Origin of the sequence: Vibrio jasicida CAIM 1864 = LMG 25398, from assembly GCF_000400365.1 — a bacterium.
GTDB lineage: Bacteria > Pseudomonadota > Gammaproteobacteria > Enterobacterales > Vibrionaceae > Vibrio > Vibrio jasicida.
The window spans coordinates 230,183-279,037 of sequence record NZ_BAOG01000063.1; the positions used below are offsets into that span (position 1 = coordinate 230,183).

General features: G+C 45.4%; 45 protein-coding genes (1 of these 45 running past the window's edge). 24 read left to right on the forward strand and 21 right to left on the reverse strand.

All coding sequences use genetic code 11. From position 1 onward, the window contains the following. Both fghA and VJL_RS18535 read right to left on the reverse strand, forming a co-directional pair. Positions 1-114: the start of an S-formylglutathione hydrolase gene (gene fghA / locus VJL_RS18530; RefSeq protein WP_038880216.1), read on the reverse strand. The gene continues 726 nt to the left of window position 1, outside the view; only the first 114 of its 840 coding nucleotides appear in the window; its start codon is at positions 112-114; the stop codon falls past the left edge of the window. 178 nt (positions 115-292) lie between these two features. After that, positions 293-1,441: an S-(hydroxymethyl)glutathione dehydrogenase/class III alcohol dehydrogenase gene (locus VJL_RS18535; protein ID WP_005428461.1), complete on the reverse strand. Its 1,149-nt coding sequence runs from the start codon at positions 1,439-1,441 to the stop codon at positions 293-295. A gap of 287 nt (positions 1,442-1,728) precedes the next feature. Here VJL_RS18535 and VJL_RS18540 point away from each other — a divergent pair, with 287 nt between their 5' ends. The 4 genes from VJL_RS18540 to VJL_RS18555 all read left to right on the forward strand — a co-directional run bounded on the left by VJL_RS18540 (position 1,729) and on the right by VJL_RS18555 (position 6,506). Next, a complete protein-coding gene (locus VJL_RS18540; RefSeq protein WP_038880218.1) occupies positions 1,729-2,535 on the forward strand; it encodes an arylamine N-acetyltransferase family protein in 807 nt (268 codons plus the stop codon). Between the two features lie 240 nt (positions 2,536-2,775). Then, on the forward strand, positions 2,776-4,932 hold the full coding sequence (locus VJL_RS18545) for a metallophosphoesterase (RefSeq protein WP_038880220.1): 2,157 nt from the start codon (positions 2,776-2,778) through the stop codon (positions 4,930-4,932). 122 nt (positions 4,933-5,054) lie between these two features. Continuing rightward, positions 5,055-5,567, forward strand: a complete 513-nt coding sequence (locus tag VJL_RS18550; RefSeq protein ID WP_038869736.1) for a GNAT family N-acetyltransferase — start codon at positions 5,055-5,057, stop codon at positions 5,565-5,567. A gap of 69 nt (positions 5,568-5,636) precedes the next feature. Beyond that, entirely contained in the window at positions 5,637-6,506 is an 870-nt protein-coding gene (locus tag VJL_RS18555; protein ID WP_038869734.1) for a LysR family transcriptional regulator, read from the forward strand. A 67-nt stretch (positions 6,507-6,573) separates the two neighbouring features. Here the strand turns inward: VJL_RS18555 and VJL_RS18560 are convergent, their stop codons facing one another. The 5 genes from VJL_RS18560 to VJL_RS18580 all read right to left on the reverse strand — a co-directional run bounded on the left by VJL_RS18560 (position 6,574) and on the right by VJL_RS18580 (position 12,533). After that, complete coding sequence (locus VJL_RS18560) at positions 6,574-7,410, reverse strand: hypothetical protein (RefSeq protein ID WP_038880222.1); 837 nt, start codon at positions 7,408-7,410, stop codon at positions 6,574-6,576. 242 nt (positions 7,411-7,652) lie between these two features. Then, positions 7,653-8,519 (reverse strand): LysR family transcriptional regulator, encoded by an 867-nt coding sequence (locus VJL_RS27550; protein ID WP_050568857.1) that lies wholly within the window; start codon positions 8,517-8,519, stop codon positions 7,653-7,655. Between the two features lie 218 nt (positions 8,520-8,737). Then, positions 8,738-9,511, reverse strand: coding sequence for a siderophore-interacting protein (locus tag VJL_RS18570; protein ID WP_038880225.1), 774 nt, complete (start codon positions 9,509-9,511; stop codon positions 8,738-8,740). A gap of 233 nt (positions 9,512-9,744) precedes the next feature. Next, the gene (locus VJL_RS18575; RefSeq protein WP_038880228.1) at positions 9,745-11,667 is read right to left on the reverse strand and encodes a S9 family peptidase; all 1,923 of its coding nucleotides are present in this window, start codon (positions 11,665-11,667) and stop codon (positions 9,745-9,747) included. Positions 11,668-11,948: 281 nt separating this feature from the next. Further along, positions 11,949-12,533 carry a LysE family translocator gene (locus tag VJL_RS18580; protein ID WP_038880231.1) on the reverse strand — a complete coding sequence of 195 codons (585 nt, stop codon included), beginning with the start codon at positions 12,531-12,533 and terminating at the stop codon, positions 11,949-11,951. Positions 12,534-12,682: 149 nt separating this feature from the next. Here VJL_RS18580 and VJL_RS18585 point away from each other — a divergent pair, with 149 nt between their 5' ends. Both VJL_RS18585 and VJL_RS18590 read left to right on the forward strand, forming a co-directional pair. Beyond that, a complete protein-coding gene (locus VJL_RS18585) occupies positions 12,683-13,123 on the forward strand; it encodes an Lrp/AsnC family transcriptional regulator (protein ID WP_050568861.1) in 441 nt (146 codons plus the stop codon). Positions 13,124-13,338: 215 nt separating this feature from the next. After that, positions 13,339-14,517, forward strand: coding sequence for a lytic polysaccharide monooxygenase (locus VJL_RS18590; RefSeq protein WP_038869723.1), 1,179 nt, complete (start codon positions 13,339-13,341; stop codon positions 14,515-14,517). A 55-nt stretch (positions 14,518-14,572) separates the two neighbouring features. Here the strand turns inward: VJL_RS18590 and VJL_RS18595 are convergent, their stop codons facing one another. After that, on the reverse strand, positions 14,573-15,202 hold the full coding sequence (locus VJL_RS18595) for an HAD family hydrolase (RefSeq protein WP_038880237.1): 630 nt from the start codon (positions 15,200-15,202) through the stop codon (positions 14,573-14,575). Between the two features lie 16 nt (positions 15,203-15,218). Beyond that, positions 15,219-15,548 carry a DMT family transporter gene (locus tag VJL_RS18600; RefSeq protein ID WP_005434828.1) on the reverse strand — a complete coding sequence of 110 codons (330 nt, stop codon included), beginning with the start codon at positions 15,546-15,548 and terminating at the stop codon, positions 15,219-15,221. A gap of 187 nt (positions 15,549-15,735) precedes the next feature. Here VJL_RS18600 and VJL_RS18605 point away from each other — a divergent pair, with 187 nt between their 5' ends. After that, complete coding sequence (locus tag VJL_RS18605) at positions 15,736-16,482, forward strand: hypothetical protein (RefSeq protein ID WP_038880240.1); 747 nt, start codon at positions 15,736-15,738, stop codon at positions 16,480-16,482. Between the two features lie 168 nt (positions 16,483-16,650). Here the strand turns inward: VJL_RS18605 and VJL_RS18610 are convergent, their stop codons facing one another. Next, positions 16,651-17,541, reverse strand: coding sequence for a LysR family transcriptional regulator (locus VJL_RS18610; RefSeq protein WP_038869717.1), 891 nt, complete (start codon positions 17,539-17,541; stop codon positions 16,651-16,653). 108 nt (positions 17,542-17,649) lie between these two features. Between VJL_RS18610 and VJL_RS18615 the strand changes: the two genes are divergently transcribed. Together VJL_RS18615 and VJL_RS18620 are read left to right on the forward strand one after the other, a co-directional pair. Beyond that, on the forward strand, positions 17,650-19,044 hold the full coding sequence (locus VJL_RS18615) for an MATE family efflux transporter (RefSeq protein WP_050568858.1): 1,395 nt from the start codon (positions 17,650-17,652) through the stop codon (positions 19,042-19,044). A 5-nt stretch (positions 19,045-19,049) separates the two neighbouring features. Next, positions 19,050-19,280, forward strand: coding sequence for a hypothetical protein (locus VJL_RS18620; RefSeq protein ID WP_038869716.1), 231 nt, complete (start codon positions 19,050-19,052; stop codon positions 19,278-19,280). A gap of 111 nt (positions 19,281-19,391) precedes the next feature. On the opposite strand, the gene VJL_RS18625 is transcribed toward VJL_RS18620, so the two are convergent. Further along, entirely contained in the window at positions 19,392-19,703 is a 312-nt protein-coding gene (locus VJL_RS18625) for a cupin domain-containing protein (RefSeq protein WP_038880243.1), read from the reverse strand. Between the two features lie 8 nt (positions 19,704-19,711). Then, the gene (locus VJL_RS18630; protein ID WP_038880246.1) at positions 19,712-20,362 is read right to left on the reverse strand and encodes a Qnr family pentapeptide repeat protein; all 651 of its coding nucleotides are present in this window, start codon (positions 20,360-20,362) and stop codon (positions 19,712-19,714) included. Positions 20,363-20,869: 507 nt separating this feature from the next. On the opposite strand from VJL_RS18630, the gene ompW reads away from it, so the two are divergent. The 5 genes from ompW (at position 20,870) to VJL_RS18655 (ending at position 28,403) form a co-directional block, all read left to right on the forward strand. Beyond that, a complete protein-coding gene (ompW, locus tag VJL_RS18635) occupies positions 20,870-21,514 on the forward strand; it encodes an outer membrane protein OmpW (protein ID WP_005434835.1) in 645 nt (214 codons plus the stop codon). 430 nt (positions 21,515-21,944) lie between these two features. Further along, positions 21,945-22,916, forward strand: a complete 972-nt coding sequence (locus VJL_RS18640) for a TAXI family TRAP transporter solute-binding subunit (protein WP_038880249.1) — start codon at positions 21,945-21,947, stop codon at positions 22,914-22,916. Between the two features lie 81 nt (positions 22,917-22,997). Further along, positions 22,998-25,589, forward strand: coding sequence for a TRAP transporter permease (locus VJL_RS18645; protein ID WP_038880252.1), 2,592 nt, complete (start codon positions 22,998-23,000; stop codon positions 25,587-25,589). Positions 25,590-25,893: 304 nt separating this feature from the next. After that, on the forward strand, positions 25,894-26,919 hold the full coding sequence (locus tag VJL_RS18650; protein ID WP_038869708.1) for an HlyD family secretion protein: 1,026 nt from the start codon (positions 25,894-25,896) through the stop codon (positions 26,917-26,919). Beyond that, positions 26,916-28,403 carry an MDR family MFS transporter gene (locus VJL_RS18655; RefSeq protein WP_038880255.1) on the forward strand — a complete coding sequence of 496 codons (1,488 nt, stop codon included), beginning with the start codon at positions 26,916-26,918 and terminating at the stop codon, positions 28,401-28,403. Before VJL_RS18650 ends, VJL_RS18655 begins: the two co-directional genes overlap by 4 nt. Before the next feature lie 86 nt (positions 28,404-28,489). Here the strand turns inward: VJL_RS18655 and VJL_RS18660 are convergent, their stop codons facing one another. Next, positions 28,490-28,735 (reverse strand): Rho-binding antiterminator, encoded by a 246-nt coding sequence (locus VJL_RS18660; RefSeq protein ID WP_038880258.1) that lies wholly within the window; start codon positions 28,733-28,735, stop codon positions 28,490-28,492. A gap of 158 nt (positions 28,736-28,893) precedes the next feature. Between VJL_RS18660 and VJL_RS18665 the strand changes: the two genes are divergently transcribed. From VJL_RS18665 to VJL_RS18680, 4 genes are all read left to right on the forward strand, one after another. Next, positions 28,894-30,027: an MBL fold metallo-hydrolase gene (locus VJL_RS18665; RefSeq protein ID WP_038880261.1), complete on the forward strand. Its 1,134-nt coding sequence runs from the start codon at positions 28,894-28,896 to the stop codon at positions 30,025-30,027. A 456-nt stretch (positions 30,028-30,483) separates the two neighbouring features. Further along, positions 30,484-31,251 (forward strand): transcriptional regulator, encoded by a 768-nt coding sequence (locus tag VJL_RS18670; RefSeq protein WP_038880264.1) that lies wholly within the window; start codon positions 30,484-30,486, stop codon positions 31,249-31,251. Positions 31,252-31,511: 260 nt separating this feature from the next. After that, positions 31,512-34,202, forward strand: coding sequence for an alpha-glucosidase (gene ygjK / locus VJL_RS18675; protein WP_038880266.1), 2,691 nt, complete (start codon positions 31,512-31,514; stop codon positions 34,200-34,202). A gap of 525 nt (positions 34,203-34,727) precedes the next feature. Further along, the gene (locus tag VJL_RS18680; protein WP_038880269.1) at positions 34,728-35,447 is read left to right on the forward strand and encodes a hypothetical protein; all 720 of its coding nucleotides are present in this window, start codon (positions 34,728-34,730) and stop codon (positions 35,445-35,447) included. Between the two features lie 37 nt (positions 35,448-35,484). Here the strand turns inward: VJL_RS18680 and VJL_RS18685 are convergent, their stop codons facing one another. From VJL_RS18685 to VJL_RS18700, 4 genes are all read right to left on the reverse strand, one after another. Further along, positions 35,485-35,736 carry a TIGR03643 family protein gene (locus tag VJL_RS18685; protein ID WP_038880272.1) on the reverse strand — a complete coding sequence of 84 codons (252 nt, stop codon included), beginning with the start codon at positions 35,734-35,736 and terminating at the stop codon, positions 35,485-35,487. 129 nt (positions 35,737-35,865) lie between these two features. Continuing rightward, on the reverse strand, positions 35,866-36,285 hold the full coding sequence (locus VJL_RS18690; RefSeq protein WP_038880275.1) for a VOC family protein: 420 nt from the start codon (positions 36,283-36,285) through the stop codon (positions 35,866-35,868). Between the two features lie 39 nt (positions 36,286-36,324). Further along, positions 36,325-36,921 (reverse strand): LysE/ArgO family amino acid transporter, encoded by a 597-nt coding sequence (locus tag VJL_RS18695; protein WP_005434851.1) that lies wholly within the window; start codon positions 36,919-36,921, stop codon positions 36,325-36,327. Positions 36,922-37,075: 154 nt separating this feature from the next. Continuing rightward, positions 37,076-38,383 (reverse strand): DUF1254 domain-containing protein, encoded by a 1,308-nt coding sequence (locus VJL_RS18700; protein ID WP_038880277.1) that lies wholly within the window; start codon positions 38,381-38,383, stop codon positions 37,076-37,078. 139 nt (positions 38,384-38,522) lie between these two features. Between VJL_RS18700 and VJL_RS18705 the strand changes: the two genes are divergently transcribed. The 6 genes from VJL_RS18705 (at position 38,523) to VJL_RS18730 (ending at position 43,675) form a co-directional block, all read left to right on the forward strand. Continuing rightward, positions 38,523-39,440 carry a LysR family transcriptional regulator gene (locus VJL_RS18705; RefSeq protein ID WP_038880280.1) on the forward strand — a complete coding sequence of 306 codons (918 nt, stop codon included), beginning with the start codon at positions 38,523-38,525 and terminating at the stop codon, positions 39,438-39,440. A 112-nt stretch (positions 39,441-39,552) separates the two neighbouring features. Next, positions 39,553-40,014, forward strand: coding sequence for an ecotin family protein (locus VJL_RS18710; RefSeq protein ID WP_038880282.1), 462 nt, complete (start codon positions 39,553-39,555; stop codon positions 40,012-40,014). Continuing rightward, complete coding sequence (locus tag VJL_RS18715; RefSeq protein ID WP_038880285.1) at positions 40,011-40,319, forward strand: MliC family protein; 309 nt, start codon at positions 40,011-40,013, stop codon at positions 40,317-40,319. Before VJL_RS18710 ends, VJL_RS18715 begins: the two co-directional genes overlap by 4 nt. A 586-nt stretch (positions 40,320-40,905) precedes the next feature. Further along, positions 40,906-41,310 carry a hypothetical protein gene (locus VJL_RS18720; RefSeq protein ID WP_038869686.1) on the forward strand — a complete coding sequence of 135 codons (405 nt, stop codon included), beginning with the start codon at positions 40,906-40,908 and terminating at the stop codon, positions 41,308-41,310. A 14-nt stretch (positions 41,311-41,324) separates the two neighbouring features. Continuing rightward, entirely contained in the window at positions 41,325-42,887 is a 1,563-nt protein-coding gene (locus tag VJL_RS18725) for an NAD(P)-binding protein (RefSeq protein WP_038880288.1), read from the forward strand. Continuing rightward, a complete protein-coding gene (locus VJL_RS18730) occupies positions 42,884-43,675 on the forward strand; it encodes a hypothetical protein (protein ID WP_038880291.1) in 792 nt (263 codons plus the stop codon). Before VJL_RS18725 ends, VJL_RS18730 begins: the two co-directional genes overlap by 4 nt. Before the next feature lie 255 nt (positions 43,676-43,930). Here VJL_RS18730 and VJL_RS18735 read toward each other — a convergent pair whose 3' ends face one another. From VJL_RS18735 to VJL_RS18750, 4 genes are all read right to left on the reverse strand, one after another. After that, positions 43,931-45,541, reverse strand: a complete 1,611-nt coding sequence (locus VJL_RS18735; protein WP_227741144.1) for an SNIPE associated domain-containing protein — start codon at positions 45,539-45,541, stop codon at positions 43,931-43,933. Between the two features lie 151 nt (positions 45,542-45,692). Further along, positions 45,693-46,184: a VOC family protein gene (locus VJL_RS18740; RefSeq protein WP_038880293.1), complete on the reverse strand. Its 492-nt coding sequence runs from the start codon at positions 46,182-46,184 to the stop codon at positions 45,693-45,695. Between the two features lie 156 nt (positions 46,185-46,340). After that, positions 46,341-47,279 (reverse strand): LysR family transcriptional regulator, encoded by a 939-nt coding sequence (locus VJL_RS18745; RefSeq protein ID WP_038880296.1) that lies wholly within the window; start codon positions 47,277-47,279, stop codon positions 46,341-46,343. A 94-nt stretch (positions 47,280-47,373) separates the two neighbouring features. After that, on the reverse strand, positions 47,374-48,624 hold the full coding sequence (locus VJL_RS18750; protein WP_038880298.1) for a hypothetical protein: 1,251 nt from the start codon (positions 48,622-48,624) through the stop codon (positions 47,374-47,376). Positions 48,625-48,855: the final 231 nt, after the last annotated feature.

The following is a 48,855-nucleotide window of genomic DNA, read 5'->3' on the forward strand; positions in this document are numbered from 1 at the left end:
AGGTGGCAAGAAAATCGCAAAGCGCATGTTGCAATTGAGTGTGCGAGATTCGTGCGTGTACTGTTTATGCCAACCACCGAATACTTTGGCTTGGCTTAGGCTTTCAATGGTCATGGATAATCTCTCGATAAAACAATGTTTATTTAAAAACAGTGAGTATTTAAAACAATGATTTTCTAACGGCGGACAAGACCGTTAAGACAGTGGATGGCTCTCTTCCCGAGGAAAACGTGTCCAGAGAGAAGAGAGCTTATTTCAAATATCAATCACATTACGTGAGTTGTATCTTGGATTATTTATCCATGTGAAGAACAGTACGGATAGATTCACCTTTGTGCATCAATTCGAATGCTTCGTTCACGTCTTGTAGGCCCATAGTGTGCGTGATGAATTCTTGTAGACCGAATTCGCCAGCCATGTAACGGTTTACGATTTCTGGAAGCTCAGAGCGGCCTTTAACACCACCGAAAGCAGAGCCACGCCATACACGACCAGTTACTAGTTGGAATGGACGAGTTGAGATCTCTTGACCTGCGCCCGCAACGCCGATGATTACCGACTCACCCCAACCTTTGTGACAACACTCAAGAGCTTGACGCATCACGTTTACGTTACCGATACATTCGAATGAGTAGTCAACACCACCGTCTGTCATCTCAACGATAACGTCTTGGATTGGTTTGTCGAATTTCATTGGGTTGATGCAATCAGTTGCGCCAAGTTGTTTTGCTAGCTCGAACTTGCTTTCGTTGATGTCGACACCGATGATTTTGCTTGCACCAGCCATACGTGCACCGATGATTGCAGAAAGACCGATACCGCCAAGACCGAATACAGCAACTGTGTCGCCTTTTTCAACTTTAGCTGTGTTAAGTACCGCACCCATACCAGTGGTTACGCCACAACCTAGAAGACAAACTTCTTCAAGTGGCGCTTCTTTGTTTACTTTCGCTAGTGAGATTTCTGGAAGTACAGTGTACTCAGAGAAAGTAGAACAACCCATGTAGTGGAAGATTGTCTCACCATTTACAGAGAAGCGGCTTGTGCCATCTGGCATTAGGCCTTTACCTTGTGTTTCACGTACTGCCTGACATAGGTTAGTTTTGCCAGATTTACAGAACTTACACTCACCACATTCAGCTGTGTAAAGTGGGATAACGTGGTCGCCAACTTCAACGCTTGTTACGCCTTCGCCAACCATCTCAACGATACCGCCACCTTCGTGACCAAGGATTGAAGGGAAGATACCTTCTGGATCGTCACCTGATAGTGTGAATGCGTCAGTGTGACAAACACCAGTTGCTACGATACGAACAAGAACTTCGCCCGCTTTTGGAAGTTGTACATCAACTTCTTCCATTTTAAGTGGCTCACCTGCAGCCCATGCAACCATTGCTTTTGATTTAATGTGAGTTTGACCTGGTTTGATTTCAAGTGCCATTGGATGTTTCCTTTATATTCTCAGTATGTAGAGTGACGTCATAAGCGTAGTTGAGAGTTTCTCTCTACGCTGCGTCGTTTTGTTGGTGCCCATTTTAGGTGTTTCACGAAAAATGATAATCCGGTTAAATTGAAAATGATTTTTACGTAAATGTAATAATGGGCGATTGGAACCGTTATTTATGCAAGCAAATAAGTAGCAGAAAAATCGCATTGTCGTTTGACCTCAACTACGGTTGAGGTTTTATTGTGTCGCCCATTGCGAAGAAACAGCGAGTTAGGATCACAATGAACAACACAGATTTACAGGTTTACTTAGATAAAATAGGTGTTGCACAAGCCTTAGACATTAGCATTAATTTATTGTTCAAGTTGCATATAAATCAACAGCGAAAATTTCCATTTGAAAACTTTGATATTGCATTGGGGAGAGGCGTATCTATCTCTGAGCGAGACATTATCGACAAGCTGGTCTATCACAACCGTGGGGGATATTGCTTTGAATTGAATGGATTGCTTTTAAGAGTACTGCAAAAGGTGGGGTTTGATGCTAGACCGCTTTTAGGTCGCGTGCACTTATCCGGTACGCCCTCAGGTAGAACGCATCAGTTTACTTTGGTCACAATGGGCGATGAAAAATGGATTGTCGATGCTGGCTTTGGCTCGAATACGCCGAGAGCACCATTGCCATTCGTACTTAACCAAGCTATTCATACTGATATTCAAACATTCCGCTTTATTGAAGACGAGCGCGTTGGATATATGTTGCAAGTTCAATCATATGACAATGAAAGCCAGTGGCTTGATATGTATAGCTTGGATTTTGAACATGTGTTTGATGGCGACATTGTTTGCGGTAATCACTTTGCTTCTACGTCACCCACGTCGCGCTTTACGTCTAGTCGCGTAGCCACGCTGCCTACGGAATCGGGGATCATCACACTGGCAAATCATACGTTAAAGTATCGAGAAAATGACAAAGTGGTCGAGGTAGAGCTTAACGGAGGCCCTGAGTATCTATCGGCATTAAAAGCGCATTTTGGTATTGAGCTAGATGCCGAGTACCAAGACTTAAAACCGTTACCTCAGCTATAACGATTCTGAATGACTGAGCCATTGATGTTCAGTTAGAAGTATAGTGAACATCAATGGTTTAAATCAGTCTATGATACATCGATTATTGGTTTAAGTTATTGATTAAAAAGAGTGTGAACGAGAGTCACAAATTCTATTTAGTTACGATAAGTTGTAAGAAAGTCGCAACTTAATTGTCATTTTTTCCACCTAAGCTCCTCGCCCGATTTCAAATTATTACTCTTTATCGGGATGGGAAAAATGAAACGCAGTACATTGACCGTACTCTCCGGTCTGATTGCAGCTACTCTAGTTGGTTGTAATTCAGACTCTTCAAGCAGTGATACACCAGAGCTCGAAGCGCCAGTTCAAGTGGCGTTTATGCCAGACATCCACTTCCACGATGTATATGGTGACTTCCAAGACGGCTCTTTCCAAGGTCTCTACACCAACGCCAGCGGTAAATATGCGACGATTCGTACCATGCAGTCGCAGATGGAATCGACGCGGTTGTTTAACGAAAACTATTTCGCGATGATCGCTGCACTGGATGACGTGGTAGAGCGCGGAATTAAATATGTTGCACTACCAGGGGATTTCAGTGATGACGGCCAACCTGTGCACATGCGTGGGTTAGTGAAAATCTTTGACCATTATCGTGAGACTTATGGTCTTGAGTTTTTTGCTGCACCGGGCAACCATGATCCCAACAAACCTTTTACCGTGGCAGCGGGCAAATCTGATTACCTTGGTGAGGGCGGCAAGAAACAACGCATCTTTAGCCGAGGTAAGGATGAGTGTGTTGATTACGAAGGCGAGTGGGGGATCATTCCCGGTGAAGGCGACAATTTAGACACCATCTGTACGGAAGAGGTACAAGAGTGGGGCTACAAAGAGATCATGGATATCCTTGGTACGCACGGTTTCTATCCTCAAGAAGATTATTTGTATTTCGAAACGCCCTACAGCAGTGAAGAAGCTCGTAACAACTATTCATATGAACTTGCCGCCGAAGAAGCCGCTTATGATAAGCGCATGTTTGAGATTTGCCACCAAGGGACGGGCGGTGAATACAAACAAGACGGTTACACCAACTGTGCGGTGGTGCCAGATACCAGCTACTTGGTAGAGCCAGTAAAAGGCTTGTGGTTGTTGGCGATAGATGCGAACGTTTACAAGCCAAAAGAAACCTTGGTAGAAGATTCCATCAGCGGCGATGACTTCGATGGCTCCAGCAGTGCAGGCTACAACATGATGCTGACCCACAAACAGCACGTGATTGAGTGGATCAGTGAGGTCGTTAAAGCGGCAAAAGAGCAGAACAAAACACTTGTGTCGTTCAGCCATTTTCCAATGACGGATTTCTATAATGGTGCATCCGAAGACATTGAAGACTTGTTCGGAGAAGGAAGCCATCAGTTATCTCGTGAGCCAAATGACGATACCAGTAAAGCACTTGCAGCGACGGGGTTGAGCATTCACGTTGGTGGCCACATGCACTTTAACGATACTGGTAAGAAGAGCTATGTGATTGACGGTGTGCAACACACGCTTTTCAACATTCAAGCCCCTTCTCTGGCGGGCTACATTCCAGCTTATAAGCTATTGAATATCCGTCCTGATCATCAAATCGAAGTGGAAACTGTCGTGATCGACAAAGTTGAAGGCTACAACGAGTTGTTTGAGCACTATGCACGTGAGCATGAACACCTGACTGAACAAGCAGGTGATGATGAAACTGCAAAGGCGAGCATTTGGAATAAAGAGATTCTTGAAGCTGAAAGCTATTATGCTCTGACTGATTGGCACATCCGAGAACTGACGCGTCTGCGCTTCCTACCAAGTGATTGGCCACTGGAAATGCGTGAAATGCTTTTGCACATGGATGGTGATGATATGTTGATCATGTCTCAGCTTTCTACTCAATTTACCGTGTGTCAGTTAGCGAAAGAGCTAGGGTACGACATTGTTAATTGTGATGAAAACGCGGTCGTAGATTATGAGCAATTCCAGAAAGATTGGCAGGCGGCGACGCAACAAGCTCAAGCGATTGCTCAACAGGGAGGCTTTAATCTTGATGACTTTGCTGCATGGAATGGTGAAGAGCTAGCAACAGATTTCTACCGCCTGCGTAATGCCGATGAACTGGCTTTCCGCGATATTGAAGAAGCACAGCTATTGCAATACGAGTTGTTAAGTCGAGAGCTGGCTGAGTTCGCGGGAACGGTCGATTCTGAACTTGGTGACTTAGGTGAATACTCGGTTGGTGAAGTCTTCCGCTCACGCTTTGGTAGCCTATTTGTGATCCTAGAGAAGTTTGCAACGGGACAAGCCAGTGACCACTTCTTGATTGATACTGAGCAGCAAACATTGACGGATTTAAAAGGCGAAGTGAAGCGAGATATTCTCAAACACTGATTTGCCTATATGCAACAAATGGAAAGCGCAGCTCAGTCTGCGCTTTCTTTATTTGCGCTATATCTCAGTAAGTTATTTGCCAAAAGTTTACCTTTAATTATGAAGAATAGATGAGGTAAATCATGCGCTTCGAATACTTATTAGATGATGACGTCACCCCCGCACTCGATGCCAAGCTAAGAACGTTACTCGCGACTTGTTTTACCAAAGAACAAGATAAAATCTTCCGAACTCAGCGCTATTTTCAAGAGATGCCTCGCCATCGTTACCTTATTTGGGATGACACTCAACTTGCGGCTCATATTGCAGTACATGAAAAGCAGGTGATGATTGACGATCAATCTTTTCCGATCAGCGGCATTGCCGAAGTTTGCGTCCAACCGGAGTATCGCGGCAAAGGGTTAGTGAAAATGTTGCTCAAAGTGATTCACCAAGATGCACTCGAGAGAGGTGATGCTTTTTCTGTGTTGTTTGGGCGAACACAGGTTTACCAGTCGAGCGGATACCAACCTACCGACAATCTAAAGATGGAAGTAAAACCTCGCGAATGGATGAGCACAGAAGACACCATGGTGCTGTCCCTAAATATCATTTGGCCACAACAAGCGGTGCATTTAGTCGGCTATCCTTTTTAAACAGGTTTTCTCTGCATTTAACTTTGTGTGAGAATAAGCAATAAATAGAATTCCATAGGAACCACAACCATGGCGAATTGGGAAGGCGTGAGCGAGTTCGTTGCTGTCGCAGAAACCAACAGCTTCACTGGCGCAGCCAACAAGTTGAAAACATCGGTGGCGCAAATCAGCCGTCGTGTCTCTGCGCTTGAAGAACGTCTAGCCGTTAAATTGCTGCACCGCACTACGCGAAAAGTCTCACTGACAGAAGCGGGGCAGCTTTATTATCAGCAATGTAAACACCTTGTCGAAGGTCTAGAGTTGGCAGAGTTAGCGGTCACGCAAATGCAAGCAGAACCGAAAGGTTTGCTCAAAGTAACCGCTCCTGTGACGTATGGTGAGATGAACTTAGCGCCGTTGCTACACCAGTTTATTGAGAAATATCCGCAGGTGAATCTGGATTTGAATCTGACCAACCAAAAGTTAGATTTGATTGAGCAAGGTGTCGATGTGGCGATTCGTCTCGGACGTTTGCAAGACTCCAGTTTGATTGCCAAGCGTTTGTCATCTCGACAGCTTTACGTGTGTGCCAGTCCAGCATATCTAGATCGCTCGGGTGAACCGCATACCTTGTCTGAGCTGAGTCACCACCAATGTTTGGTCGGTACTGCTGATTACTGGCACTTTAAAGAGCAAAAACGTGAAAAGTCTTTACGTGTTTCTGGCCGAATCAAATGCAACAGTGGCTTTGCTTTGGTCGATGCGGCAAAACGTGGTCTAGGTTTGGTGCAACTGCCGGACTACTACGTGCAAGAGGCGTTAGATAATGGCGAGCTGGTGGAAGTGTTAACCGATTACCGCGACGATCGTGAAGGTATTTGGGCGCTGTACCCACAAAACCGAAATCTGTCGCCAAAAGTGCGCTTACTGATTGATTTCTTGGCTGAAAATATGAACTAGGAAAGGTGTCCCCAGCACTTTGCTTATCAGGGGTTATTGATTCGCAAAGGCGGGGACTTGCAGGATGCTACATTCCGAAAATAGTAACTAGCTTGTGGAACGGCTGCGATTGGTGGAATTTATGTATCTGAGTCACTGAACCATTCGGATTTGTTTCTAAAGTTGTTTCTATTTGGAAATAGTTTTCAGGCAAGCCTTGGAAACGTTGCTTTGGAATCATAGTATTTTGCTCGTCATTGCTTAAATCATTCTCAATGGATAGCAGAGCACTACTTTGAAAAATCAAAGGATCAAATAATTGCTCCGCTACTACTTCTTCTACGCCGGATGAAGAGTAGTATTGACGAATAACAAATTCAGAGACATTAAGGTAACTGTCGTTGTTAGGAAAACTCACATTCATTCTATACCCAAAATAACCAATAGACTGGAAGTGGTCCGTTATATCGAACTCTATTTTAGCTGAATATGGTATTTTACTTTCTGATTTATATGACTCAGAGTCAAAAGTGACAGTAAACTTTTTATGAAGGTTATTCCATTTACAATAAATATTGTATTTATCATTAGGTTTATTATCTAAAGAGTAATCCGATTCACAGAAATCATAAATCTCATCATAAGTTTTATTAAAATGATTGGCGACAGTTTGATACATTGATATTCCAGGTTCAATAGGGTGGACTGGCTCTTCTGGTCTTTCTGGCTCAATCGGGTGAACAGGTTCGCTCGGTTCAATCGGATGAACAGGCTCACCCGGTTCTATAGAGTGAACTGGAGGAGCGGGTTCGATTGGTTGAATCGGCTTTATTCCAGTATCAATGTCATTATCACCGCTTGTGTCTGAGGAATTACACGCAACCAAGAATGGCAATATACTCGCAAGCAAAAGAGTTTTTTTCATATTTTTACCTAGTCATTATAAATTCGTTTTGATGAAAAATAAGAACACTCAATTACTATTCCATTATCCTCTTTATTATTTTTTAATTTAAAGAGAAGAGTGATTCCTGACATTACGGTTAATGCCTTTCCTAATATTATTTAAGCCAACTGACGTTTAGATATAAACAGAATAAAAAAGTAAACTTCAGATTTACGATAGAACTATATTCGTATATTACCTCCTCTTTTTCTAAACTGCCTTTATGCGTATTCAGTGATTAATGTCTTTTTCAGCCAATCGGTGGCAATACCGTTGGCTCGAATTTCTGATGTAATCATGTCCACTCGAAACAAATGCCCTTTTTCCCCAAGGCTCGTTTGAACAATAGCTACTTTGTGTGAGTTTCGGTTCGCTAACGCCAGTGGGATGATAGCCCAACCTATATCTTGGCTTACAAGCTCTATGCTTGTTTCAATATCGTCAATTCTGATCTTGTTGACTTCTTCGAGGTCGAGGAAGCGATTGTCCAAATTGAATACACTACTTCGCGTTATTTGAGTGGTGCCTACCAAATCACTTGGTACGACAACTTTATTTTTCAGAGGGTTACCCGGCGCGCAAATTAAACAGGTCTTCACGTGGTCAATAGTTTGATACTGGATCGTACTATCGAAAAAATGCCTTCCAACAATCAATGCTAGGTCTACTTCATCCTCTTCGAGCATGGCAACCACATCTTGGGTTGGGCGTTTATGGAGCACTAATTCCACTTGAGGAAACTGTTGCTGAAACCCAATGATGATTTGTCGCATCTTGTCATCCAGTAACCAGTCATCAATGGCGACCACGACTTTATCCTCAACACCTTGAGCCAAGTGTTCCGCATGGCGCAAAAATTTTCTCTCTGCTGCGAGCACGCTTTTGGCGTAACCGAGCAAATTATCGCCTTCTGCGGTGAGCTTTGGTTTATAGCCGTCACGTGAGAATAACTCGACCGATAAATCGATCTCTAAATCACTGATGGCATTGCTAATCCAAGACTGCGCTTTACCCTGCTTTCGCGCTGCGGCGGAAAAGGAACCAAGCTCAGCGGCATTTACAAAGGCTTTTACTTTATCGGTGTTCATGCTTGCCTCGTCGTTATGGTGGGTAGATTATCGACAGCTTAACGAGGTTAAAAGATAGACTCTATATGGATTTGTTATAGTGATTGAAGTGGTTTTTTAGAGAGAAGAAATGAGTTTGGTTGTAATTTATTGATATTTATAGGGTATAAGAAATAAACGCTGAGCTTTTGACCAACAAACTCAGCGTTATCTATAGTAAAAGTAATATAAAGTTACATTTACTGTTCGTTTAATTCTGCATCTTCGCGCTTGATGACCTTGTGGCCGTCTTCTGATACGCCTTGTTTCCAGTAACTGCTGAGGTAAAGGTTTTCACGCTCCACTTCTTTTTCGTTACGGAAGTATTGGCGTAGCGCGCGCATTGAGTCGAACTCACAAGCACACCACACTGCTGCTTCACCTGTTTTCCATTCCAGCGAGCGAACTTTATCTTCGAGTGATTGCTCGGTGATCCAATGGATTTCCATACCTGCTGGTGCTTCGAGAGCTTGGATATCCGCTTCCGAGATCACACTGATCACGGCATAGCCTGTTGCGTCTTCTGGCAGAGTGCGAATCTTTGCAGACAGTGCTGGCAGTGCAGTCATGTCCGCCGCCATAAAGAACCAATCAGCTTCTGTATTTAGGTTTGAGATGCTGCCCGGGCCTGCGATGTTGATGGTAGCGCCTTCTTTTGCAGACATCGCCCAACGCGCCGCAAAGCCACATTGTAGGTCCTTGGTGATGTGACGTACGAAGTCGACTTCAATCGTGCATGCTTGCGGGTCGAAGCGACGAATGGTGTAAGTACGCATGACTGGGCGGCTGTCTTCTGAGAAGCCTTGAATATCGGTGCCGCCGGTTTCGTTGAACAACAGCTTGATATAGCTGCCTTCGCAATCTTGTGGGAAGTTGCCTAGCGCGTCACCTTGAAGGGTAATGCGCTGCATGTTCGGTGTTACGGCTTGTGTGTTGATGACAACGAGGCTTTTTGGTTGTGGTTTCTTTTTCATTTTAATTCACATTTCACTACGTTTGATAACTATTCTCTTTCTCATCTAAGATTAACAGCATCTCAATAAGGCAGATAGTGTCTTTATCTAAATTTACACTCTGATCTGAGAATCGGCGATTTAATTTCGGTACGCCTCGCTCAAATGAACACTTCGTCGTCTCGCTTTATAAGATAGTCACTGGACAATAAAAAAGGGCACCGAAGTGCCCTTGAGAGAAGAATGGAGCTTGTTTACTGCGTTTGTTCTAACAAATGCGTCTTCAGGAATCGATCCATCGCTTGGTAACCATCGAGACGGTTTTCTAGTGAACGGAAGCCGTGACCTTCGTTCTCCTTAACGATGTACTCCACTTCAACGCCGCGGTCGCGCAGAGCATTAACGATTTGGTCAGATTCACTCTTCACCACTCGTGGGTCTTTCGCGCCTTGCAGAACCAACAGTGGTGCTTTGATTTGGTCTACGTGGAACACCGGTGAGTAGGCTTTCATCATCTTCGCGTCTTCTGGATCTTCCGGATTGCCCACTTGCTCATGCAGCATAGCTAGGAAAGGTGCCCAGTATGGTGGGATAGAATCCATGAAGGTGAATAGGTTAGACACGCCAACGTAGTCGATGCCACATTTGTACAGGTCTGGTGTAAACGTCACACCAGCCAATGTCGCGTAACCACCGTAAGATGCGCCATAGATACACACTTCGCCATCTTGTGCGTAACCTTGGTCAATCGCCCATTTTACGCCGTCCGTAATGTCGTCTTGCATCGACTGACCCCATTGCTTGAACGACTTCTCCCAAAATTCACGGCCATAACCCGTTGAGCCACGGAAGTTCATTTGCAGTACTGCGATACCACGGTTGGCAAACAACTGAACTTCTGGTTGGAAGCCCCAGTGATCGCGAGCCCAAGGACCGCCGTGCGGAAGAACAAGCAGTGGCAAGTCTTTCGCTTCACGACCTTTTGGTAACGTTAAGTAGCCATGGATGGTTTCACCATCACGAGCGGTATAAGTGATTGGCTTCATCTTCGCCATGTCTTCTGGCTTATGCCAAGGTGCGTTTGCAGCTAACTTTTCAAGTTGGTCTGAATCGCGATCGTAGTAGTAGTAATTTGGACGGTCGGTGTCGCTGTAGGTCACGACAATCATTTTTCTCTCGTCGCGAGTCGTGTTGTTCACCGAGATTTCAACGCCCGGAAGCTTTTCTTGCAGACGCTCAAAAGTCTCTTCATAACCTTTATCAAGGTAATGGTACTGACGCTTGTCCGTCACATAAGAGATCGTTGTGAGCTTGTTGAGTGCGTTTGAGTAACTTGCACTGGTGACGTCCACTTCTGGGTGAGAGAAGATCTCGCGCACTTCTTTGTTAGCCTTCACATCATATTCGATGATCGCTGATTTATCGCGAGTGATACGTGAAGCAACGTACAGGTTCTTGTTATCTGGTGTAAATGAGATTGGAGAGAAGTCTTCTTTGAAGGTGAGGTTCTTCAATGGACGGAACTCTTCATCCACGGTGTCACGATAGAGGACTGCGGTGTTTACGCCGTCTGACGTCGAAATCACGCGAATGTTACCATCGTGGTCCGTACCCCAGTAACGCACGTTGCCTGGGTTTTGAGCAACCAGCGTGTTTTCACCGGTTTTCAAGTTATGACGATAAACATCAAACACTTGCGGGTTACGTTCGTTAGTCGTGATAAGAATGTCGTCAGGCTGACTTTCTAAGGTGTCGATAACATAAGCCACGACATCGGACGTTGGTGTGATGGTTTTCTCTTCGCCCGTTTTTACGTTTACCGTAACGAGGTAGAAGTTTTCATCACCACCCGTGTCGCGAGAGTAGATGACGGTGTCATCGCCAACCCAGTAGTAGTAAGCGATGTCGCGATCGACTATGGATGTGATGCGCTTGACTTGATCGGCTTTGCCCACGGGATGAACAAAGACGTTTTTACGATCTTGCCACGGTTTCATCATCGAAATGTAATCGCCAGCAGGGGAGATTTGGTAGCTCGATACTTCTGAATTACGGAAGAAATATTCCACCGGATATTCTGGCGGAATGACCTCTGCGGTCGTGGTGGTCGAGGTTTGGCTACAACCCGAAACGAGTAAGCCAAAAGCGGTAGCAAGAATGAGCTTGCGAGTACGCATTGTGTAACGCTCCTTGTGTGACAGACCTGTCAGCATCGTGCTTGTCGGTCAGAGTGAATCGATTGTCGCGGCAAAATACAGCGGCGTGACAAAGCAGTGACGAAGTGCGCCCAATCGCTAACTCAGCTCAGGCGAGTGCTTATTAAGTTTTCATGTTTTAGTCACTGCTGTTGCTACTATGACCCAATCCATCCGTGGAAGTGGCGATTATTTGTACTTACCGAACAAAGGACTAGCTAAAACTTGGTATAAGTCACACTTATCTTTCATTGTTTTGTTATTTATATCATTGGGATAGTCGACAAAAGCAAAAGCGCTGCCATGCCATAGTTGAAGCCTTTTACGCGTTTAGACGTGGTCAACCAACGTTGAAGTTGCATGCCTGCCGCCGTCCAAAAAGTCACAGAAGGCAGGTTTGCTAAGCAGAAGATGCCGGCAATAAAAGCCAGTTCTAGCCAAGATCCGCCGCTGCTGTATACGGTGATGGCAGTGAGTGCCATGGACCAGCCTTTGGGATTCACCCATTGAAACGCCACTGCACCCAAAAAGCTCATTGGTCGGTAATCATCTTTGACTTCAGTCTTGCTGCTGGTTGCTATTTTGTACGTGAGGTACAACAAGTAAGTCAGGCTCATTACCTTGAGGACGCTATGCGTGATCGGATACGCATGAAACAAGCCCATAAGACCAATGCCAACCAAAATCAGCATCGCGGCGAAACCCAGTGTGATGCCTAACATGTGTGGGATAGTGCGCTTAAAGCCGACGTTAGCGCCAGACGTCATAAGCATGATGTTGTTCGGTCCTGGAGTGAAGGTCGAGACAAACGCAAACAGTGCCAACGCACCAAGTTGATGGTATTCCATAATGTGTTCCTGCATTTCTGTTTTGCCTGCGAATCAGCAGGCAAGGGATTACGTTTTCTGACCGGTCGAGAACAATGATAGGTAGAAGCGCCATCAATTTTGTGCTTTTATTTGACGAATACTCACTCGCTAAACAACAAAAGAGCATCATGGATAGATTTGACGAAAGAATATTGCAAGCGCTGAAATCAGACGGAAGAATCTCCAATGTGGACCTGTCTGAACGAGTTGGATTATCGCCATCCGCGACCTTGCGCCGAGTGCAAGATTTGGAGCGAAAGGGCGTGATTAAAGGCTATAGAGCGGTGCTGGATAATCAACAAATGGGCGTCGGTTTTGTCGCGTATGTGTCAATAGGCTTGGCATCGCATTCTAAACACGCGCAACTAGGCTTTGAAGAGCACGTTCGATTTGTCGACCAAGTTGTCGAGTGCCACAACATTACGGGTTCTAACGAGTATCTATTAAGAGTCGAAACTCAAGACCTAGCGGCGTACAAAGCGTTTCATGCCGATGTTCTTGGGGAATGCGAACACGTAAAAGCCATTACAACCATGGTGGTGATGGACACGCCAAAAGATGAGCGATAGCTCGTATAGAGAACATTGTTTTGTGGCACATCAATTTGAAGTGACTCGAAAGAGTCAGTCGAGTATGAGTAAAGTCCACATAAAATGCTGGAAAGCAGTCTGCAATCTGACAATTCCAGTATTTATTCTCACCTTCTAAATAATCTCATCCTGCTAGTTTTTCTACGTCGCTGCCCGGTTCGCGTGCAGTGGATCTGAAAATTTAAGGATGAATGATGAAATCATACGTAACCCTTCCTCTTGCAAGCTTGGGCGCACTTGCAGCTTTAAGCTCTTTTAATGTCAGTGCCCACGGCTGGGTCGAGTTTCCGAGCGCTCGCCAAAACACTTGTTATTTAGATGGCGGCTTTTGGACCAATGAAATCCCAAACCAAGCTTGTCAGGCCGCTTATGACGAGTCGGGCGCATATCCCTTCGTACAGCGTAGCGAGATTGCTGCAAACGTGCCGAACTACCGCGATATGGCGCATGTGAAAGCGATTGTTCGTGACGGTGAACTTTGTTCAGCGGGTGATGCTGCTAAGAAAGGTTTGAATATCCCATCTCCAAATTGGCAACGTACTAACGTGACGCCAGATGCAAACAATCAAATCGAATTGGTGTTCTTCGGCAAAGCACCGCATAACCCGTCTTACTGGGAGTTCTATCTTTCTAAGCCAACATATGATGATGCGCAACCACTGACTTGGGATGATTTAGAGCTGATTGATACTGCTGGCGATGTGTATGTGGATGCAGAAAAACGCTACCGTATGCAGGTAACCTTCCCAGCCGATCGTTCAGGTGATGCGATTCTCTATACTCGTTGGCAACGTATTGATGTGGCAGGTGAGGGCTTCTACAACTGTAGTGACATTACCTTGAACGGCAATGGTACAACGCCTCCAACCGATCCAGTAGACCCAACCGATCCGGCAAACAACCTGACTGCTCTGGGTTACTTTGTCCCACAAGGGTTTGGTCCGGTAGAGTCAGGCGACACGGTACGATTCCGCACGTTTAATGCAACGGGCAGCGAGATCGTCGATCTGTCACTACCAATCAGTGCAAACAACACCACAACGTGGGCTGCGGAGTTAGCTGACCAATTTAACTCGCAGCAAACGGGCGATTGGTACGTGGGTATTTGGCACGAAGCAATGAACCACTATATGTTCGATACCAACAACATCTACGCAAACCAAGTGTTGGCTCCGAACGCTAACTTTAGCTACGCGTTGTCATTAATTAAAGGTGATACTACACCGCCGGTTGAGCCGACCAACCTTTGGAGTAAAGATGCGGTGTACAACCAAGGTGACGTCGTGACACACAACGGCCGTGAATGGACAGCGCAGTGGTGGACGCGTGGTGAGGAGCCTGGAACTACAGGTGAGTGGGGTGTTTGGCGTTAAGCTTCATTCTTTCCAAATACGCAAAACCCTTCTCAGTTGAGAAGGGTTTCTTGTTTTAATTCAGGCCGTTTTCGCCTTGCCAAGGTTGCCAGTTCATCATCGCATGATCGGCCAATTTGAGCATCGGAATGTCTTCGTGGGTATCGCCGTAAGCATAAATTTTTTCGTATTGGTTCAAGTCGAAAGCACGTTGCACACGCTCGACCTTTCTTTCCAAACTGCAATCACCACTTTGGTAACGACCACTAATGTGTTCGCTTTCGCTGAGTAATTCACTACATAGTAATTGGTAGCCGTGTGTTTGGCTCCATGGTTTTAAGTAGGCGTTAAGTGATGCTGAGACCACGACAATGGTGTCGCCTCGCGCTTGGTGCCATTCCAGTTTCGCTTGCGCTTCTGGGCGAATGTGTTTCTCAATCACCTCTTTTGCAAATTGGGTTCCTAGCGCTTCAACTTCTTGCGTTCCCCTTCCTGCAAAGGCGATGAAACTGGCGATAGGGCGCATTCGCTTAGCAGGAAGGGCGCCTGCCTTGTAGAGCGCATAAAACGGCAGAATCACAACGTTTCCGACCCACTTGCGCAGGCCAAAAACAGAATAGTGGAGGAAGGCGCTAAACATATCCTCATTGGTGATGGTGCCATCAAAATCAAACAGTGCGAGAGAGGGCTTTTGGCTATCTGACAATCCGCTGCCTTATGGTTTAGTGTGCGTGTCCGTGAGAGAAGTTTATCACCATCACGCCCGCTGCGATAAGTGCCATGCCAATCCAAAGGCTAGTATCCATGTGCTGGCGGTAAACCAATTGCGAGATCAAAGTCACCGATACAATCGCCAAACCTGCCCAAAGGGCGTGAACAATGCCAACTGGCATGCCGCCTTTCATCGCCTGCGCCAAACAGACAAAGGCAGCTAAGTGGCCAACTAGTACAAGGGTTGCAGGCAGCGGTTTGCTAAAGCCATCAGTGGCTTTAAGTGCAACGTGTGAAAGGGCTTCTGCGCCCACGCCTAAAAGTAAGAAAAACCAGCTCATTGTTATCGTTCGTCATCGGTTAATTTGGAATAGGGCTAGTATATTGATGTCGAATAAAATGATAATCCCATAAAAATTCAAATGACTTTTACTTAGTTGTAATAATAAGCCTGTCTTACATACGCTTACATCAACTCGTTGCCGCAATCGTTACACTGCCGCCGTCTTGGAAAAGGAGCGTGTATAGATGCATAAAGCAATAGCGAGTATTGCGGTGATGTTTGCACTGAGTGGCTGTGGTGGCGAAGGAATAACGACAGACTCTGTGCCTAAGTTTAAAGATCACAGAGCGAACTATGAGGTGGACGGTATCGATCTGCTGCATCGTTCGATTACCGACACCATCAGCGATGACTTACTGGGCTTTGAGGCCGAGAACTTGTCTCGCAAAGTGACTTACACGCTCGATCGACTCTCATTAAACATTTTGCGTGACTTTAATGTGAGTACCCTCGCGGAGTTAGAAGCATTAGTCCCGAATGTTGGTGACAACAAAACCTCTCTGATTTTTGAGTTTCACTTGATGCGGTTAACACCTGAAATGGTGATGGTCAGCTCATCGAACGAGATTGAACACTTCTTTTATGAAGCGGAGATCATTGAAACCCGTTTTGGTATCTCAACCTATAAATTCACCGAAGCACCAACGCGTGTTGACATGGTGGTGTATCCAGAAGGCATCGCGATTGAGGCATTCAACCAAGGTTATCAAGCTGAATATGATGCAAGCAAAGGCACGTACAAGGTGCGTTTGCAGTACGACGATAATGGTGAAAAAAGCCAATATGATGAGCTGATAGTGGACTTGAACAGTGATCAAGTTCGACTGGAGAAAGGCACAACGACGATGGAAGGATTGGAAGTCAAAGACAGCATTGAGCAAAGCCATCGATTCGAATACAACCGCAAGCAAAACACACTCTCCATTCAATAATCATTTATTGAACATATTATCTTCTCGAATATTGAAGTGATGGTTAGGTTCATTTCTGAGCAACGGTTGGGAGACTGACTCGGAGTCATGGCTTCAATTTCTTTTGCGCTTCACCTAGACCCTTTATGCGCACATGGGGAAAGTTAGGGTTTCTTTCCCCGTTTTTCTTTAGCGAAAATAAGATGTTGCCAATTCTGAACACCATGTTACGAGCGCTTTTGTCGTGATTTGATGCTCCATTCCGATAGGGTGAAATAGGCTAAACGGCACCTTTATGTTATTCGCGAGAAGTGAAGTATTAATCTTTTTTAACTTTTTTTTGTGGGCATAGCGTTGACCAACGGACAGTGGAAGAAGAGTCCATCCACCATTTTCTAGTAATCTGACTAATAAAGCGTGGCTGCTTACGACTCGAGTATGTGTCGAGAAAGCTTGAATCATCCCCTCTCCGTTGACATGGTTATGCATAAGGTACTGCACCTCAAGCTGTGCATCTTCGAGGCCAAAATCAGTTTTGTATGCTAGGTCGCTATTTGGATTGACGAACAGACCATAGGCAACATAACCAAGATGTTTATAAGCGCATGGATACTCGGGTTCAATGCTTCCTTTTGCAGGAAGTATCGCGAAATCTAATTTATGCTCTGAAACCGCTTTTATTGCTTGTTCTCTATTTGTCTCTAGCCAATGTATACGCATTTGAGGGAATTGCTCTAGGCTTCGCCGTTCCAGCTCTGCGATAAGCTCAATTGGAAAGTCCATGTCGTACCCCAACTTCATTTCCATTTTCGGCTCATCAAACATGGCTTGACTAAATTCTTGCAGCTTTTGATTTTGACGAAGCACTAGACGGGTTTGTGGGTATAGGTGCTCAGCTCTTGGAGTCGCAAGGGCTTTACGCCCTTCAATAATGAATAACTCGAACCCTAAGTCATCTTCATAAGCTTTTACCAGTTCACGAACCGTCGTTCGGTCTTTTCCTAGGTGACGTCCAGCGGCGCTATATGAATGGTGTTCATAAACGGAGACAAAAGCGTAAAGTTGATCGAGAGAGTGCAAATGAATTTCCTTACATTATGAACGTAATATCCCCACATAAGTGGTTTTTAAGATAGTAATTATCCATCCATAATTGGTGCAAATTCTGTTATTAAATTTGCGAGAGAGATGTCCTTTAACTCCACATCTTACGCCAAAGTGCAGCCACCAATATTTAGCGCTGATCTATTCAAAGTTATTGTGACCGTAGCAATCCCAGTCACACTGCAAACCATTTTGTTCTCAAGCAAAGGGTTGATTGATCTCGTCATGATCGGGCAGCTTACTGAACAAAATATCGCAGCAATTGGTGTGGCGAGCCGCGCACTATTTGTGGCAACAATATTTTTAGCTGGTGTCACCGCTGGTGGAGCGATGCTGACCGCGCAATATTTTGGAGCCAAAGACCAGAAGGGAGTGATACGAAGTACTGCATTGACTTGGATAATGGCGACATTGGCGTCGTTCATCCCATTGTTTGCTTTTCACTTTTATGGTGATGACATCATAGGGCTGTCGACTAAATCGCCGGAAATCATCGCGTTGGGCCATCAGTACTTGCAGGTATCGAGTTGGAGCCTACTCGCTGTCGCCTTTGTCGGTAGTGTTGCTGCTGGTTTACGAGCCATGCATCAAGCTGCGTTAAGTACCTGGTTTAGTGGTCTCGGCATTGCGTTAAATGTGTTGTTTAACTGGGTGCTGATTTTTGGTCACCTAGGGTTTCCTCAGTTTGGCTTAAAAGGTGCTGCGATAGCAACGGTCCTGAGCTCCACGCTGGAAGTGGCTGTGATTTATGTGTTCTTAAAGGTTAAGGCGCATCCTCTAAGATTTGGCACTCAAGCACTCAAAGATGCAGTTCAGTGGCGCTATGTTCGATCGTTTTTCGCTCTATCAACCCCGACAACACTTAATTTCTTAGCGTGGTCAGGTGGTTTGTTTGCTTATACCGCCATTATGGGGCAAACCGGAGAGGCAGGCTTGGTGGTGCTTTCTGTGATTACACCGATAGAGGCTTTTTCTCTCAGTTTTTTGACGGGTATTGCGAATGCTTCTGCCGTCATCGTTGGCAATCAACTTGGAGCGAATAAGCCTGAACTAGCCTATGCCCAAGCGAAAGGATTTACTGTTATTGCCATTGGTGTGACTCTGGTTGTGTCGATTTCTTTGTGGTTCCTGCAATCCTCGGTGTTAGATCTGTTTACGGTGTTATCTGCAGAAACAAGACGAATGGCAGAGCAGTTTTACATGATTTTGTGTGTTGGTATTTTGCTGCGTTCTTTGCCTACGTTAATGGTCGTGGGAGTTCTACGTGCGGGTGGAGATGTTAAGTTTTGTCTCTATCAAGACTTATCGACGCAATGGTTATTTGGCATTCCCTTGGCTGCATTGGGAGCGATGGTGTTTGGTTTTACCGCCCCAGTGGTATTTGCGATGTTCTTCTTAGAAACCTTATTTAAGTGGGTAGCGTGTTTGTACCGCTTTCGTAGTCGCAAGTGGATGAATTGTTTGGTTAAAGAAGGGTAATAGTAATGAACTTACTCAGTGTTTATGAAGCTTATGGTGTGACCATCGCCGTGCTTGTGTTCGTAATGATCTATTTATTTATTCACGTGAAATACATTCGCCACCATGCGATGCACAAGCGCTTTCTTGCGGCGCTTTGGGAGTTGATGAAGAACACCATTCACGGAGAGCACATCCGCACCATGGGTTACAAGCATGAAAAGGAAACAACAACGTCAAAAGAAAAAAATAGCTAGGAAGGCTCTTATCGGGGCTGCTTTGATACAAGTCTAGAGCGATTCCACTTGTATCTTTTTGGGGAATGGTGAGCATACCTTCCCCTTTTTTATTTCTAAAATGATAGATGGTTATTGATAAAAAACTGCCAACCAAATTGTCTCTTGTTCTGGATCTGTCCAACTGACGCGATGTTTTGTATGCGCCGGAATGTTGATATGGTCACCGGTTTCTAAACGTTTTACCGATCCATCTTCATAAGTCAGTTCGCCTGCGCCTTGCAGCACCAACACCCACTCATGTTCTTCTTGATCGTACCATTCGCCCTCTGGCGTGGTTTGCCCTTTTGAGACAATACGCTCGATGCGCAGTTGTTTATGTGTGAGTAAGTCTTCGAACACTTCTTCACTCAGATCACTGGGTAGGTCTTTAAACAGATTCATAGTGCTTCCTAAATAACGATCAGTCCAAATGGTGCGAGCAGTTGTTCTTGCTGCCAGTCGCAGATCTTAACACCGTATAAAGAGACGCGGCGAATGTCCAAGCCTTCTAAATCGACGTGGGTAAGATCGCTCTCCTCTATATTAAAGCTGCCCCATTGTTCTCGACTGAATTCTCCTCTCGATAAGTCAGAGCCTTTAAAGCTCGCGCCCATCAAGTTTGCGCCGTTCCATCGGTTCTCAAATAGATCACATTTCTCTAGCAGTGCGCGCTCAAAGTTGGTGTAAGCCAAGTTGCAGCCAGTAATGTAGGCGATACAAAAGAACACGGTATTGCTGACGCGATTAGCGAAGTTGGCACTTTGAAAGTTTGCGCCCTTCAAATCGCATTTGCGCAGTTCGATGCCGACGCAATCCGCGCCATTGAACTGGGACATGGCCAGCATGCAGTTGCTAAAGCTGGCGTCTTTGAGCTTGGTATAACGGAAACTGCAGCCTTCTATGTCGCTCGGCTGGATAAAACGGCAATCAATAAACTTTGCATCACTCAGATCGGCGTGGTCGAAATTGCACTGATAAAAGCGGCAGTTTTCAAAAGTGGTGTTTTGCAAATCGTGATGAGAAAAGTCTTCCTGTTCGAAAGTGAGATCGGTCTTAATCATGGCTTTTTATCTTTTCCTTGTTCGGTTGGAAGCAGACTAACACCCTAAGTGACTGATTTTCCAGAAATATAACTTGTTGTATTTCAGTGGTTTACAAAGGCCGAAAATCGCCAATTTAAGCGGTCAAATTGGCGATTTGAAGTGGGTGTTTTTTGAAAATAACCCGAGCATATCGAGAAAAAAGTTTTGTTGAGCACAGGAGCTCTCAGAGGATGCGGAATGAGAACTGCGACGCACGCTTCTCACACGCACAGTTTGCATTACAGGATTGTGTCCTATTTGCATAATTTGTTGATCAATTTGGCGTTTTTGTATACGGAAAAGCTATATTTTTCACAAATTGATTTCCATCAAAATAGTAGGGTTTCTATATGCTAGATTGCGCGCAGCTCAAGAAAATAGTGATACTCGCGTGCTTCAAGGTTTTGGATTCATTAAGGAACTGCCCGAAAGGGAAGAGCGCAGCTGAGTACAAAAAGAAACAAAGCCCTACAAAAGGAAATAACAATGAAAAAAACAATCTGCAGTTTAGCAGTGGTTGCTGCGTTAGTGTCTCCAAGTGTTTTCGCTCACAGTGAAGGTGACTTCATTCTACGTGTTGGTGCGGCATCCGTTGTACCAAATGACAGCAGTGACAAAATCCTAGGTTCTCAAGAAGAGCTTAAAGTGGATTCCAATACGCAGCTGGGCTTGACGTTCGGTTACATGTTTACCGACAACATCAGCTTAGAAGTGCTTGCTGCAACACCATTTAGCCATGATATTTCAACAGATCTACTTGGTCTTGGTGACATCGGTGAGACCAAACACCTACCACCAACGGTTATGGTTCAGTACTACTTTGGTGACTCACAAAGCAAATTCCGCCCATACGTGGGTGCGGGTCTAAACTACACCATCTTCTTTGATGAAGGCTTTAACGGTACAGGTAAAGGTGCTGGCCTTTCTGATCTGAAATTGGATGATTCATTCGGTCTAGCTGCAAACGTTGGTGTGGACTACATGATCAACGATAAATGGTTCCTAAACGCATCGGCGTGGTACGCAAACATTGAAACAGAAGCGACCTACAAAGCGGGTGGCGCGAAACAAAAGACTGACGTTGAAATTAACCCTTGGGTATTCATGATCAGCGGCGGTTACAAGTTCTAAGAAAAAGCAGTAGCAAAAGAACAACAATATTATTGGCATGACTTTTAGGGGCAGTTGCGGGGATTGCCCCTCTTTTTTTATTTCATTTTCTCTTCTTCTCATCTCTCCTTTCTCTTCCTATTTCTATGATTTTTCTATTTGTAAACGCATCGACTAAAAAATGAATTTTCTGTTAATTCTCGATTGCTGAGAAAAGCGAAAAATTACTATAGCTAGGTTTTGAAATTGTTCTGATAAATTCGATGACAAGCATTCGGTTAATTATTAATCGAACGTCAAAATAAATATTACAAAATGAAGCTAAGGACTGGCTGACTAAGGAAAATTACTCGTAAAGCGTGGAATTTTTACGCGAGTATTTTTCAGTTTTGCTGTCGTTAGCTGAGAAAAATGTCTTTATTTTTCAATCGATAGACAGGAAGAACTAAAAATGAAAGGAACCACACTCATTGCAGTATTTGCTTCGGCAGTATCATTGTTCTCATACAGTGAGAAAATAAGTGCGGCAGAGAAATTTATTACTATCGGCACGGGTGGTCAAACGGGTGTTTATTATGTGGCAGGCCAATCGATTTGTCGTTTTGTAAACCGTGGTGCGGCAGACCACAGCATTAAATGTAATGCACCAGCCAGTGGTGGTGGCGTGGCAAACGTCAATGGTTTGCGCAGTGGCGAATACAATTTCGGCATTATGCAGTCAGATCACCAATACAAAGCCCTAGAAGGTGTGGCTCCTTTCCAAAATAACCAACCAATGACGGACATTCGTGCCGTTTTCTCACTACAAAGTGAAGTGTTCACCATTCTTGCGCGTAAAGACGCGGGCATCACTAATTTCGACGATTTGAAAGGCAAGCGCGTTAACATTGGTAACCCTGGTTCTGGTCAACGCGATACGTTTGAGCAAGTGATGCAAGCTAAAGGTTGGTCACAAGATGTGTTCAGCTTGGTATCGGATCTAAAACCAGCAGAACAAGCTTCCGCAATGAGTGACAACAACATCGATGCAATGAGTTACTTCGTTGGACACCCAAACGGCGCGATTCAAGAAGCCTCAACCACAACGGATGCGGTGTTAGTGCCAGTGACTGGTCCTGAAATCGACAAGCTACTTGCTGAGCGTGCGTACTTCACCAAAGCAACCATTCCGGGCGGAATGTACCGTAGCAACCCGAACGATACGCAATCTATCGGCGGCAAAGCGGTGCTCTCAACCACAGCAGAAACCGATCCTGAGTTGGTGTACCAACTGACAAAATCTGTATTCGACAACCTAGATCGTTTCAAGCGTCTGCACCCAGCATTTAAAGACCTGAAAGAATCAGAAATGATTGAAGTAGGTCTGTCTGCACCACTGCATGAAGGTGCGGTGCGCTACTACAAAGAGCGCGGCTGGTTGTAAGTAACTCTTAGAACCTTCAATTTTTAGCAAGCGCTGTGATGGATTCGCAGCGCTTGCTTCTCTGTTGTTTGTGAGAAAATTATGGATAAGACGTCCAATGCAGATACGCATCCGAGTGAGCTGTCGGCAGAAGAACTGATTGCCCAAGATGTGGGTGCTCACCTGCCAACCGGAATCATGGAAAAACTGATTGCGGGTTTGGCGTTACTTTGGTCTCTGTTTCAACTTTGGATAGCGTCTCCGCTGCCCTTTATTGTTGGCTTCGGTGTGATGAACGACACCGAAACGCGCGCCATTCACCTTGGCTTTGCCTTGTTGCTTGCCTTCCTTGTCTTCCCTGCTTTTAAGCGCTCCCCACGCGACCGTGTTCCTGCCTTCGACATCATGTTGGGTTTGATTGCTTGTGCCTCTTCGCTGTACTTGTTTGTTATGTACGAAGCACTAGCACAACGTCCGGGCAGCTTAACCACTGAAGACTTTATTACCGCATTGATTGGTTTGCCTCTGCTTTTAGAAGCGGCGCGTCGTGTATTGGGCCCAGCATTGCCTGTGATTGCGTTGGTGTTTATCGGCTACAGCTTGGCAGGCCCATACATGCCGGGTTTGTTGTCCCACCGCGGCGTGCAGTTGGATGCGTTAGCTAACCACCAGTGGATCACTACGGAAGGTGTGTTTGGTATTGCACTTGGCGTGTCGACCAGCTTTGTATTCTTGTTTGTTCTGTTTGGTGCGTTGTTGGAACGTGCTGGAGCAGGGCACTACTTCATTCAACTGGCATTTAGCATGTTGGGGCACTTGCGTGGCGGCCCTGCAAAAGCGGCCGTCGTTGCTTCTGGCTTAACGGGTTTGATTTCGGGCTCATCGATTGCCAACGTAGTGACCACGGGTACGTTCACTATTCCTATGATGCGTAAAGTCGGTTTCTCTCCAGAGAAAGCCGGTGCAGTGGAAGTGGCGTCATCGGTGAATGGGCAAATCATGCCACCTGTTATGGGTGCTGCGGCATTTTTGATGGTGGAATACGTCGGCATTCCTTATGTAGAGATCATCAAGCACGCCTTCTTACCTGCCGCAATTTCTTACATTGCCCTTCTTTATATTGTTCATTTAGAAGCGCTCAAGTTGGGCATGCAGCCAATTGATGCTGCACGCTCAAAACCTTGGCTAGCGAGACTGACGGGTTTTGCATTTGGTGCGGCGTTGATTTCTGGATTGTCGATGGTGGTCTACTACGGCTTAGGATGGTTGAAGCCAATATTGGGTGACTTTGTTCTACCGGGAATGGCTTTGGTTCTTGCGGTGGTTTACTTGGCATTGCTCAAAGTGGCGGCAAGCAATGAGCCGCTACCAGAAGAGGATCCAGATTCTCCGCTAGAACAGCTACCAAATACGCGCGCAGTCTTGCTGTCTGGTCTGCACTATCTACTGCCTGTGGTGGTCTTGGTCTGGTGTTTGATGATTGAGCGTCTGTCTCCGGGTTTATCTGCTTTTTGGGGCAGCGTGATTCTGGTGGTGATCGTTTTGACTCAACGTCCTTTACTGACTTGGATGCGTAAAGATGGCAAACACGATTACGGTAACTTCAAAGACGGTTGCGTTGATTTACGTGAAGGCTTGATTGCTGGTGCGCGTAATATGATCGGCATTGGTATCGCGACTGCCACCGCAGGTGTGATTGTTGGTGCGGTATCGCAAACGGGTGTTGGCTTAGTATTGGCTGATTTGGTTGAGATGCTGTCGATGGGCAACTTGCTACTCATGCTGATGCTTACCGCCGTATTGAGCTTGATTCTAGGCATGGGCTTACCAACGACGGCTAACTACATCGTGGTATCGAGCTTGCTAGCACCTGTTATCGTCACGCTGGGTCAACAACACGGTTTGATTGTGCCGTTAATTGCGGTGCACTTGTTTGTGTTTTATTTCGGCATCATGGCGGATGTAACGCCGCCGGTGGGTCTGGCTTCGTTTGCAGCAGCAGCGGTGTCGAAAGGCGATCCAATCAAGACGGGCTTAACCGCGTTTTACTACAGTCTAAGAACCGCAGCTTTGCCGTTCCTATTTATCTTCAATACGGATTTGTTGTTGATTGATGTCGATTGGGCGCACGGCATTGCCATCTTTGTTATTTCTACTATCGCGATGTTGATATTCGCAGCGGCGACGCAAGGCTGGTTCCTGACTCGTAACCGTTGGTACGAAGGCGTTCTGTTATTGTTGGTGGCTTTTACTCTGTTCCGTCCAGGATTCTGGATCGACATGGTGGTGGACCCGTACCAATCGAGCAATCCTGCCCAGTTGGCACAAACGCTTGAGCCGCTAGAAGAGGGCAGTGTGCTTAGAATGCGCATCAGCGGTGAAGATGCGGTCGGTAAGATGCGTGAATTTTCTGTGCTGCTTTCGGTTCCTGAAGGGGAAACCGGACAAGATAAGCTGGACGCATTGGGTATCGCTACCTATCAGCAAGGTGAACAAACCCTGATTGATATCGTCAGCTTTGTTAGCCCAGCAGAGGCAGCAGGATTGCAGTTCGACCAACAAATTGTCGATGTGCGTGTGCCTGTTGAGCGTTATCGCAAAGAATGGATGTGGATTCCGGCAATGTTGCTGTTTGGTGTTGTGATTTGGCTACAACGCCGAAGAGTAACAGCGCAGCTTGCTGCAGCACATTGATAGTTAAAGATAAATAACGATGAAGCCCCATTAGAGTTAAGACTAACGGGGTTTTTTTCTGTCTGGAGTATTCGCCAATGTGATTGTCTAAGTCGCGAAATGATTAGCGTCTTCTATACTTTATGCACATTTATACCCAAGCATCTCGAGGTTACTTGGGTACCAAAGAGTGTGAATATCTTTGCGCATCATTTGAACAAATTATCAACGCTCAAAATCGGATCTTAACCTTTCAGATCATCTTGTTGTTCGAAAGCGGAAAAATCCTACACTGATCACATAATTGAACACTTGGACAATATAAATGAGCGACGATATCGCGAAGAAATCCTCTTCGAAATCCAAACTGACCAAAATCCTTTTCCTTCTCGTTTGTGCTATCGGCTTCGGTGCGATGTACTGGTCTTGGCAATATTCTGATGGTCACCCAAGTACCGAAGATGCATACGTAAGAGCAAAAATCCTGTCTGTCGCTCCTCAGGTTCAAGGCCAAGTCATCTCAGTAGAAGCCAAAGACTTCCAAGTGGTGAACAAAGGCGATCTGCTATTAAAGATTGATTCTCGTCCTTATCTGCTCGCGGTCAAACAAGCGAAAGCGGCTTACCAATTGGCGGTTCAACAGCATGATGTGGCCGATAAACAGGTCACAGAAGCGGTCGCTGGTTTAGATGCAGCACGCTCGAACCTGACCGAAGCGCAGTTGGAGTACAAACGTACTAACTCGCTAGTGAAGCGCAAATTAGCGTCTGACCAAGATTTGGATACTGCGAAGAACAAACTCGCTAACGCTCAAGCAAGCTTAGAACAAGCACGTGCAACGGTAGAAAAAGCAATCGCAAACCGCGGTGAAGAAGGCGCAGAAGCAGCGGTTGTTCAACAAGCGGCGGCGCAACTCGCACAAGCGGAATTGAACCTGAGCTACACCGACATCACTTCTCCTGTTGATGGCATCGCAGGTGAAATCAACACGCACACAGGTTCTGTTGTCGGCATTGGCCAAACACTGTTCCCTGTGATTGTAAAAGACAGCTACTGGGTACGCGCAAACTTCAAAGAGACAGACCTAACGCACATCAAAGCAGGCATGCATGCAGAAGTCGTGATCGACATGTACCCAGACGTAGTGTGGGATGCGAAAGTGGAAGAACTGTCGCCAGCAAGTGGTACCTCTTTCTCATTGATGCCACCAGAAAACGCAACCGGTAACTGGGTAAAAATCAAACAACGTTTCCCTGTGCGTTTGACGCTTGAAGTACCTGAAGGTGCGCCACAATTGCGTGTGGGTGCAAGTTCTGAAGTGACCGTTGATCTGAAAAGTAACGCACAATGAGTAACGAGATTACGGCCGACAAACGGGGAATAGCCACCGTCGCCGTGATGCTTTCGGCCATCATGGTGCTGATAGACATGACCGTTGCTAACGTGTCGCTTTCACACATGATGGGCGCGTTGGGCGCAACGGCAGACCAAATCACATGGGTGCTAACTGGCTACAGCATGGCTGAGGCGATCTTCATTCCGATGACCAGTTTCTGGGTATCGCGATTTGGTGAGCGCAAAGTCATGCTGGTGGCGGTCATCGGCTTTGTGATTGCCAGTGCTTTCTGTGGACAAGCGGGTTCACTCGAAGAGATGGTAGTGTTCCGTATTATCCAAGGTGCGTTTGGTGCCTCGGTGATTCCACTGGCGCAATCTACGTTGGTTCAGATTTACCCTTCCGAGCAAAAAGGCAAGGCGATGGCGATCTTCTCCATCGGTATTTTGCTTGGTCCGATTTTAGGCCCGGTAGTGGGCGGTGTGATTACTGACAACATCAACTGGCGTTGGATCTTCTACGTCAACTTGCCATTTGGCTTAGTGTGTACTGCGCTGATTTATCGCTACATCCACATCAGCAACAAATCCAAACCGAACTTCGACTGGTGGATCATTGGTTATATGGCCCTCGGGGTCGGAGCGTTGCAGTTCGTACTCGACAAAGGTAACGACGAAGACTGGTTCAACTCTCGCATTATCCAAACCGCAGTGCTGCTGGCGATCATGGGCTTAATCATGTGGATCTACCGCAGTTGGAAGACCAAGAGCCCCATCGCGCCTCTGTGGCTCCTCAAGGACAGAAACCTCATGGTCTCGTCCTTGATGATGGCGGTGGTGTCGATGGCCATGTTCGGCTTGACCACTCAACAACCGATGTTGCTCGAAAGCTTATTGAATTACCCAGTGTCCACCACGGGTATGTTAATGGCGCCACGGGGGCTAGCATCTGCCTGTATGCTGATATTGGTGATTGTGATTAACCCACAATTCGACCCAAGGTTGAAGATTGTCTTTGGCCTAACTTGTATCGGTATTGGTAGTTACCTCATGACCTTGTACTCCATGGAAATCGATACCTTCTGGATCGTGATGCCAAGTATGATTCAGGGCATGGGTTTAGGTTTAACCTTCTCGACCTTATCGACACTGGCGTACATGACATTGCCAAAAGAGCAGTCGGTGGCAGGGGCGAGTATTTTTAACCTGTTCCGCACCATTGGTAGTTCGTTTGGTATCTCGATTGCGACTACATACCAATACCGCGACAGCCAACAGCAATGGCACGCTTTGGGAGAAGGCTTTAACCCTTATAACCTAGTGCTGCATGACTGGGCTGCGAAACAGGGGTTGTCGATTACTGATCCTGCGGCTTTGGAGCAATACCAGAACATGCTCCATCAGCAATCGCAAATGGTGGCCTTTGTGCACACCTTCCAATTGGTCGGGGTGATGTTCGTTATCATGATGCCGATGCTGATATTTATCCGCTCAAGGTAAACCTCTAAAGCTAAACAAAAGCGCCCTTAACTCAGCCAGTTAAGGGCACTTTTTTATGTCTGACTTTTCTATCGGTTTTCGAGCAATTAACCGAAGGTCACTTCACTGAAATGCGGATTGTCTTTGAGTGCTCTCATCGCAATCAATTGTTCGGTTGGGAATGAAATGTGCTCACCATCGATATCCAAAAATAAGCACTCTTGTCGTTCAATATCGTAGCCTGTATCAAATGCGCTGCCTTGATGTTTCTCACCGTTTTTGAGGGTGATTTCCACGGTCAGATTAAACATACAGGCGATTTCAATAAAATCGTATTGGCTGCAGGTCACCATAACTTTTTCTCCTTCTCTCTTTCTTATCAAGACCGATAAAGGACAGAAATACTTCTCTGAAACCTAATCTTCATCTTACGCCCTATTTTGGTCATGAAAAAGACATACAAGCAGGCTTAACTAAAACCATAGTTTAGTGAACAAGACGTAGATAGGACATGTCTGAAACGACACTTAAAAACACGTACTTGGCTCGTGAGCGCGCAACGCAATCACTGATTACTCCTCACACTTACTACGCGCAGTTGGCGCATCGCATTAACCACTCACCTCAATTTGAACACGGACGCGTCAAAGACAAGATGCCAAATGTGCCAAGCCCTCAGTCTTTTTGGCAAGTGTGTTGGGCCTACATGGGCGGACGTTCGCCGCTCAGTCCCGATAACCAGTTGCCTTATTCATCGATAGAGCCGACGCGGTTTAAACAGCGACAACAAGCGATGAGAGTCACTTGGCTCGGGCATTCCACTTTGATGATTGAGACCGATGGCGTGCGCATTCTGACTGACCCTGTATTCGACTATGCGTCGCCGTTGATTGCTAAGGCATGGTTTGAGCGCAATATCCCCAATACAGCCGTACGTGATAGCTTGCCGATTCCGGATGTCATCGTGATCTCTCATGATCATTACGATCACCTCGAAGCTTCGACCATACGTTACTATTCTGATAAATCCGTAACATTTTACGTGCCACTCGGTGTCGGTAAGCATCTGATTCGTTGGGGTGTTAGACCGGATAACGTGGTGGAATTTGATTGGTGGGAGAGCGTTCATTACGCCAACGTTGAGTTGATATGCACGCCAGCCAATCACAACTCAGGGCGCACTTATCTGGATAAGAATTCGACCTTATGGGCATCTTGGGTGGTTAAAGGGCAGCAAGAGACCCTCTATTTCAGCGGCGACAGTGCGTACGATTGTCACTTTGCACAAATCGCTCAGCGTTGCGGTCCGATTGATATCGCCTGTTTGGAAGTCGCGGCAGATGTGAAAGGCAACCAAGGTTATCCGGTTGAGAACTGGGGACACATGCAAGCGCATCACACCGTACGCGCATTCAAAGATCTGCAAGCGAAGAAGTTGCTACCTGTACACTGGGCAACGTATGAGTTGTTTACGCACAAATGGGATGAACCCATTGAGGACTTGATTGAACATTGCCAAGCCGATCACATTGAACTTATTACTCCGATGGCGGGAGAGAGTATTTACGTGGCAAAAGAATATAAAAATAAATGTTGGTGGCAGGCCAATAAATTATGTGAGCAAGCTAGAAAAATACGGGTATAATATGACGGCGCTTCAATAATACCTCGGTTAATTTAACTAACTTTCTTGCTCCTTATAACAAGCTTTTTACTGGTCACTAACTCGATGAAATACCAGCCACTCGCGAATATTCTGTGATCTCAAGCGAGACTAAATTTTTAAGTACAGTTTTTTGATACTTCCCACCTAAGAAATTAATCTCTCGATAGAAAAATTTTACTAAAAATCTAAGTGAACTTAATTTTACGCATCAAAACAATTATACTCGTCGCCATACTGATAAGGCTTAAAATAACTGGTCAAAGTGTGAACGTAATGAGTAAAACTTGATCAGTTAACAACAAGTAAAAGTCTCATCATTGAAATCGATTTAATTGATAAAGAATGCTGGTGATAATTGGAAGCAGCATCACAAGAGTAGGATTCTCTTGAATATATCATCAGGGATGCTGAAGAAATTAAAACAGGCATTGTTAGATGAATAATTCTGCAACGTATTTACTTGCTGCTTTACGAGAAAAAATTAAAGAGAAAGGGATTTGTTATTCCGATCTCTCTGCCGGAATGGGGATTCCTCTATCAACCATTAAGAGACAGTTACACAACACGTCTTTAGGGTTGGACAAAATACTCTCGTATGCCACTCATTTAGATACTGACTTAGTCGAATTGTCCATGCGTGGTAAACAGCTGCAACAAGAGAACGAGCAGTTTATCACTGACATCAACAGTGAAATATTTCACCAGTATCCGTACTTGTTTGATTTCTTGTATTTATTGCGTCGGAAGGAATGGTCTCCGCAAGATATTGCGAGCAAATACCAATTAACCCATACCTCGATCACGCTTTATTTCCGTGCATTGGAAATGATGGATTACATCGAGCTAAAAGGTGAGGACCAGTACCGCTTTAAAGACCAAGGTCGCTTTATTTTCGAAGAAGGCTCTAAGCTCGATACTTTGTTCGCCAAGCGCTTTCGAGATGAAGTGTTCAGTCATGATGTGCGACCACCGATTTGCATGGGACGCATTGCTATTACTGAAGAGCAGGAAGAAAAATTGGCGAATGAGGTGTACAACAAACTGATTGAGTTTGATGTGCAGAACAAGAGCGGGGAATGCAGTAAGCGACTGAGAAACGTCTTGATGACTTACACGCCGGGTAATCAGATATTCCTTTCGGATACGATTCCGAATATTGACGGTGAATTATTAAAAGCCATCTCGATGGCGAATGAAAAATAGTGACTATTTAATCACAAAATAAAGAATTTATATTAAGTGGGTGTGTTTGATAATGAATACATCAAAGCCCCACTATTATCCAAAATTAATGACTTGTTATTTAAATAGGTCAAACGAAGAAGAGACAAATTAACCGATCTCTTCTCACATCCAAAAGTGAAATAAATAAGGCTGAGTCTTCATCATCGAAAATCGGCAGGGCACGTCTCGACCTTTTTTCTCCTGATCAGGACCAAAAGCCAATAAATGAGGGATATAACATGCACTTTAAGACTTCTTTATGTGCGATTGCTGTCGGGGTTGCTCTAACACTTAGTGGATGCAACAGTAGTGATAATGACTCGAATGTGGATGCGCCACTGAAAGCGGCTGAATTCCATAACACCATCGATCGTGCGGGTGTGCCATTGGCACTGCGTGATCTTCATGGTGGTCACCTTCGCTACATTCCTATGTTCGATAACGGCTCGTGGCATGGTCACACACTAGACACTAAAGGTGGTGAAATCACCTTAGGTGGTACTGCGTTACTAACGGAAGAATACGTGTCATTCATGGCTGCACGTTTTGACCGTTTGGCACTAACGGTTGATGGTCAACCTATGCCACTCAAATTGACAGAAGCTTACTCACAACCTGGCGCATTGATTCAAAAATACACGGGCGATAACGGCATCGAAGCGGAGCTCGAAATGCGCTTTGTGACAGACCGTACTTCTCTTGTTAAAACCACCATCAAGAACCCGAACAAGCTGGCTATTCAAGGCGAATGGGACGGCGAGTTGATGCAAGATTACCGCGCTGACGATGGTCAACTTTACAAGAACAACGACAGCACTGTTCGCAGTGTTGAAGATGCATACCCTACTTACTCACGTGAAATCGCCGCGACAGAAAACGGCGTAGAAGTGTCTTTTGGTGCGGTTCGTGACTCTTGGTCGTTATTAACTTCGGGCGATTCTAAGTTTGAAGTGACGCGTTCTATCAAACCAGAAACGTCTACCATCGATGATGACAAGAAAGGCTTCGTCCAAACGGCAGAGCTAGGTGATGGCGAAGAAATCACGCTCTACACGGCGTACACGCACGTTCAAAACACTGAAGAACAAACGTCTGAATTTGCAAAATTGGATGACGTAATGGCCGATCCAAAAGGCTACATGCACGATTCAGCAATGCGTTGGGAAGAGTATCTAGCAAACGGCCTTACGAACGATGCTGCTTCAAAAGAGCATGAATTCGTTGCAGTAAAAGCGATGGAAACACTAAACGCAAACTGGCGTGGTGCAGCGGGTGCGATTGATCATGATACTGTTACGCCTTCGGTTACGGCGCCTTACTTCTCGGGCAACATGACATGGCCGTGGGATACGTGGAAACAAGCTTATGCGATGTCTCACTTCAACCCAGATGTGGCGATGGAAAACATTCGTACTGTATTCCAATACCAAGTGCAGTCTGACGATCCGGTTCGCCCTTGGGACGAAGGTTACTTGCTTGATGTAGTTACCTACAACTTGCCGGCAGAACGTTGGGAAGGCATGTCTGCGGAATACAAAAAAGTGTTCCCTCAAGCGACGGATGGTCTGAACTGGAATGAGCGTAATACCAAGCCATCACTTGCTGCTTGGGCGGTATGGGAAGTGTATACCGCACTGAAAGATGAGCATAACCGTCCAGAAGAAGCGCAAAAATGGTTAGAAGAAATGTATCCGAAGCTGGTTGCGTTCCACGACTGGTGGTTACGTGCTCGTGATACGAATAAGAACGGTATCCCAGAATACGGTGCAGCGAAAGATCCAATCCACACGGTTTTCGAAGGTGACGTGAATGACGGTTCTTGGGGACCAGATGCGTCTGTCGATGACATGAAGTTCCAATACAAAGACGAAGCGAATGGCGACAAGTGGATCAAAGAAACGGGCATCGAGAAATACAACGAATTGTTGACTTCTGGTGACTACACGGCAATGAGCATCCCTGCAAAAGTCGCAGCGGGTTGGGAGTCAGGTCGTGACAACGCAGGCGTGTTTGGCTTCATTGATACGATTGACAATCTACAAGGTATGGCTGAGCAACCAACGCAAGAAGAAGCGGAAGTGATTGACCAAATGGGGCGATACGCTCATAACACCAACGGCTTCGACAACACCTACGACATGATGATGGGTGAAGACGGTTCTGTCGTGACTTACCGTAATGATTCGGTTGAGAACATGGACAAACTGGCTCAAGCGAAGAAAGACTGGGAAGTGAAGTTCAACGAGAACACCGACGACTCAAACAACTTGTCTGGTTACTCACTCATGCAAGAGTCAGTAGACCAAGCGTCGTACTGGTATTCAGACAACCTGTACCTATCGCAAATTGCCGATGTATTGGGTAAAGCTGACAAAGCGGCAGAGTTCGCAGCGAAAGCCGCTGATACCAAAGAGTACATCAACCGTTGTATGTACGACGACACAACTGGCTTCTATTACGATATTGAAGTGGTACCAAATGGCCTTAGCAATCAGTGTGCAGGTCCAATGTTGGTGAAGCGCGGTATGGGTCCGGAAGGTTGGTCTCCACTATTTAACAACGCAGCAACGCAAGAACACGCAGATAAAGTGGTGAAAAACATGCTTGATACCAGCAAGTTTAACTCACCGAAGATCCCACTTGGCACGGCGTCGATGGACAACCCTGCTTACGGACCAGACATTTACTGGCGTGGCCGTGTATGGCTGGATCAGTTCTACTTCGGCGTTCGTGGCATGGACAACTACGGTTACGGTGTAGAAGCGCGTCAAATGGTTGATAAGCTGTTCCAAAATGCACAAGGTCTAACGGAAACGACGCCAATTCAGGAAAACTACAATCCTGAAACGGGTGCAGTGCAGGGCGCAAACAACTTCTCTTGGAGTGCTGCGCACCTTTACATGCTGTACAACGGCTTTGTGGGCAAGTAACACCTGTTGGTGAGTCACTAACACGGTCAAATATTAAGCGTTGCAGATGACCCCCCTAGCATCTGCAATCGCTTAATCTTCTTCAAATTAGGCTCAATAATATCAAGCCGGGTAGTGAAAACTGTCCGGTTTTTATAGAGTTATCACACTACTTTTCTGTAATTTCCTAAAATTTGTATGCAGGGAAAAATGCGCGACAACGCTGATTTTCCTTATAAAACAATCATTAATAACACCGCATTTCGTTCTGTCTATTTTCAATACATAACATTTATAAAATGATCATTTAACTGTTTTGTAACAAAATATATGCTTCATAAATCAATGAGGTCGTTAAATATTCATACGAAAGCATTAAGAGTTGTCCTAACCTCGCCGCTGGCCAGCCGCTCCGAGCCGAAATCATTCCCAAACTCTACTCTTCCGCTTGAAGCCACCTCATTCCAAGGAGCGTATTGATAAATACCTCACTTTCTTAGTAGTCAGCATGACGTGTTGCGATGCAGCACCATCAAGGAAGGTGACATGAACTGTTTACAGACCAGCCTTTATAACTTGCTAGAAGACAATAACTTTGTACCCTCTAAAGAGTACAAAGCCTCGATTGCAAGCTACCTACATTCCGATTCCTCACTCACACCTCAAGCGATGGGAGCACTCACTGGAGAGATATTTCAGAGCAAGCAAACTATGGCGTATTACTTGTTACACAATGCCATTAATGAAGAAGAGGGTGCAGAGCGACTCAAAATGATCGCCACTCGTTACGCGCAAGGGGAAATGAAGCAGCAAATCATGCATCACTGCCAAAACGACAGAAATCACTCGGCCATGTACGCCAGCTTGATCCCTCTAACGGGCTACCAAACTGAGGTGTATCAGGAAGATAAGTCGAGCGATTTCAGCAATGTCAGCCACTTTTACGACGACATTAAAATCCACCTTTTCCGAGCTCACTCTGTCGAACTTCGTTCTTGGTGTTTATTGGTTTCTCAACTGAGTTTTATCGACCAATCGGATATCCCGTATCTGAAAGAGATGCGACCGACCATTCAGCAGATTTTAGATGATGAGGTGAGGCAGGTTTCCTACACGGCGCAACACGTCAGCCAGTGGTTGGAAGAAGATCCGTCACTGTGCCAAGCCTTCACGCAATGCATGAGCCACACCTACCGAGAAACGTGGGATTACCTTGCCTCTATGGCGGAGTTCATGAGAGACAGTGCGCCTTACTTTATGGTTTAAGCGCATAGCGTTTGCAATTTAAGGCTCTATGAAGGGCTCAACGTTGTTTGTACTGCGTTGGACAATAGCCTCTGTTCACGTCTGGTGAGCGCAGTTTTAAGTGTTTGGTGTTGCGTCCAGATACACGTTGTCGCCAAAGCTTGAAACTGCGGGGTTTGAGGTGGCGACGCATCAGGCTGATAACACCATTTTCGCTCAAGCCGAATTGATGCTCAATCGCTTCAAACGGGGTTCGGTCTTCCCATGCCATTTCTATGATTCTGGATAGTGCGTCGTCGTTGGGGGTCATGGTGTGTTCCTAATCAGGGTTGCCTATTTAAGCTTAGGAACACACATACGTAATCAACGGCGAAACGGTTTAATAGAAAGCCGCATTTAACCGATAAAATGAGGAAATAAAGTTAGGAATAGCAACAAGTTATTCCTGTGGTTTAAGCTCGACCACATTGCCTTCTGGATCTTCTAAATACACAGAGCGACCAAAGCCCTGTGCGCCATATCGTTCGGCAAACTCTTCAACGTGGACATTATGTTGGTGAAGATATTTAAGCAACTCAGACTCTTCAAAAGGTGCAATTTGCAGGCAGAAATGGTCAAGGTTGCGGCCATCTTGGCTTGGCGATTTGCCGCCTAACTTTCCGAGTTCACTTTCAACCGTCACCAAATCAATGATGGCTGCGCCAGCACGTAACTGCGTCAGCCCTAAGTCTGGCAACTCCCGCTCGATAGGACATCCCAATAGATCTCGATAGAAACGGAGCATCGCATCGAGATTATCTGTTCTCAATACCACGTGATCGAGGGCTTTGATTTCAATGGGGTTGCGTTGGTTTGCCATGACGTGTTCCTTTTTCGAGCATTGAGAAAAGTATACGCACTAAACCAGCAAGCTGATCGCCAGAGCCAGCATGACAAAGCCAATAATGAACTCAAGAACCTGCCAAGAGCGAGCATGCTTAAAGATGGGGATCAATAACTTAGCGCCATAGCCAAGGCTGAAAAAGAACACGAAGGAAGCCGATACCGCACCCACTGCAAACTGCCATTTGTGTGGTTCATATTGAGTAGAAATTGATCCTAACAGCACGACGGTATCAAGGTAAACATGCGGGTTTAACCAAGTGAATGCCAAGCAGATCAGAGCCGTTTGCCATGCACTTTTGGAGGCATCACCTTCAGGATTCATCACGTGCTTTTGCGTCAATGCCGAGCGTAAACTGCTGAGACCATACCAAGTTAGGAAGGCAGCACCAGCATATCGTGCGATGGTTTCAATCAACGGAAACTGCTTCACTAAGTAGCCAAAACCCGCCACACCAAGGGAAATCAAAATCGCATCCGACAGTGCACAAATAAAGCACACCAGAAACACATGATGCTGTTTGATGCCTTGTTTCAGCACAAAGGCGTTTTGCGCTCCGATAGCAAGAATCAATGATATGCCAAGCGTAAAGCCAGCAAGGTAGGTGGTCATTCTCTCTTCCTTGAACATCGACCAAATATGGCTTCAAACCATAACCTTGTCATTGGTTTGGAGCAAGTGGCACGTAATGACGTGATCGAGAAACATGAAACGCTACTCCAAAGAGTAACGTTTCAGTTTTTGCTTCACGGATTAATCGCAGAGCTTATTCGACTGGGGCGATCTCCGGCATCTGATATTCGCCACTTTGGATCGCTTCGTCCGCACCGTAGAAGCGCATGATGGCGTAAAACGGTTTCTCTGGTACTGGTAAGTAATTCGGGTCATCCGCATTGCTTTTCGTGTCAGAGCTCATGTGAATGGTGTAGTAACCATCCGCATCAGGCTTCATGCTGCGATCCCCACGACTGTGTCGGTTTAAGGCGTTTTTAGCCATCAAACGGTTATCACTGCCGTAAATGGTTACCGACCAAAACTCACTGACATTTGGGGCTTTAAAGCGCATCACGTAGTCATGCTTCGAGCCATCCAGCTTTTCCCCTTTGGTATCAAAATCCGTCTTGCGGTAAGACGCCTCAATAGGTGGTAAGCCCCATTGGCCCAGATAAGTGCCTTCAGCAAAGACTTCGCGCGGGGTATCGCCAAGGGTGTCGCGTGTGCCTAGTATTTGACGCGCATCCGTAACTTTCGGTGCTAGCTCAATAATACGCTGCATGCCTTGTTGTTCTGCTGCTTTGGCAAGCTTCAATTGCTCAGGTGTGAAGTCAGTTTTGCAAGCTTCGACACCGATAGGTTGGTATTTTTCTAACCATTGTTTATCAGCATCACCCATCGTGCCATCGCAAAGGACGAAGTTAACGCGCTCCAGCCAACTCGAATGCTTCGGATCTGGGTAGGTGCGCTGCACGGGTTTCGGTCCGTTTTGACCGAGGTATTCCGACAAGGTGCGGATAGTCCATTGATCCATGTAATCGAGTGCGATTTTTGTGTCTTCGCCACCCAGCGCCATGATGCGTCCCATCAGCTTAACTAGGTTACTGTCGACGCGAATCACCTCATCTACGGAATCCGGAACCTCACCTTGCCAATTGTTGGCGGCAAACATGAATTGGCCACCTTCTGTGCCACGAGTTCGTGAGCTGAATGCCGCGTTGGTGTAGTGGCCCATGTCCATGGTGTGCAGTATCCAGTAGCGCCCTTCATCCATATCTGGAACGCTGACGATGACGGGTTCAGCGGCAACGTCTAACCAACCCATCAAGTGGAGCGTGTCGTTGTTGATGGTCGGGTGCGCGGTATAGGTGTCATCGGCTAAGCCGCGAATATTTTGAAAGCGATTGAGTGGGTAATCATTTTCTACTGCAGTGTGGTAGAAGAATTTGTACGCCTCATCAATCGAGTATCCATAAATGTAGGCATCTTTCGCGAGTTCGCTATTGGCCGTATCGGCAAAGGCAGGTTGAGCGCCAAGTGCAGACAAACCCAACAAGGTGACAAGAAGTTTCTTTTTCATAGCTGACATCATCCAAATAGTGTGTGGTGAATGCACTCACTATAAATTTTGTCCGCGCTATGACAGAAATGAATTGGTGGTATTTAGCTCATACCATTATTGTTATAGAGTCGACCAAAATGCAGAAAAGGTGCTGAGCGTGATTGGATTTGATTACAACTTGTTGAAGGTATTGTCGGTCATTCTCGAAACGCAAAATACCACCGTCGCGGCAGAGCGGCTCTGTACTAGCCAACCCGCCGTGAGCCGAAACTTAAGAAAGATTCGTGAGCTGTTCAACGATGATATTTTGGTGAGAAAGGGGGCGGTGATGGAGCTAACCCCAAAAGCGGAAGAGCTCAAAACTCAGCTTTCTGGCCTCATCCATGACATTGAAGCGTTGGTCAATACAGCAGAGCGCTTCGACCCAAGCACCGAAAAAGCCAACCTGCGCATTGCGATAAACGCCTCCATTGCCCAGTGGTTTTCTGCCCCTTTGACTCAGTTTCTTGCCAAGGAAGCCCCATTGATGAACTTGGTGATTGAGGATTGGACAGAAGCAACGCCCGAGAAAATAGATGCTGGAGAGATTGCCTTTGGTATTAACTATTTCCCAATGGATTTACCTAAATTCCTGGTGCAGAAGAAGGGCGGCAAAGACCATTTCGCTCTGGCTGGCCGCATCGGGCATCCATTGGAGGGAAAGTGCGTTCAACTGGACGATCTCAAGGCGGCGTCGTTTGCTGTACACATCATTCCCCATTGGAATGAAAAAGAAGTGCACATCTCTCGTTTACTGCAGCCCTTGTCCGTAGTGCCTAGGATTCAGCTTAGAACGAGCCATATCAATACTATTCTTAACCTCGTATCTGAAAGTGACATCCTTTTCCCATGCTCCAAATACCTTATTGAGCAATTGGACGCGCGGTTTGTTGGTCTCGATTTTGCGCAGGAGTTACCAACATTAGAAGGCAATTTTGGCTATGTTTACAGCACCAAAAGAAGAAATGAACCAATGACACAATGGCTGAATCAATCCATTGAATCTTTGATGGCTGAGTTGGGCATCCGAGCCTGATTCCGCATTGACGTCGTAATTGTGAGAGTAGACCTCAATTTAAACCGTAGTTTCACAATAAGTTGGCGTTCCCCATTACAATATGCCCATCCATATGAAAAAGGAAAAAACGATGAAAGCAGTTTGGTTGGCCGCAGGTGCATTGGCACTGAGCGGATGTTCGACAATGAACTCAGCAAATGACGTATCTCGCCCATCGGCAGAGATGTTCCCAGAGATGGAGAACATGACGAAGCACGTTTTCTATGTAGACCCAGCAAGCAACGAAGCAGATAAGCGCGTTGAGCTTGTGGTTGGCAAAATGATGGAAACAGACTGTAACCGCGTTTCTCTGGGTGGCAGTGTGAGTGAGCACTCGCTAGAAGGTTGGGGTTACACTTACTACCAAGTTGACGCTTCTCCAGCAGGTGGCATCTCTACACTAATGGCTTGTCCTGAAGACATGGAGAAGGTAGAGACTTTCGTTCAAATGCCAACACGCGACCTTTACCGTTACAACAGCAAGCTACCTGTTGTGGTTTACGCGCCAGCGGATTTGGACGTGAATATTCGCGTTTGGGCACCTGAAGAATGATTGCTAAGCAGGCAAAAATCGCACTGACATTAGTTGGTTTGCTTGCGCTTGGTGGCTGTGCCTCTACCGCGCCAGAGTATCAATACCAGTGTGACGACGGCCATCAGTTTGCAGCTAGCTTTGATCAGGAAAAAGCGCTGATCACCGTTGATGACGGGAGAGAGATTGAACTCAAACAAGTTCGTTCTGCCTCTGGTGCAAAATATATGTCTGATGACCAAATGCTCGTCCTGCACACCAAGGGTGACGAAGCGATTTTGATCGTCAACGAGATATCCCAAAGTGCATGTCGCGTGACGAAGTAATCGTTAAATTCAAAAGGCTTGGTTGATACCAAGCCTTTTTTTTCACGCTTTGTATGGTGGTCATATGTTTTCTGTGGCAATACGGTTGCAGCTTCCCTTTCTGGGTCAATACACATCGAACAAATCCGCCTCTAGCACCCTCTTTTCTTCTTCGTAAAAACTACTTCCAAAGTTCAGGTCAAGTTGCCTTATCGTAAGTTTAGGTGAGAGATTGTCTTATTTTATAAAATTTTAATGTTCAATGTGTTACTAAGTAAACTCGTCGAACAACTATTTGTGTCATTTATCATTTAAAGGTTATGTAATTAATCAGGTTTATTTTTATTTTTGTCCAACCTTCGAAAACCTTTCCAATATCTGGCTTTCTATATTTGTTGTCTTAGCTTCTAAAATTCTCTGTTTAGTATTCATTTTGTTTATTCAAGGTGCTGATAATTATTAAGTTTATCTTTTATTTAGCATTTTTGGACTATGGCGTATTTCTTACAAAATTAAAATCCTTAAGCCAATGGTCGTAAGTGCGGAGTTGATATACATTCTCGTTTGGGAACATTCCCGCTATAAATATAAAAATGGAGAAATTATAATGAAAAACGTTCTTGGCTTCGTGACCCTTCTTGCTGCTTCTTTTGTTCACGCTGAAGACGCGATTACTTTCCCAACCGAGCAAGCTGCTGGAGGAAATGACGCGATTGTCTTTCCTACTGTGCAGAATCCCATTGTGTTGGTTGGTGGGTACGAAGTAGAAAATGGTGTTTTGCGTTCTCGCACTTACGACTGTGGGATTAATATCAGTGACTTAAACCTCTCAGCCCAGCTTGTGTGGGAAGGTGCGACACCTAAAGTGATGATTGTGGGCGACGATCTGATTATGTGTCGTTCACTGGCGAATAGTCCATTTGAGCTCGACATCAGTACGGTGTTGAATCAACTTCCGAACCACGATCTATATCGATTAGAGATCGCGAATCATGTCAACTTTCATCGATAGTTCGAGGAGAGAACATGACTTTTTACTCTTCGAATAAAAGGGGGGAGAAGGCCTGTGCTTGCACGGGCTTTTCGCGTCCCAAAGTGGCGATTTTCGGTGCTGGAATTTCTGGCTTAACTGTGGCTCATAACTGCATAAAACGAGGTTTTGAGGTTTCTGTTTACGACAAGGAGCTATACACCGGAGGAAAGTGTATCGGAACGGTAGATGAAGGGGGGAGGGTTCATGAACTTACTCATCGGCAGTTCTTCGCAAAAAACCACAACCTCATTAATTTTCTTAAAGAAATTCCTTCAGGGGCTGGCTCTTGTTTAGACTCGCTTTACCCTCAGAATATCGTGCAATTTTCTTGGGCACAAAGTAGCAAAACCATACAGTTTCAGCGTGGTTATTTTACGCGTTTAGAAAAACTGTGGGATGACGCAAAGTCCGCCTATTCAATGCATTATGCTCAAGTTCCTCTAACGGATACGTTTTGGTTTAAGCAACGATTGCAGCAAACGTATTCTACAGAGGAATTACTCGGTGTTTCCGTTAGAGATTTCTTCTGCTACGACTCAAGGCCACACCTTGCCGCTTTCCTTCGTTCAGTCTTGCTAGGTTGGATTGGAGCGACTGATGATACGTCAGCATTGGCGATTTTGGATTTACTCAACAATAAAGAAGGCGAGTTGCATACTTTGGCACCAGACGCCTACAGCTTGGGAATGCGCAAACCCATTAGTGACGCGCTTATTAACCCGTTGACTCACCATCTCCAAAAGCAGGGTGTTCAGTTTCACTTAGGCTACAAAGCGAAGGCCATCTATCCCAACAAAGCACGGACCCGAGTGGATGGTGTGCGACTACACAATGACTGTACCGTTCTCGCCGATTATTATGTCTTTGCGCTTCCGGCCCATGTTACTCACTCTTTACTTTCAGAAACCAGTTCAGCATTAAGTTATGATTACGTCTTGAGCCACGGTTTTCAGTTTTATTTTTCTCGTATCCCTACTGAACTCAAAAATAGAACGGTTGGCTTAGTCCTCGATTCTCCCTGGGGATTGAGCTATCACGTCACCACCAGAAACACATCTCGAGGTGAGGTGACGTGCTTATCGGTAACCGCGACTAAGCTTGATGATGCACTTGGGCTTTTGTATCAAAAGCCAATGCTGTCTTGTACTGAAGAGCAAGTAAAAGATGAATTATTGTTTCAGCTTTTTGGGCAACTGGACCTACTCGAACATTCGGCTTACAAAGGATTTAGAGTTGGCCTTGGGGCAAAAATAGTCACACCTCAAGAGCTAGACACTTTGTACTCAGAGTACTTTCATGGTGATGTTTTTATCAATGAGCGTGGGCAGCCTCGACAGTGGGTTTTGCAACACGCCCTCACTCAACCTACCACTCAGAATACGCTCACAACAACAGTGAAAAACTTTTCTAACGTCTTTTTAAGCGGTGAGTATTTATCTGATCCCCGCCAAACTTGGCGAGTACCGGTTACGTTGGAGCGATGTATAGAAACCGCTAATTTATGCTCGGCGGATTTAGCCGAGTATGCAGACTCTGAACATGAGATGTGCCAATGAAGTCCCGAATTTATTCACCCTTGTCATCGGGGCTCTTTCTGTTGCTGTGTTTGGTGTACAGCAGTGGTTTTTATCTACTAGTGCAAAGTTCGATTTGGCTCGCGTTAGCATTGACAGTGCTGTTACCTGTGGTGTTCTGGCCGTTAACGCAACCGGTCGAAAATTCAGGAGAAATAAAGCGAATCCTCTGTTTAGAAACTGGTTTTAACGTGTTGTGTTTTTTAGCGGCGAGTAAATGGGTCAGCATCGAACATGTTGATAAGGGTTTGGTCGTATTTTTCGTTCTCCAGTCCGCGGGGTTTTTATTGGTGCAGTTTAAAAAGCGGGCTTATTTGTCGATGTTTATATCGATGGTACTGGCTGCAGCGATCGCCTACTGGGTACATTCAGGGATACAAACCACACTGCAAGGAGAGGGGAGGATCGTCTTATTTGGAGAGCCTGTTCCTTGGCAATTAAAAGTGATTTACGGTTTGTGGCTGACGCAATTACTGCTTGTCGAATATCGTTCTGTGTTGCCAAAACTGACGTTGGCTATCTGCCACATTGCGTCTTTTGTTATTGCAATTGGTGCTGAGGATTTCTTCCACGCCCGCATCGCGACAGCCAGTCACCTTCTTTTCCTCAGCCTGTGTTTCAACTTAAAGAGTTTAGATTGGGGAGGACGTGAATTCGCAATATCGAATCGATTGAGCCGTTTCATTCAATTGCCAATCGTTAGAGAGCCATTTTCTGAGTTTTTACTTGGCGTTGTTGCTATCACTTATCTTGGGATTTTTCTGATGTAGTCTCTTGGGGTTATGTGTTTCTCACTAGCAACCCCCTCCAACTCCCCCTTGTATTGACATGGTTTGCTCAGCATTTGCATTTCTTGTCCAAGGGGGAGGGCTGTCCTTTGGTGTCATTTCGACGAGCCTAGGCTACATCAAGAATCTCGTTTTAACACGCTCCGACAGTTCCTCCCCTTTGCTCTCGATGTATTTTGATCGCCGAAGCTGAGACCAAGGAAAGGTGAGATGGGGTTGATGTTATAGAGTGCTTACTTAAATAGCATCGGCGAAACTTGGTAAGTTGTTTGCGCGTTCTGCTTCTTCTGAAGCACCGTGCTCCTTCACTTGTTCCTGCTTCTTCATTGCTTGAGTTTCATAATACTCTTGAGCAACGGCAGTCTTCACGAACTCTATCTCATGGTTTGAGAAGGATTGCGCAGCTTCCTGTATTTCGTTTAGTGTGGCATTGAAGAACTCTTTTCGTCTGTTAATCATGTTTAATCGGCGAGAATCGAAGACTTCATGTAGCTTCCTCTCTAATGTCGGAGCATCATCAGTATGAATCATTGCGTGTACATCAAACGTGAATGGTACAGAAGCATCCCCGAGTTCTTTGACGCGATCCATTGGTTCAAGTCGACGTGTCATACCGATTTTATATATATCTTCGCCAAAAGAGCCGATATTTGAAATAACGTAAACATGCCCTTGTTTTGTCTGCTCTGCCATTGATTGAGCACGTTGGTGCTTGAGCTCTGCTTCCTTCAGGTTGGCTTGTAGTTCTGCTATCTGTTGTTCAAGCTCTAGCTTTAGTTCGTCACTGGCTTGCTCTAGTTCTTTTCTCGCGGTGTCGAGAGCTTTTTGGAAGCGTTTTTCTTCCTTTATGGCTTCTGCTTCAGCTTTTTTAATTTCGGCTTCAACCTTAGCCTCTTCTCGCATTTGTGCCTTTATCTCTGCTTGTTCAACTTTCTCTTGTTGTTTTTTCTCGCGATATTCATAGGTCAGTTGAAGTTCTTTGAGCTTTTCTTTTAAGTACTTGTCTGTGATGGAAATGGCATTCGGCTCGTTAAGCTGGTTGATTGCAGTAAAAGCCTTTCTAATACGCTCTTGCATTTTGACGACGTTCTTCCATGTACAGTTAGCAATTGCTGCTTCACATTCGTTGTTAAAGGCTCTAGCAGTAAGTCGAATGCTCTTATCCGTCATCTTCTTGCCTTCAGAACGTGAACCGTCGACGGTCCATTCTCTATAGCAAAAAATAGCACCGCTAGATGATTTTTCTCTCATCAAAGCTTTTTGTCGGTCTTTGCACTTTTTGATTTCTTCTTTGAATTTCTCTGAGGCATCGAAGTCAAATTTTGGTTCATAGAAGCCAAGTTCTATTAGTTCAATATCGTCTCTAAAAATAGCAATCTGCCTGCTCAAGGCATCATAGGTTAGCTTTTTGCTTTTGTAGTCAGTACGTAACTCATTTATTTTTAATTCAGTTAATCGCTGCTCCTCAACGGTTTGATTCTTTTTAGACTCTAAGTTTTCAAGAGTCTTTCTCGCTCGAGCTTCGATTTCCTCTTTAGCAATTTCCAGAGCATTTTTTATATTGTGACATTCAGCCTCAGTATCAAAAATTTTCGAGAATCTTATCTTGTACTCATCAAGACGTTCGGTTGCCTCGGTGATCTGGATTGTGTTGTTTTCAATGGTTTTCTTTTGTTCGAAAGTCGTTTGGCGATAGTTATCAATTATAGAGTTAGCTTGAGAAAGCTCAGATTGAGTCAGTCTAAGTTGATTTTTGGCGTTGCTGCCTCTCTTTATCAAAAGGAGTATTACAATGAATAGAGCTGCAATTGAGCCAATTAAGAAATGTGGCAAGTATAAGAATTCCACGATTAAGCCTCTGTTTATATTTAATAGCTAAAAAACAATAATAATATAACGGGCTGTCGTTCTGTATGTCGATTAAGATCATAAGAAATGAGTTTAATAAACAAAAAAGGGTTGGCACTAGGCCAACCCTTTCTGGTTCTTAAGCATTCAATTATTCGTAATCAGACGCGTAAGTGTCTTCGTAAGAGTGTGAGTAGAACTCAAATAGGTTGCCAAACGGGTCTTCTAGGTAAACCATTTGTGCTTGCTTTAGCTCGTCTTCTGGGTGGTAGCGCATGATATCCATACGTACTTTACCGCCGAATTCTTCTACACGCTCGATTGCTGAAGTAAACTGCTCTTTTGGTAGTTGTAGACAGAAATGGAAGATACCTAGACGAGAAAAATCAACGTTATGACGCTCTTCACGGTCAACCATTTCGAACAGCTCAACACCGATGCCGTCAGATGTCACTAGGTGAGCGATGTTGAAGCCTTTGAAGCCTTCACCGAATACGGCGATACACATACGACCGATTGCTGATTCGCGCTCTTCGATAACTTTTGTGTTGTTCATTACGATGCGAAGACCAAGCGCTTTAGTGTAGAACTCTACTGCTTTGTCCATATCGCCAACCATGATGCCTACGTGATTCATTTTCATAATTCTGCTCCAAAAAACTGTGATGTTTAATTCGTGTTTCGTTTCGATGGAGGTGAGTATATGGAGAAATTTTGATTATATGAAATTATCAATAATTTTGAAGATAATAATTTTTTATTATCATTGTTTCTTAGGCATCACTCGTTTTATTTTCAGTTAGGCATAAGACTGACTGACGATGAGCTCTCTTAGCCATTTATGGCTTGGGTCATTGTCGAGTTGCTTGTTCCAAAGTAGAAAGAACCCACCAGGTTCCATTTTTATCGGGAGCGGTTTGATCACAATGTCCGATTTACCTTCGAACTCGCGGATGCTTTTGTAAGGGTAAGTCAGTATCAAGTCGCTCTTCTCACACAGTTTCACGGCGCTGGAAATGTCGGACATGTTGACAGCGTTGTCGATGCGCAGGCGTTGCGTATCGAGCACCTCATGTAATAACCAGCTAGACACTCCGCCAGTGATGACTTGAATATGGCGGTACTTCAGGAACGCGTCGAGATTCCATTCTTCCTCTAATGCTGGGTGTCCTTTTCTCAAGATACACGCCGAGGTGTCACGCATCAGTTCCGCGTAATTTAGAGTGTCAGGGATGGTATCGACATGGGTTTTCGAACGATCATCAAACTCAAAGATACCCACACCAAAATCGATCTCTCTTCTTTGTAATCGAGTAATGCTGCTGTTACTCCAATCTGCGCTTTTGATGGTTATCTTTGGCGCACTAGACAACGCTTGAGGCAGAAAACGTGGGTAAATCGTGGAGTAGGCGGTTTCGATAAGGTCGATACTGAAAACGCGAGTCGAGCGTTCTGGGTCAAACTCTTCTGGTTCACGAAGCTGATCAATTTGCATCAGGATTTGTTGCAGCTTGCTTTCTAATGCCAGCGCTTTCGGGGTCGGCAATAAACCTTTGGATTCTCGCTCGAATAAGGGGTCATCAAACTCTTGGCGTAATTTAGTAAGCTGTTTACTGACGGCCGATTGAGATAAGAACAGTTTCTCTGCGGTTCTGCTCACGCTGCGTTCTTGCAGTAAAACATACAGACAAATCAGCAGGTTCATATCATTTTTGATTAAGTGGGATAGATTTATCATGATATTCCTATCATTCAACTTACAAATTGAAGGGTATGAATAGAAACTATATCACTTAAATGAATTGAGCCAGAAATACTGACTCGTTGCCTACTTAAACAATCAAACTGTCGAGGTATCGGCTAAGCTCTGCCCGAATCTCTAGCTCTGCTTCTGACAGGTATTTGGGTGTGTGTGCATCAACCTCGGCAATGTTTTGTTCGCGAACTTGATGGGTATCGCCGATGGCGTCAAATACGCTGCGCAGCAAGTTCATTGAGTGTGACATCAAAGCTTCGCTCTCTTGTTGTGAGAGTAAAGGCTCTGTGTCAAAACCAAGAGCGTAGAGGATATCGTTAAAGTGCATCGCATAACCTGAGCCAGAGACATCAAATGTGGTGCTCTTAATGCCTTTGGGGCTTCTCTCCCACAGATACGGCGGATGCTTGAGTGTGCCAAAACCAATTGCGATGACGCGCTCTAGGTAGTGCAGTTCCAATCTTCTGTCCCAGATATCACCGGCTTTTCCTGCCTCAATCACTACTTCAATATTGCCCTCGGTCGATGTGAGTTCGCCTTCGACATAGAGATGAGTTTCAGCGCCTTGTGTGTACTCCAATTGCGATTCGTTAATACGTTCGGCACGGACTTGTTTAAGTTCAATCTGTGAGTCTTCTATGCCGAATTTATGCAGGTAGCGAACTAACCCAGCAAGCGCATGAATGCCCATATCAAAGCCATAACCTCCGCCGCCGCTGGTGGCTAAGTTAAGTAGCTTTCTCGCGTTGAGTAACGCAATTCGGTTTTCAAAACGGAAGTCTTGGATCGCTTCATGACTGTCGATGGGGTTGTCGGCAGCAATCGCGATAATCTTGCGCGGGGCAGAATCAGGGAGTGCAATAGATGAATCAGAAAAGAGTGCTTCCAACGAAGGAGAAACCAAAGCGGTATCAATAAAGTAAAATTGCGCTCCGCGACGTTTAAGCTCGGGGATGACTTGGTTAAAGCCTTTGTCGATCTCAGCCAAGGAAAAAGACGGTTTCTCAACCACAAACAACAGGCTTTGAATATCGAGTGCACTACTCACTTGTTCAATAATGGAGAGATGTGTACCAACTGGCGTTAGAACGAAGGCCGCAGCAACATCAGTGTGTGAGTGAGCATGTAAAAACGCATCAAGATCGGCGTAGCGAGCGGAGTAAGGGAATTGAAACTGCGATGCACAGGATTTGGGATGTTGAACTGCAGGGTCAATGGCGACGACATCAAAGTGAGAACTTAAGTTATGCAGAAGGTTCTCATACAAACCAACCACAGACGATTTAGCGTTCCCCAATCCACCAAATACCAATACGACCTTGTTCATCACATCCCCTTATCCCAATTGCACTCACCAACAGGCTAGCAAAAATACGCTCAGGAATAATGGGATAAACCCGGAATTTTAAGTTCTACATTCGGTGATTCATACAAAAATGTATGGTCCGCCCCGTTATTGCAACTACAATTAATGTATGGTCCGCCCCGTTATTGCAACTACAATTAAGTAATAACGGAGTTGGTTTGCGCTAATGTATTCGGAGTCCACGTTGGGAAC

What these genes read in the sequence shown, in the direction of transcription:
- VJL_RS18615 (WP_050568858.1), top strand. Translation starts at nt 17,650, where the DNA reads ATGTCCTTTAACTCCACATCTTACGCCAAAGTGCAGCCACCAATATTT.
- VJL_RS18720 (WP_038869686.1), top strand. Translation starts at nt 40,906, where the DNA reads ATGAAAAACGTTCTTGGCTTCGTGACCCTTCTTGCTGCTTCTTTTGTT.
- VJL_RS18590 (WP_038869723.1), top strand. Translation starts at nt 13,339, where the DNA reads ATGAAATCATACGTAACCCTTCCTCTTGCAAGCTTGGGCGCACTTGCA.
- VJL_RS18715 (WP_038880285.1), top strand. Translation starts at nt 40,011, where the DNA reads ATGATTGCTAAGCAGGCAAAAATCGCACTGACATTAGTTGGTTTGCTT.
- VJL_RS18600 (WP_005434828.1), bottom strand. Translation starts at nt 15,548, where the DNA reads ATGAGCTGGTTTTTCTTACTTTTAGGCGTGGGCGCAGAAGCCCTTTCA.
- VJL_RS18670 (WP_038880264.1), top strand. Translation starts at nt 30,484, where the DNA reads ATGAATAATTCTGCAACGTATTTACTTGCTGCTTTACGAGAAAAAATT.
- VJL_RS18655 (WP_038880255.1), top strand. Translation starts at nt 26,916, where the DNA reads ATGAGTAACGAGATTACGGCCGACAAACGGGGAATAGCCACCGTCGCC.
- VJL_RS18585 (WP_050568861.1), top strand. Translation starts at nt 12,683, where the DNA reads ATGGATAGATTTGACGAAAGAATATTGCAAGCGCTGAAATCAGACGGA.
- VJL_RS18730 (WP_038880291.1), top strand. Translation starts at nt 42,884, where the DNA reads ATGAAGTCCCGAATTTATTCACCCTTGTCATCGGGGCTCTTTCTGTTG.
- VJL_RS18685 (WP_038880272.1), bottom strand. Translation starts at nt 35,736, where the DNA reads ATGACCCCCAACGACGACGCACTATCCAGAATCATAGAAATGGCATGG.
- VJL_RS18535 (WP_005428461.1), bottom strand. Translation starts at nt 1,441, where the DNA reads ATGGCACTTGAAATCAAACCAGGTCAAACTCACATTAAATCAAAAGCA.
- VJL_RS18625 (WP_038880243.1), bottom strand. Translation starts at nt 19,703, where the DNA reads ATGAATCTGTTTAAAGACCTACCCAGTGATCTGAGTGAAGAAGTGTTC.
- VJL_RS18690 (WP_038880275.1), bottom strand. Translation starts at nt 36,285, where the DNA reads ATGGCAAACCAACGCAACCCCATTGAAATCAAAGCCCTCGATCACGTG.
- VJL_RS18700 (WP_038880277.1), bottom strand. Translation starts at nt 38,383, where the DNA reads ATGAAAAAGAAACTTCTTGTCACCTTGTTGGGTTTGTCTGCACTTGGC.
- VJL_RS18650 (WP_038869708.1), top strand. Translation starts at nt 25,894, where the DNA reads ATGAGCGACGATATCGCGAAGAAATCCTCTTCGAAATCCAAACTGACC.
- VJL_RS18640 (WP_038880249.1), top strand. Translation starts at nt 21,945, where the DNA reads ATGAAAGGAACCACACTCATTGCAGTATTTGCTTCGGCAGTATCATTG.
- VJL_RS18575 (WP_038880228.1), bottom strand. Translation starts at nt 11,667, where the DNA reads ATGCGTACTCGCAAGCTCATTCTTGCTACCGCTTTTGGCTTACTCGTT.
- ompW (WP_005434835.1), top strand. Translation starts at nt 20,870, where the DNA reads ATGAAAAAAACAATCTGCAGTTTAGCAGTGGTTGCTGCGTTAGTGTCT.
- VJL_RS18550 (WP_038869736.1), top strand. Translation starts at nt 5,055, where the DNA reads ATGCGCTTCGAATACTTATTAGATGATGACGTCACCCCCGCACTCGAT.
- VJL_RS18725 (WP_038880288.1), top strand. Translation starts at nt 41,325, where the DNA reads ATGACTTTTTACTCTTCGAATAAAAGGGGGGAGAAGGCCTGTGCTTGC.
- VJL_RS27550 (WP_050568857.1), bottom strand. Translation starts at nt 8,519, where the DNA reads ATGAACACCGATAAAGTAAAAGCCTTTGTAAATGCCGCTGAGCTTGGT.
- VJL_RS18555 (WP_038869734.1), top strand. Translation starts at nt 5,637, where the DNA reads ATGGCGAATTGGGAAGGCGTGAGCGAGTTCGTTGCTGTCGCAGAAACC.
- VJL_RS18665 (WP_038880261.1), top strand. Translation starts at nt 28,894, where the DNA reads ATGTCTGAAACGACACTTAAAAACACGTACTTGGCTCGTGAGCGCGCA.
- VJL_RS18580 (WP_038880231.1), bottom strand. Translation starts at nt 12,533, where the DNA reads ATGGAATACCATCAACTTGGTGCGTTGGCACTGTTTGCGTTTGTCTCG.
- VJL_RS18645 (WP_038880252.1), top strand. Translation starts at nt 22,998, where the DNA reads ATGGATAAGACGTCCAATGCAGATACGCATCCGAGTGAGCTGTCGGCA.
- VJL_RS18630 (WP_038880246.1), bottom strand. Translation starts at nt 20,362, where the DNA reads ATGATTAAGACCGATCTCACTTTCGAACAGGAAGACTTTTCTCATCAC.
- VJL_RS18540 (WP_038880218.1), top strand. Translation starts at nt 1,729, where the DNA reads ATGAACAACACAGATTTACAGGTTTACTTAGATAAAATAGGTGTTGCA.
- ygjK (WP_038880266.1), top strand. Translation starts at nt 31,512, where the DNA reads ATGCACTTTAAGACTTCTTTATGTGCGATTGCTGTCGGGGTTGCTCTA.
- VJL_RS18750 (WP_038880298.1), bottom strand. Translation starts at nt 48,624, where the DNA reads ATGAACAAGGTCGTATTGGTATTTGGTGGATTGGGGAACGCTAAATCG.
- VJL_RS18680 (WP_038880269.1), top strand. Translation starts at nt 34,728, where the DNA reads ATGAACTGTTTACAGACCAGCCTTTATAACTTGCTAGAAGACAATAAC.
- VJL_RS18660 (WP_038880258.1), bottom strand. Translation starts at nt 28,735, where the DNA reads ATGGTGACCTGCAGCCAATACGATTTTATTGAAATCGCCTGTATGTTT.
- VJL_RS18545 (WP_038880220.1), top strand. Translation starts at nt 2,776, where the DNA reads ATGAAACGCAGTACATTGACCGTACTCTCCGGTCTGATTGCAGCTACT.
- VJL_RS18710 (WP_038880282.1), top strand. Translation starts at nt 39,553, where the DNA reads ATGAAAGCAGTTTGGTTGGCCGCAGGTGCATTGGCACTGAGCGGATGT.
- VJL_RS18695 (WP_005434851.1), bottom strand. Translation starts at nt 36,921, where the DNA reads ATGACCACCTACCTTGCTGGCTTTACGCTTGGCATATCATTGATTCTT.
- VJL_RS18620 (WP_038869716.1), top strand. Translation starts at nt 19,050, where the DNA reads ATGAACTTACTCAGTGTTTATGAAGCTTATGGTGTGACCATCGCCGTG.
- VJL_RS18605 (WP_038880240.1), top strand. Translation starts at nt 15,736, where the DNA reads ATGCATAAAGCAATAGCGAGTATTGCGGTGATGTTTGCACTGAGTGGC.
- VJL_RS18745 (WP_038880296.1), bottom strand. Translation starts at nt 47,279, where the DNA reads ATGATAAATCTATCCCACTTAATCAAAAATGATATGAACCTGCTGATT.
- VJL_RS18570 (WP_038880225.1), bottom strand. Translation starts at nt 9,511, where the DNA reads ATGAAAAAGAAACCACAACCAAAAAGCCTCGTTGTCATCAACACACAA.
- VJL_RS18560 (WP_038880222.1), bottom strand. Translation starts at nt 7,410, where the DNA reads ATGAAAAAAACTCTTTTGCTTGCGAGTATATTGCCATTCTTGGTTGCG.
- VJL_RS18740 (WP_038880293.1), bottom strand. Translation starts at nt 46,184, where the DNA reads ATGAAAATGAATCACGTAGGCATCATGGTTGGCGATATGGACAAAGCA.